This is a genomic window from Psychroflexus sp. MBR-150, assembly GCF_053628795.1.
In genome coordinates, this window is sequence record NZ_JBRJHB010000006.1 from 56,178 (window position 1) to 113,848 (window position 57,671).

Here is a 57,671-nt window from a genome sequence, read left to right on the forward strand (position 1 = left end):
CTGCCGAAGATAATAAAAAAGACGAATTACCATTAGGAACAATAATTACAGATTCTATCTATACGCCTATCAAAAATGTTAAATACAGCATTGAAGATTATAGAGTAGAACAAAAAACTGATTATGAAAAATTAGTTTTTGAAATTGTTACCGATGGCTCTATTCATCCTAAAGATGCTTTAACAGAAGCTGCTAAAACATTAATTCATCACTTTATGCTTTTCTCAGACGAAAGAATTACTCTTGAAACTGAAGAAATGGCACAAACCGAAACTTATGACGAAGAAGCACTTCATATGAGACAGCTTCTGAAATCTAGACTCTCAGATCTTGATTTATCTGTAAGAGCACTTAACTGCTTAAAAGCTGCTGAAGTTGAAACCCTTGGCGACTTGGTTTCTTACAACAAGAATGATTTGATGAAATTTAGAAACTTCGGTAAAAAATCATTAAGCGAACTTGAAGAATTAGTCAGCAATAAAGGTCTTGATTTCGGTATGGACTTATCTCGATACAACCTTGAAAAAGACTAATTAAAAGCCTCTAAAAAATATTTAAAATGAGACACGGAAAGAAATTTAATCACTTGAGTCGCAAGACCGCCCATAGAAAATCTATGTTGGCTAATATGGCTTGCTCTCTTATAGAACATAAAAGAATCAATACAACTCTCGCTAAAGCAAAAGCCTTAAGAACTTTTGTTGAACCTCTAGTTACTAAATCTAAAACCGATACCACTCATAACAGACGTATTGTGTTTTCAAAAATTAGAGATAAATATGCTGTGGCAGAATTGTTTAGAGAAGTTGCACCAAAAGTAGCCTCAAGACCTGGTGGATATACAAGGATTATCAAATTAGGTCACCGACTTGGCGATGCTGCTGAAATGGCAATGATAGAACTTGTAGATTTCAACGAGATATACAACCCTAAAGGCAAAAAGAAAAAGAAATCTACACGCCGTGCTGGTAAAAAAGTAACTTCAGATCAACCTGAAACTAATGTTGAATCATCTCCAAAAGAAGATTCTAAAACTAAAGAAGACAACAACAAAGTTGAAGATAAAACTGAAGCTAAGCCAGAAAAAAGCGAAGCTAAAGCTGAATCTAATAAAAGTGAAGCCAAAGAAAAATCTTCTGATGAAAATAAACAATCAAAAGATGACGAAAAAAAATAATTATAACATCAATTATATTTACTAATTTTAAGGGATAAATTAAATATTTATCCCTTTTTTTATATTTATACATTATGAGATACCACAAAAAAATAGATGCCATTCTTATCCTAGAAGATCACACTCAATTTAAAGGCAAAGCCGTTTCAAACAACCAAGATACTGCGTTTGGAGAGATTTGTTTCAACACTGGTATGACAGGTTATCAAGAAATTTTTACCGATCCTTCATATCACGGACAACTCATGGTTACGACCAACGCACACATTGGAAATTACGGCACTCACACCGACGAAAATCAATCCAACTCTCCAAAAATAGCAGGGCTTATTTGTAAAAATTTTAGCTACAATCCATCTCGAGCATCTTCAAATCTATCACTTGAAGACTTTTTAAATCAATCTAATCTCTTTGCTATATCAGATTTAGATACTCGAGCTTTGGTTCACCATATTAGACAACACGGAGCCATGAACGCTGTTATTTCTACTCAACTCGACAAAATAGATCAATTAAAAGAACAACTAAAGACCTATCCCAAAATGGACGGTCTTGAATTAGCTTCAAAGGTTTCAACACAAAAACCTTATTATTTTGGAAACAAAAATTCAACCTATAAAATTGCAGTATTAGATTTAGGAGTTAAAGCTAATATTTTAAAATATCTGTCACAAAGAGAAGCTTATTTAAAAGTGTTTCCATACAATAGCAGTTTAGAAGACTTGATGTCGTTTGAGCCAAATGCTATTTTTCTATCCAACGGTCCTGGAGATCCACAACCCTTGAAGTCAGCTATTGAGTTAGCAAAATCTGCTATCGACAAAAATATTCCTACATTTGGAATATGTTTAGGACATCAAATCATTGCTTTATCTCAAGGTATTTCAACTTTCAAAATGCACCATGGACATCGTGGAATCAATCACCCTGTAATGAATTTAGTAACAGGCAAATCTGAAATCACATCTCAAAATCACGGTTTCGCCGTAAATAAAGATGAAGCAGAAAATCATTCTGACATAGAAATCACGCATATACATCTCAATGATCAAACTTTGGCTGGTTTCAGACTTAAAGAAAAAAAATGCTTTTCTGTTCAATACCATCCTGAAGCTGGTCCAGGACCAAATGATGCCAACTATTTATTTGATGATTTTTACAAAATGTACGCTTCATAAAAAAGCAACTCAGTTTATCGCTTTATAAGTTTCATAAAATACGTAATTGATATTTCTCAATCGATTTAGTTATCAATGGTAGAAAATATTGATTTTAAATTATCATTTAATCTGTTTGAAATTCGTAAATTGCAGACACACAAAACCAAACAAAAATGAGTATAATATTAGACATTCACGCAAGACAAATTTTTGATTCAAGGGGTAATCCAGCCTTAGAAGTAGATGTTACAACCGAAACAGGCGTTCTCGGTCGATTTGCTGTACCTTCTGGTGCTTCAACGGGCGAACATGAAGCTGTTGAACTAAGAGATGGAGACGAATCTTATATGGGCAAAGGCGTTTCAAAAGCTGTTGACAACGTTAATAATTTAATCGCTGACAAATTATTAGGATATTCAGTTTTTGAACAAACCGAAATTGACGAATATTTGATTGAACTTGACGGCACACCAAACAAAGCAAAACTCGGTGCAAATGCCATTCTCGGAGTTTCACTTGCAGTTGCCAAAGCCGCTGCTAATGAACTACAACAGCCTCTATACAGATATATAGGTGGCGTTTCTGCAAATACTTTACCCGTTCCTATGATGAACATCATCAATGGCGGTTCGCATAGCGACGCCCCGATTGCCTTTCAAGAGTTTATGATCATGCCCGTAAAAGCCTCAAGCTTTACACACGCTATGCAAATGGGAACAGAAATTTTTCACAACTTAAAAAAAGTACTTAAAAAACGTGGCTTATCTACTGCAGTTGGCGATGAAGGTGGCTTTGCTCCTGAATTAAATGGGACCGAAGATGCTTTAGACTCAATTAAACAAGCTGTTGAAAACGCAGGATACAAATTTGGTGATGAAGTTATGATTGCCCTCGATTGTGCTGCCGCTGAATTTTTCGAAGACGGTAAATACAATTACAAAAAATTTGAAGGCGATTCAGGCAAAGTCAGAACTTCTGAAGAACAAGCCCAATATATCGCTGAACTAACCGAAAAATATCCCATTATTTCTGTAGAAGACGGCATGGATGAAAATGATTGGGACGGCTTTAAAATGCTCACTGACAAAATCGGTGATCGTGTTCAATTGGTTGGAGATGACCTATTTGTAACTAATGTAGAAAGATTATCCAAAGGAATTGAAGAAGGAATAGCCAATTCTATTTTAATTAAAGTTAACCAAATCGGAACACTTACAGAAACCATTGCTGCTGTAAATATGGCTAAAAATGCAGGTTATACCGCTGTGATGTCTCACCGTTCAGGAGAAACTGAAGACAATACCATTGCTGATTTAGCTGTTGCACTCAATACAGGACAAATCAAAACTGGTTCAGCCTCAAGAAGCGATAGAATGGCCAAATACAATCAATTATTAAGAATTGAAGAGGAACTTGGCCAAACTGCATATTTCCCTGGAACAGATGCTTTCAAAATAAAAATCCCTTAAAATTGATCAATATCATTTTTCAAATAACCTATTCTTCTTATTTTTAACAATAACTTAAGTTGAATAGGTTTTTTTTGGTTTTAGACTTAACGCCTATTTAACAATTCATTGCTTATCTTTGGTAAGTTTCACAATAGAATTAATCAAAAAAAATAAAATATGACAGCTAAAATTGAATTTGACGGAAAACAATATGAACTCCCTGTAATTGTAGGTACTGAAAATGAACATGGCATAGATATCTCTAAGCTAAGAAGCACTTCAAATGGTTTAATTACATTAGATCCAGGTTTCAAAAATACAGGATCTTGTGAAAGTGCAATTACTTTTTTAAACGGTGAACAAGGTATTTTGCGTTACCGTGGATATTCTATCGAAGATTTAGCTGAAAATGCAAGTTTCTTAGAAGTGGCTTACTTGCTAATTTTTGGCGAATTGCCATCTCAAGAACAACTAGACAAATTTCATCAAGACATCAAAAACGAATCTCACGTTGACGAAGAGATGAAAAAAATCCTTGATGGTTTTCCTCGATCAGCTCACCCTATGGGAGTTGTGTCTTCTTTAACCAGTGCTTTAATTGCATTCAACCCATCATCAGTAGATGTGAATTCTGAAGAAGAAATGTATAAATCTATCGTGAAGCTACTTGCCAAATTTCCCGTTTTGTGTGCTTGGGCTTTGAGAAAACGCACAGGACAACCTTTGGATTATGGAGACAGTTCACTCGGTTATGTTGAAAACATCCTTAAGATGATGTTCAAAAAAGCCAACGAAGACTACAAAATCAATCCCGTTGTAGCTTCAGCCTTAAATAAATTATTGATTCTACACGCTGATCACGAACAAAACTGCTCAGCCTCAACAGTAAGAATTGTAGGCTCATCTCACGCCGGATTATTTGTGTCTATCTCAGCAGGAATCAATGCACTTTGGGGACCACTTCACGGCGGAGCTAATCAAGCCGTTATCGAAATGCTAGAAGGTATCAAAAACGACGGTGGCGATACTAAAAAATACATGAGTAAAGCCAAAGATAAAGATGATCCTTTTAGATTAATGGGCTTCGGGCACCGTGTCTATAAAAACTTTGACCCAAGAGCAAAAATTATTAAAAAATCTGCAGACGATGTTCTCGGCGATTTAGGTATTGAAGATCCCGTTCTCGATATTGCCAAAGGTCTTGAAAAAGAAGCCTTAAAAGACGACTATTTTGTAAAACGCAAACTCTACCCTAATGTTGATTTCTATTCAGGTATAATTTACAGAGCACTTGGCATTCCAACAGAAATGTTTACCGTAATGTTTGCACTCGGTAGATTGCCTGGATGGATTGCTCAATGGAGAGAAATGCGCCTTAAAAAAGAACCTATCGGCAGACCAAGACAAATTTATGTTGGCGAAAATCACAGACCCTATGCCGAAATCAGCAAAAGGAAATAGTATTTTTTCAAAATTATTATAGGCTTCAAGCGGGCTTGCCTGTTAGAAAAGGCAGGCTATCCGCTTATTCCCGCACGTGTGGGAGATGTCTTGTATAATGTTCCAATAAATGTTTTAGTAGATATTTTTTCAGGAATTCCTAAGCCACATTTAGCAAAGTAATCGCTGAATTTTAGAATAAATACAAATCATCAAAATTGTTTAAAATCTTTATACCAAAAATTATGAAACTCTATCAAATTGCATTTTTATTTTCACTTCTCGTTTTAAGTTCTTGTGGAAATTCTAAAGATGATAAAAAAGAAGAAAAACAAAACATCAAAATCAATCAACCCGTAGCAGAAAAACAAAAAACCGAAGACGGTGTAACTGAAATTCTATTGACTGGCAATGACCAAATGCGCTATAATTTAAAAGAAATTAAAGTCAAAGCAGGAGACAAAGTCAAACTCACACTCAAACACATCGGCAAACTTGACGTAAATGTTATGGGTCATAATTTTGTTTTGCTTAAACCAGGAACCAATATCAATGATTTTGCTACAAAAGCAGTTGATGCCAAAGACAATAATTACATTCCCAAAAACACAAAAGCCGTTATCGTACATACCAAAATGATTGGTGGTGGCGAGCAAACTACAATTACATTTGATGCTCCAGAAAAAGGCGTTTACGATTTCATTTGCAGTTTTCCTGGTCACGTTGCTTTAATGCAAGGTAAATTTATTGTGGAATAAATATAGTTGTGAATGCTTTTCGTTATAATTGAAATGCTAACAGTTTCCATTTTAGAATCCAAATATGAGTAATAAGACAATCGACATAAATGAATCAACCATAAAAAATTTTGTTGAATCAATAAGACCTCAAGACCCTAAAATACGTCAAGAAGTTGATATGGGATATTCTTACGATGGTAAAACTGTTATTTTTTACGAAATAAGACCTTCTTGGGAAAATCCCGAAGAAATTCTTCAAATGGAATTCGCAAAAATCAGATTTTATAAGTCAAGACAAGAATGGAATTTATATTGGATGCGAGCAAGTGGTAAGTGGGAACTCTACGAACCTTATCCAGAATCTTCTTATTTGGATAAATTATTAGCTGTTATAAAAGAAGATAAACACGCTTGTTTTTTTGGGTAATAATGAGTTGAGCGTCAATGTAAAATGCCACCGCACGGTCAAGTAAATTTGTTTTTTGCCACACACGAGCCAACTGCTTAAAAAAAACAAAATAGCTTGCCTTTTCTCTCCGTCACCTGAAAAAAATTTTCTGATTTGATATAAAAATCGCAAATTATTTTTACATTTGCTAAAAATAGGTCAAATGACAAGTTTCGGACACTTTATAAAAACTGAGAGAGAAAAACGAGAATGGACACAAACCGAATTCGGAACGAAAATCGGATTAAATACAAGTGCCGTTAGTCGAATAGAAAATGGAAGTCAAAAATTCAGCAAATCAAAATTAAAAAAACTGTCTGAATTATTTGAAATTAACCTACAAGAAGTAACCGACCTCTTTTTTGCAGATAAATTTGTTAAGGAAGCCATAAAATATAAATGCTCTGATTCAATTTTTTCTGTTGCAGAAGACACAGCAAATTATTACCGAAACGTAAACGTAAAGCAAGGAAAATTAGAACTATGAAAAAACCATTAACATACATTAGTCTATTTAGCAGTGCAGGAGTTGGGTGTTATGGCTTTAAACAAAATGGTTTTGAATGCATTGCTACAAATGAACTTCTTACAAAAAGGCTAAAAATACAGGCTTTTAATAACAAATGTAAATACGACAGTGGTTACATTGATGGAGATATTACAAAACAAGATGTAAAACAAAAACTTCTTGATGAATTAGAATTTTGGCAAGAAAAACATAAAATTAAAACACCAGATGTTTTAATTGCAACGCCACCTTGTCAAGGTATGTCTGTTGCTAATCATAAAAAGAATGACGAAATAACAAGAAATTCTTTAGTTGTTGAATCAATAAAACTGACAAACAAAATACTACCGAAATATTTTGTCTTTGAGAATGTTAGAGCTTTTTTAAACACTACTTGTACTGACATTGATGGAATTGTCAAACCAATAAAAGAAGCCATAAAATATAATCTTGGTGGTAATTACAATATTCTATACAAATTTGTAAACTTTAAAGAATATGGCTCTAATTCAAGTAGAACAAGAACATTGGTTATTGGTGTAAAGAAAGATATTCCAAACATTACTCCTTATGATATTTTTCCCAAAAAACAAAAGGTAAAAACTTTACGGCAATTAATTGGTGACTTACCGTCTTTAAAAGAAATGGGGGAAATTTCAAACGACATTTTTCATTCGTACCGAGAATTTAATCAAAGAATGCTTCCTTGGATTGAAAATTTAAACGAAGGGCAATCTGCATTTGAAAACACTGAACCTGAAAGAATTCCGCACAAAATTGTTAAGGGAGAAATTGTTTACAACAAAAGTAAAAATGGAGATAAATATGCTCGTTGGTATTGGGATAAAGAAGGTCCTTGTGTACATACAAGAAATGACATTTTAGCAAGTCAGAACACAGTACATCCATCAGACAACAGAGTTTTTTCAATTAGAGAATTGATGCGAATGATGTCAATTCCAGAATCATTTGAGTGGTCGCATATCAAAACAGAAAAACTCAATCATCTATCTGAATTGGAAAAAAAGGCTTTTCTAAAAAAGGAAGAACTAAATATACGTCATTGTATAGGTGAAGCTGTTCCGACAGGAGTTTTTAAAAGTATTGCTTCAAACATTAAAAAAGCTAATAAAAATGAGAGTTTGTCAATCTCTCAAATAAAATCGCTTGAAAAAGAATATCAACTTAATGAAACTGACAACATAATTAACTTCATTAAATCTAACTTTAAAAAATATTCATTAAATAATATTTTTCTAATAGCTGAACACTCAAATTCGGAAAGACAAAAAACAAGTGCTTATTTTACGAGAAAAGACATTGCTTATTCAGTAATTAAGGATTTACCTCAATTTAAAAAGAAAAAGAAAATTAGAATTCTCGAACCTTCAGTTGGTGTTGGTAATTTTATTCCTTTGCTATTTAAAAAGTATGAAGATAAAGATGAAGTAATTCTTGATTTATGTGATATTGATAGTAATTCACTACAAATTTTAAAGGCAATTTTATCTAAAATTAAAGTTCCAAAAAACTTTAAAATTAATTTTAAGCATACCGATTTTCTTCGTTGGAATTGCAAAACAAAATATGACATTGTTGTTGGCAATCCACCTTATGGTAAAGTAACCAAAAATAAAGAACTGTTAGATTTGTATAAATTCCGAGCATACAATTCTGACACAAATAATATCTTTTCCTTTTTTATAGAAAAGTCATTGCGATTAGGAGATTTTGTCTCCTTAATCGTTCCTAAAAGTTTGCTTAATGCTCCTGAATTTGACAAAACAAGAGAACTTTTAACCAAATGTGATTTACAAAAAATTTGTGATTATGGAGAAAAGGCTTTTAAAGGTGTGAAAATTGAAACCGTTAGTTTTTTATGTTCTTCTACTGCTTCATCAACTGATAAAATTATAATTGAAAGTTATATAAGAAACACATACAAAGCAGAAAGCAAAGAGTACATCTTTTCTGAAGATTTCCCTTATTGGTTAATATACAGAAACAATAGTTTTGATAAGGTTGTTTCTAAAATGAAACTTGATATTTTCAATAGTTTTAGAGATAGACAAATAACCAAATCAATTACTCAAGATAAAGGAAAAATAAGAGTTCTAAAATCACGTAATATTGGTAGCAATGAAGTTAAAGAAATTGCAGGCTATGATTGCTATATTGATGAAATTGATGAATTAGCGGTTTCAAAATATTATAATGAATCTGATGTTGTAATGATACCAAACTTAACTTATTATCCAAGAGCAAGTTTTTTACCAAAAAATACAATCACCGATGGTTCAGTTGCTTTATTGACTTTAAAAAATGGAAGTCGTTTGCCAACGGAACAAGATTTAGAATTTTACAGCACAGAAGAATTTGAAAACTATTACAGAGTTGCAAGAAACTACGGAACAAGGTCTTTAAACATTGACAATAATTCTGTCTTTTTCTTTGGCTTATTAAAAGAACGTTCTAAATGATAGCAAAAATTGAAAAACATCTACAAAAATTTGATTTCGATGTAAGAAAAACAAAAGACGCAAGGTTTATGGATCAAAAAGTTACACCTGATGTACTTTGTATTATGGCCGATTGCGTTTTAAATTATGATGCCGACAAAAATCTTGAGTTTACCAAAGACGATATTTGGAGTGATGGCTATTTCAACACCAATGTAAAGGCAATTTTTAATAAGCCAGACGCACAAAACGAAACAACCAAACAAGAATACGACAAATTCACTTCACAGCCTTTAAGAACTTTAGCGTATGCAGGTATTTTGGAAATAGAGAAAGTTGGTCATAAAAATGTTTATAAAATATCAAACAGAGTAATACTTGAGTATATAGCAATGAAAGAGAGAAACGCCTATATATTTCTCTATCACTATTTACTAAAAGTGCTTTCTGACAGTAACGAGTTAAGGTTTTTTGATGGTTTTAAAAGAAAGTGTCTTAACGGCACTGTTGATAATGCAGACTTTCAAGACTTAAAAACTCGCTTTCAAAGATTTATCATAGGAAATACACCCATAAATGGAAAAACTGAAGTCAACAGGATTTTTTCAAAAATATTGAATATTTATGCAAGTGAGAATAATATACAAGGAACTATTAAAGGACGATTGTCCAAACATCAAATTTACTATACCGATTTAATGTACAATAGACCTAATTGGCGTGATGTTGGAAAAAGCAAAAGTATCTCAAGAAACGAAGCTGTCGAAGAACACGAATCTTTAATGATGGAACAAAACAAAGCATATTCAGATTATCAAGTGCAAAAAGCAATGAAGATGATTCGAAAAATGTACACAGAGAGCGAAGTTAAAGACCAATGGGCAAACGGTGAAGCAACACAAGTTCATCATATTTTTCCGAAATCAGAATTTCCAAAATTGGCACATTACCTTGAAAACCTAATAAAGATTACGCCAACTCAACATTACACAAAAGCACATCCAAACAATAAAACAGATGCGATAAACAAAGATTATCAATTGGTTTGTTTACTCGCAAAATCGGATAGCATTGAAACCTCTTTGAGAAAAGGAGAATTTGTGTACCGTAAAGAATCATTTGTTTATGTTATTAACACAGGTCTATCAAAAAACTTGGAGATTGACCTTAATTTCAAACAAATCAAAAGAGAGTTAACGAGAATTTATAATGTCGCTTAAATATTATGCCAAAGGGATTACCTAAAGCAGTTAAAAATTGTTTAGAAAAGTCCAAGGATTCTGCATTGCTTGCGGTAGAAACCTACAATAAACCCGCAGTCAAGTTTAAATCAGGTGGCTATATTGTTCTAATGGTTATCGCTTGGACTTCCTTATTTCACGCCATTTTCTTCAAGCAAAAAAGGAAACCATTTTACAAGACTAAAAACCGATTTGACAAGAAAGATGGAGATTATTGTTATTGGGAATTAAAGACCTGTATGAAAGAATACTTCAAGACTGATACAGAAAATCCGATAAGAAAAAATTTAGGTTTTTTTGTTCCGCTTCGTAATATGGTTGAACACAAATCAATCCCTGAAATTGATTCAGATATATTTGCAGAATGCCAATCTTTACTGCTTAATTATGACAAAATAATGAAGAAAGAATTTGGTGATAAGCATTGTTTACGTGAATGTTTATCTTTTGCACTACAATTTTACCCTTCTTCAAAAAGCCTCAATAACGCTATTGTTTCAAATCCAAATTCAAAACCTATTGTTGATTTCATCAAATCATATAGAAGTGCAGTTACAACAGATGTTTTAAACAGTGGCGAATATGCATTTAAGGCATTCTTAATTCAAGTTGCAAATCATCAATCGAAAAACGCACTTCCAATACAGTTTGTTGCTTATGATAAATTAAGCGACCAAGAAAAAACCAATGTAAACAGAGTAGCTGCATTAGTAAAAAATAAATTTGTACGAGTTCCTGTTACAAATAAAGACCTTTTAAAACCAAGTGCTATAGTTGAAAAAGTTCAATTAGCTTTGGGTAATCCCAAAATTACCAAAGGCGGAAAAGAAAAAGACAAGTTCAATATGGACACACATACAAGATGTTGGAAAAAATATCAAGTTAGACCAAAAAACAACTCTCAAAACCCTGAAATTACTAATGCTGAACATTGCCTGTACGACCAACCTAACGAAACCTACCTCTATACAGAAGATTGGGCTGATTTTCTTGTAGAAGAGTTAAATAAAGATGGTATATATGAAAGTCTATATTCAACAAATGGAAATGTCAACGCATAAAACCATACACATTGCCAAGTCGCATCACCCATCGCTACACCAAAAATTGCAAAAGAGTATGTCTTTGCCAACGCTGAAAACCAAGCAGAACAGAAGAAAGCCAGCAGGTAACAACGTGTATAAGCAATAGCGAATAAAATGCCAGCCTGAAAGTTTAGAGATTTTAATTATCTTTGTGCTTAACTGAACAGATAATGCTTAAAAACCGCTACTGCTCATACACAAAACCAGTGAGCAATATATAAAAACAAAAAAATGAAACAATTATTTGGGGTTTTTAGCCTATTGATATTAGTAAGTTGCCAAAACAATCCGTCAGTTGAACCTTCAAAGTTTAAAACTATCACGTTAAAGTCATATGGTGAAGTCGAAACACTTCCGAATATGGCAACTTTTAATATTAGCTTGAATTGTCTTGACAAATCAATAAAATCTTCAAAAAAGTGTTTAGTAGATAAATCTAACGAACTACAAAACAAACTACTAACTTTCAAAATCGATAAAGACGACATCCTAACCACTTCTGTAAATATGAGCAAAAGTTACACATGGATTAATAATTCAAGAGTATTTGAAGGATTTAGAGGTTCGACAACAGTTTTTGTAACCATAAGAAATATTGATGAACTTGATGATATTTATACCGAATTACTTGAAAATAGAAATCTTGATTTGGGAGGACTGAGTTATTCTCATACTAAAATTGACAGCTTAAAAAATGAAGCTTACCTAAATGCATTTGAAAAATCAGAAAAACTTTCTGATAGATTGATGCAACAAATACCTGAGTCTAAAAAAGAAATATTAAAGATTGGAAATATTGAAATCAATGCTTCTATGCCACAAGACACAAAACCGCAATATGAAATGAATGATAAGCTGGCTTCAAATAACACATCAATTGCAATCAATAAAGGAACAATTAAAATTACAGCAACCTTGTACGTTGAATATCAAATAAAATAAATATAGGAAATGTAATTTAAACGCTGTCTGTTTTTTGTTAACATTTTAAAGATAATTTGATATCAAAATGTATAAATTTTATGCTTGCTAAATTATATCTAATCTCTTATTTATGGAAAAATCACATGAGTTCATTTCGTGTGATTTTTTTATTCCTAAATTTGCCAGCACAATTTTTATAGATGTTAAGTCCGACTTTTATTTTATTACTTATTGTTGGCTATTTTGTGGTTTTAATTGGTATTTCATTCTTGACCAATAAAACAGGTAGCAACGCCGAGTTTTTTAAAGCCAATAACAAATCGCCTTGGTATTTAGTTGCTTTTGGAATGATAGGAGCGTCATTAAGTGGCATAACATTTATTTCAATCCCTGGCACTGTAGAGTTTTCAGCATTTAGCTATTTTCAGGTGGTTTTAGGCTATACTTTAGGTTATGCCGTGATAAGTTTAGTGTTGATGCCATTGTATTACAGATTAAACTTAACATCAATTTACACCTATCTCGACCAAAGATTTGGTTTTTATACTTATAAAACTGGAGCATCTTTCTTTTTGCTATCCCGAATTGTTGGGTCAAGTTTTAGGTTGTTTTTAGTGGCTGGAGTTTTGCAACTGATTGTGTTTGATAACCTTGGCATTCCTTTTTACGTTACCGTAACGATTACCATTTTATTGATTTGGGTCTATACTTTTAGAAGCGGCATCAAAACCATTGTTTGGACCGATAGTTTGCAAACTTTGTTTATGTTACTGGCTCTATGTATTTCAATTGCTCTTCTTCTACAGAATCTTAATATTTCAATAGCTGAAATTCCAACTTATCTGAGTAAAAACACACAAGCCAAAATTTTCTTTTTTGACGATTGGCGTTCTAGTGATTTCTTTTTTAAACAATTTATATCGGGTGCGTTTATCACTATTGTTATGACTGGACTTGATCAAGATATGATGCAAAAAAATCTAACGTGTAGAAATTTAAAAGACGCTCAAAAAAACATTTTTTCATTTACTATCATTTTAACTATTGCCAATTTTCTGTTTTTATTTTTAGGTTTGTTGTTGACAAATTATGCAGAAATAAATGGCATCACAGCTAAAAAAGACGATTTGTTTCCTGCCATTGCTATGCAAGGCGATTTAGGTTTGGCTGTGGCTATTTTCTTTTTGTTAGGTCTCATTGCAGCCGCATATTCCAGTGCTGACAGTGCCTTAACATCTTTAACAACCTCATTCAGTATAGATATTTTAGATATAGAAAATCGCTATCCTAAATCTCAACAAATCAAAATTAGAAAGTTGACACATATTGTTATTTCTATAGTATTGATACTTGTGATGTTGATTTTTCAATATGCCATAAATGATAAAAGTGTGATTAACAAACTCTTTGTTTTTGCTGGATACACCTATGGTCCGCTATTGGGTTTATATGCTTTTGGAATGTTTACAAAGTTTAAAATCAAAGACCGTTTAGTGCCAGTTGTAGCAATACTTTCCCCTATTCTATCCTACATTATTAGCGTTAACGCTTTAAATTGGTTTGGCTTTGAATTTGGCTTTTTTATCTTAATTCTCAATGGGTTATTGACCTTTTTAGGTCTCATATTGATTCGTCGATAACAAAACTAAAGTGCAAGCTTCTACAACTTCTATATTTTCAGAATTAAGTTTTTTCTGAAAATCGGGGTTTTCGGTGCCAGGATTAAAAATAACTCGTTTAGGTTTTAAACTAATGATATAATCATAATATTCTTCTTGATTTTTAGCATTAAGATAAAGTGTAACGGTGTGTATATCAAAAAAATCAGGTTTACCAGTATGCACTTCAACCCCATCAATATTCATTTGCCGTTTTCCTAAAGCAAGAACTTCGTGGTTATTTTTTTGAAGAAGTTTTAAAGCTTTATAAGCATAGCGTTGTGGTTTATCGGATGCACCGATTATTAGTGTTTTAAGCATTGTGGTATGATTTTATATTATAAAAATAAGAGAAAAAAATTGAAAACATTACTTGATTAAAGAAAGTTTTAGATTATCTTAAGTATATCATTTGAATTCACAAAATTTCTCATCTCAAAAACAAATAAAGCATATTATTGAAGCAAAAAAGAAATGTCTAATAAATTTAATTTAATGGTTTTTTTTGCACGATAGTACGATGTGGGAAAGGAATTTCTACGCCTTCTCTATCAAATCGTTTTTTTATACTTTCCAACAAATCACAGTTCATACCAAATGAAATAGCAGAGTTTTTGGCCCAAACCCAAGCTCTAATGTTGACAGAAGAATCGCCCATAGACAAAACTCTCACTGAAACTTCAGGCAATCCATTATTTACATCTTCTTCTGATCGGACATCAAAATAATCGGGATGATTTCTGACTTCTTCAGATATGATTTTTTTGGCTAAATCTATGTCACTATCATAACTGATACCCATATCAAAAAAGCGACAAATTTTTTCATCATTTAAATCTGAATTAATTAATACTTCGTTACTAATCACTGAATTAGGAATAATAATTCTTCGGTTTTCAAAGTTTTTTATAACTGTATGTCTAAGTGTAATATCTTCTACAATACCAGACAACGTATCTCTTACTATAAGTCTATCATTGACTCGAAAAGGTTTAAATATAACTATAAAAATACCTGAAACTATATTAGATAAAGCTTGTTGAGAGGCAAAAGTAATCCCTAAGGCTAAGATACTTGCACCTGCTAGAAGCGAAGTTGCTAAAGCCTTGAGCTGTGGAACAGAAATAATCGCCAAACTAAAACCTATAATATAAATTAAAGCTGTCAATAAATGTCCTAGGAAATTGTATTTGGTTGGATCGTTTTTTAAATAAATCGATCTTCTTTTAAACAAGCTAAAATAAAATCGATTAAAAATCAATCCTAAGGCAAGTGTAATTATAATAATGACAATAGGTTGTCCAAATTCGAGTATTTTTTCTATTATTTGGCTTAAAAATTCACTCATCAAATTTATTTTTTACGAAGATAAATACTATTTGAATACCATTTTGAAACAACGGATTATTTTATTTACAGATAACGGTTTTATATTTTCAATTTTAAAAAAATAACGATAACGCAAATGAAAAAACGTTACCCTTAGGCAAATTGGGTTGCTTTTGCAATTTATTTATAAACAGTGATAACGTTAAGGCAAGTATTGGTCAAATAACCCAACTGTTTTGCTGGCTATACATTAAAATTTGTTCTGTTTTTAAACACCATAAAAAAGCTTTTTTATATGCTATAGATGAGCAAAAAAACTAATCAATTATTTTACAATCAGTTAAATTTTATATTTGTGGAGTCGGGGAGACTCGAACTCCCGTCCAAACAAGTTACCAAACAGTTTTCTACACGCTTAGTTTCAACTTGATTTTCGGCATAAAACTGGCAAGAAACAACCTACTTTATACCTAGTCTCTAAAATTTCAATATGGCATCGAGACGTTGCCATATCTAGATTTACTTTACCGGTGCCTCTTGATGGAACGCCGCAAATCAAGGCTTTCCAGAGACATCTTAGCTCTCGACCTTGTCGAGATTAAGCGTATCCTACTGTGATTCAGATTACGCAGCTAAGGCGTAGTTATTCTCGCCGTTTAAAAAAGGATGAAACATGAGATTTACGAGCCATGTTACAAAGCTCGACGTGCTTACTCTTCGATAAGTCTTGCTGTCAAAACCAAATCGACCCCATTTTTTTACGTAATATCAATGAACTTAAATTGATTTTTAATTTCAATCAAAATCAGCCTACAAAAGTAAGGATAATATCTATATATCAATTAGGACTTAGATTTATTTTAACGGAGTTCGATTTAAGTAACTCAATTAAATATAGCCGTCAATTGAGTAATCTTTCGGAGTAAAACGAAGAATCCTGAAGTTTCGAGAGTAAACAAATTAGACTTTAAGTTAAAAATCTTATTGGCTGAATTAAATTTTATTGGTCATACCAACTTTATTTTAACGTGAGTTCGATTTGTTGAAATCTGTAAATCATATGATTACATCTTTTTGTAAGCAAATTTTGTCATTTCGAACGAAGAAAGAGGAGAAATCTCATCCTACTGAGATGTCTCGTCGCTCATGCTTCGCTATGTCAACATGACAAATGGTTAAATATCTGTATTTTATATGAATATTTTTTATTGAAATTTATATCGAACTCACGTTATTTTAATAAAATTTGTGATTTGAGTTAGGTTTGTATTACACCCAAATTAAAATTCTTAGTTATAGGAGCGTGATTAGCAATTTCAATTCCATTTGAAATCCACTTTCTGGTATCTAATGGATTAATCACTGCATCTGTCCAAAGTCTTGCGGCGGCATAATAAGGACTGGTTTGTCTGTCATAATTATTTTTGATTTTATCGTAGAGTTCTTTTTCTTTGGCTTCTGTGATTTTTTCGCCTTTGGCTTTGAGTCTAGAAGTCTCAATTTGCAACAACACTTTAGCGGCGGAATTTCCGCCCATAACCGCCAATTCTGCACTTGGCCAAGCCACAATTAGCCTCGGATCGTAAGCTTTTCCACACATGGCATAATTGCCAGCACCATAGGAGTTACCAATAATTACCGTAAATTTTGGTACAACTGAGTTACTTACTGCATTGACCATTTTAGCTCCATCTTTGATGATGCCACCGTGTTCACTTTTACTGCCGACCATAAATCCTGTAACATCTTGTAAAAATACGAGTGGAATTTTCTTTTGATTGCAATTGGCAATGAACCGCGTAGCTTTATCAGCTGAATCGCTGTAAATCACACCACCAAATTGCATTTCACTGGGTTTGGTTTTGGCTTTGGTGGTTTTGACTATTTTGCGTTGATTGGCAACAATACCAACCGCCCAACCGTCTATTCTGGCATAACCCGTAATGATGGTTTGACCGTAGCCAGCTTTGTATTCTTCAAATTCAGAATTATCAACCAATCGTTCAATAATCGGCTTCATATCATATTGATCACTTCGTTTGGCTGGTAATAATCCAAATATATCATCTGGATTTTCTTTAGGTTTTTTGGATGCTTTTCTATTAAAACCAGCTTTATCAAACTCGCCTATTTTATCGACAATATTTTTGATTTTGTCTAAAGCGTCTTTGTCGTTTTCTGCCTTATAATCGGTTACACCACTGACTTCACAATGGGTTGTAGCACCGCCAAGACTTTCATTATCAATACTCTCACCAATAGCAGCTTTTACCAAATAACTTCCCGCTAAGAAGATACTTCCTGTTTCTTTCACAATCAAAGCTTCGTCACTCATGATAGGCAAATAAGCACCACCAGCCACACAACTGCCCATAACTGCAGCAATTTGAGTTATGCCCATACTACTCATAATGGCGTTGTTTCTAAATATTCGCCCAAAATGTTCTTTATCAGGAAAAATTTCGTCTTGCATAGGTAAAAATACACCAGCACTATCCACAAGATAAATAATTGGCAATCGGTTTTCTATAGAAATTTCTTGTGCTCGTAGGTTTTTCTTTCCAGTAATGGGAAACCAAGCACCAGCTTTAACCGTGGCATCATTGGCCACAACAATCACTTTTTTACCAGAGACTTTTGCAATTTTAACCACCACGCCACCGCCAGGGCAACCGCCGTATTCTTGATACATGCCATCTCCTGCAAAAGCTCCAATTTCAATCGTATCTTTAGGATTATCAACTAAATAATCAATGCGTTCTCGTGCAGTTAATTTGCCTTTGCCGTGGTGTTTTTCTATCTTTTTTTCTCCACCACCAAGGTAGATTTTTTTCAATTTAGAGTTTAAATCAGAAACGAGAAGTTTATTGTAGTCTTCGTTTTTATTGAATTTCATATCCATTTAGAAAAGCTTAATTGGTTTGGAAACGAAAATACGAAAAGCTTGTAGTATTTGGGTAAAAAAGTTTTGATAAATGTTGAAACTATGGATGCTATGGATGCTATTGTTTCTATTGTTGCTGTTGTTTCTGTTGTTACTATAGTTTATATTGTTTGAGCTTATTTTTTTAAATCTGAGCGTTTATACAAACTTTGTATCATTCAAATTCTTTCTCGTAATATGTAGATGCATCTTGCAGTAGCATATCCAAGTACTGATTTTCTCTTTGGCATCGGGCTTCGTCCCATTTTAAATATTTGATTAAATCTTCTTCTACAATATGTCTAAACTGATGTACACTTTCAATATCAAAATACAATCGTCCTGTTCTTCGGACAAAGAAATCTGATAAACCATTGACCATTTCGTGATGCACAGTGTACCACAACTCAGCTCTAATCAAGCGTTCAATTGGCGTTGGGTTAATAAAGAAATTGACTTTTTTCAAAATAATATCAGCTTGCTTGCCATAATTGGAAGTCAAATACCACGCTTGATATTCATCATCAATCCCGATATTTTTGAGTCTCTGAGCTAAGTTGTACTGGTATTGCTTGACCGCATCTAAATTTTTTAAGGGTTCTGATGTCAATTGAATTTGCTTTGTAGTAGAAGGTTTGATTCGTTTGAGTTTTTTCTTTTTAAACTGCTTTAAAGCTTCATCAATGGTACGTTGAGCCATTTTGCGATAACCTGTTAGTTTTCCACCAGCAATTGACACCAAACCAGAATCGGACACAAAGATTTCATCCTTTCTAGATAAATCAGAAGGATCTTTACCATCTTCGTGAATCAAGGGTCGTAAACCTGCCCAATTCGACTCAATATCTTCAATTTTTAAATTCAAATCAGGAAACATATTGTTGGTGGCATCAATTAGATATTTGGCATCTTCCTGTGTTGCCACTACTCTATTCAAATCGCCAGTATAGTTGGTATCAGTGGTTCCAACATAGGTCGCACGACCGCGAGGAATAGCAAAAATCATACGGCCATCAGGTACATCAAAATAAACAGATTGTGACAGTGGAAAGCGCTCATGTGAAAATACCAGATGCACACCTTTGGTTAAGTGTAAACGTTTGTTATTTAAAGAAGTGTCTTTAGTTCTGACTTTATCAACCCATGGTCCAGCAGCAGAAATATAAGCTTTGGATTTGATGCTAAACTTTTCGCCAGAATTGTGGTCTTTAACATTGATGTGTTTGATTTTACCGTTATCTTTATAGACAAAATCTGTCATTTCACAATAGTTTAAAATATCAGCACCAAAACCCGCTGCTTTTTTGAGCAATTCAATAGTCAAGCGTGCATCATCTGTACGGTATTCGGCGTAAAAACCACCACCTTTAAGGTTTTCTTTGTTTAATAAAGGTTCTTTGGCGAGGGTTTCTTTAGCAGAAAGCATTTTACGTTTGTCATCTCCTTCAACATCAGCGAGAAAATCGTAAACTTTAAGTCCAATAGACGTCATGATTTTGCCATAGGTACCACCTTCAATTAAGGGCAGAAGCATTTTTTCAGGAACAACTAAATGAGGGACAAGATTGTGAACAATAGCACGTTCACTACCCGATTCTTTCACTAAACCTATTTCCATTTGCTTGAGATAACGCAAACCGCCGTGAATCAGTTTTGTAGATTTATTGCTGGTTCCAGAAGCAAAATCATTTTTTTCTATCAAACAAGTTTTGAGTCCACGTGAAGCCGCATCAAGTGCTATTCCTGCACCAGTTACACCACCACCGATAATTAAGATATCGTATTTGGTGTTTTTGACTTGATGGAGCAAAGGTTTTCTATCCAAAACCGAAAAGCGAATTGGCATGTCTTCTCGAACAGCCAACTGATTGGCATGTGCAGTTTTGGTCCGTTCTACGGCTTGTTTCCAACCATCATAAAGTTTAGATCGTTCAAATTGAGACATTTGGGGTTTAAAAACCTGATCTATATTTCTGATTTGAGTGATATCTTCTTTTGTCCAAATACCAGCTTGAATACCTGCAAGAAATGCAGCACCCATAGCTGTAACTTCAAGCATTTCGGGTCTTTCTACTTCGGTATTTAAAATATCTGATTGAAATTGCATCAAATAATTATTAGCTGACGCACCTCCATCTACACGAAGGGTTTTCATTTGTTGACCACTATCTTCCACCATGGCTTCAATGACATCGCATATTTGATAAGCAATAGCTTGAACCGTGGCTTTGGTCAAGGCGTTTTTATCCGTATCTAAAGTCAAGCCAAAAATTGAGCCTTTGGCTTTCATATCCCAATGTGGTGCACCCAAGCCAGCAAAAGCCGGAACGACATATAAATCTTTACTGATTTGAGTTTCAAGACATATTTTCTCAGTCTCGGCAGCTTGTTTAATAAAATCTAATTTATCTCTTAACCATTGCACTGAAGCTCCAGCGACAAACACACTGCCTTCAAGTGCGTATTTAATTTTTTCATCAGGCAAAGTACAAGTCAATGTGGTTAATAAACCATTAGTAGAGATATTGGCTTTTTTACCTGTATTCAACAACATAAAACAACCTGTGCCATAAGTATTTTTGGCAATTCCAGATTTAAAGCCACCTTGACCAAACAGTGAAGCTTGTTGATCGCCTGCTACACCAAGGATTGGGATTTTGGTTTCATTATATTCTGCAAATCCAAAATCTGAAGATGAATGTTGCACCTTAGGCAAAGCCGATTTTGGAACATCAAGAGCTTCAATCAATTGATCATCCCAGCTTAAATCGTGTATGTTATAGAGTAAGGTTCTCGATGCATTGGTATGGTCAGTAAGATGATTTTTGCCGTGAGTAAATTTCCAAATCAACCAAGTATCAATGGTTCCGAATTTTAGTCTATTTTGTTTAGCTAATTCTCTTGCTTCTGGCACGTGGTCTAAAATCCATTTGAATTTTGTTCCCGAAAAATAAGCATCAACTTTAAGGCCTGTTTTCTGTATAATGTCATCTTCGTGGCCATCCTCAATAAGTCTATCACAAATCTCACTGCTACGTTTATCAAGCCAAACTATTGCATTATAAACAGGTTGTCCCGTTTCAGAATCCCAAACCACTGTCGTCTCACGTTGATTAGTAATACCAATACCTGCAATATCTTTAACAGCGATATTGTTTTGATCTATAACTTCGTGAAAAACATGTTTTTGATCTTCAAAAATTTCTAAAGGATCTTGCTCTACCCAACCCGATTGCGGATGATATTGTTTGAGCTCTTTTTGAGCAATGCCATGAATTTTTCCTTTTTTGTCAAAGATAATTGCTCTTGTGCTTGTTGTACCTTGATCGAAAGCAATAATGTATTTTGAAGCCATACCTTAAAATTTGAATATTAACAAATATGCTAAAAATAAACAGTAATTTATAATAAACAAATAAATTAAAATGATGTAAGCGTTTGTATTTTAAAATGTTCAATTATTTATTAGATTTTATATCATTTCATAAATCGATTTCGTAAATTTTAAAACTAAATCTTTGGTTTAAAATTTAATTTGTAATATTGGAAGTTGAATAAATGTGAATACCTTGAATAAATCATAAATCCAACATATTTTTAAAACTAAGCCTTATGAACAAAAAAGCCTTTTTAATTTTGATTACCAGTGTTTCTGCTCTTGGCGGATTACTTTTTGGTTATGACACAGGTGTGATAAACGGTGCACAATTCTTTTTAAGTAAATATTTTGAATTAGATCCAGGTATGAAAGGCTGGGTGGTTGCCAGTGCACTTTTAGGGTGTTTGGTTGGTGCAGTTTCTTCTGGGTTTTTTAATACTTTATTTGGCAGAAAATACACCTTAATTCTTTCGGCTGTGTTGTTCACAGTTTCAGCTTGGGGTTCAGGAATGCCATCTGTTTTGCCTGAAAGCGTAAGTCTTTTGGTCGTTTTTAGAATTATTGGCGGCATAGGTATTGGCTTAGCCTCGATGTCTGCACCCGTTTATATTGCAGAAATTGCACCTTCAAAACAACGTGGAATATTGGTGAGTTTTTACCAATTGGCGATAGTGGTTGGTTTCTTTGTGGTCTTTCTCGTAACCTATTTTATAGGAAAAGATTTAACCGAAGCACAAAATATTCAATTTGGCTGGCGAAGAATGTTTTGGTCAGAATTGATTCCTTGTGCATTGTTTCTGTTTGCCTTGTTTTTTGTCCCTAAAAGTCCACGTTGGTTGTATTTAAAAGGACGAGATACAGAAGCTTTTAAAACCCTAACCAAAATTCATGGCGAAATGGTCGCCATAGATGAACAACGGGAGATCAAAAAATCTATTGAAAAAAATCAAAACCAAACCACTAAGGTTAACTATTTCTCTAAAACCATACTTGGCATTATTGTGATTGGAACGGTTTTCTCTATGTTGCAACAATTTACGGGAATCAACGCTGTTCTGTATTACGGTGCAGATATTTTTGAAAAAGCTCTCGGCTTTGGTAAAGACGATGTTTTGGCACAGCAAATCTTATTGGCTGGTGTAAATCTCGTGTTTACGTTTGTAGCTATGTTTTCTGTAGATAGATTCGGACGAAAACCACTGGTTATTATTGGTAGCGTAGGAATGATTATTGGGTTTTTACTTTTAGGCTTTAGTTTAAAATACGATGCCGTTGGTCTTGTATCTTTAATAGGCGTGTTGTTGTTTATCGCTTCGTTTGCGATGTCGATGGGACCAGTGGTTTGGGTGGTTTTATCTGAAATGTTCCCCAACCGCATCAGAAGTGTAGCCATGTCTGTGGCGGTTGCTGCTCAATGGGGTTCAAATTATATTGTCTCCCAAAGTTTTCCAGTGGTTATGGAAAGTGAACTCAACAAAAATGAATTTTGGAATGGCTCTCTGCCCTATTTTATCTTTATTGTGTTTATGATTATTTTGATATTTTTTATTATAAAATATATCCCCGAAACCAAAGGCAAATCTCTGGAAGAATTAGAAGAAATTTGGGAGGAGAAGTTATGATGACCTTTTATATCAATTCAAAATGGAGCAAGCAAAAAAGTTGTGGGATTACAAATTTCATAACTTCAACTTTGATTTGTAACATATTTGTAACATAAATATCCTGTTATATCACAAAGGTTAGTAGTGTTTTTTAAATACATGTTATTTGTTTGTTTTGTAGCTAATTTATGATTAAAAATCAGATTCACCCAGTGGCTCTTGGACGGAAAAACTATCTGTTTGCCAAGTCGCACAAAGTCGCTCATGACGACATACAAAATTGAATCTGCAAACCTGGCTGAGCTATGTCTTCGAGAACATCATCACAAAATACAACGAAGTAACCTTTTCTAATAGATAAAACTCCTTGATATGACAAGCTACCAATTATTTGAAATTACAAAATCCCATTCGATTTAGCAGGATCAATCAAATTTAATGCTATCAGATTTCAGTGCTTCAAGGCATTTAATCTCAACTCCAAATACTCTGAAATCACTCCCCTGAAGGTTAATCCCTGATTAGTAAAGCGAGTGGCATTCGTCATAATAGACAAGACAAAATGGCGATCTAATTCAGTCAATAGAGAAATATTGAAAGTCTTAAAAACTCCTGATTCCATTCCTTTTTTGTAAAGTGCCTCTAAGTTGGACAACACTTTCATCGAAAACTCTTCAATAATATCCCATGCATCGGGAAAATAGAGTTGCATTTGTTCAATAAAATTTATTGACAAATCTTGTATTCCTTCACTTAGTCTGATTAGAAGGGTGCGATAATTTTGTTCAACATCGTCACCCTGAATGGCTTCTTTGGAGATGACAAAATCCATTTCATCAACAATAGACTGAACTACGGCTTTATATATCTCTTCTTTAGAGGAAAAATACGTGTAGATATTGCTCTTGCTCTTACCTCCAAGTTCAGCCAGCTCATCTAAAGTAAAATTGTTCAGTTCCTTATCTTGTAATAGCGGTACTAACTCCCTTAACCATAATTTAATTTTTTTCGTCAGTGCTTTTCTTTCTTTGTCTATAGCTTTTCTTCCCATGGTATATTAATAAAAAAGGGTTTGTAATTAAAGTAATCCATTATTTTAGAGATCACTGATTAGATTAGAAACAGCTAACCCAACTCTAATTCAACTCTATCACTTAAGGGTCTGCCAACACAAATTAAAACCGATTATAATTTAGGCTATAATTCTGTAGGATTAAAAGCTTGGTTTACAAATGATATTAATATTAAAGGTGGACCAACCCCATATGGTAATGTACCTGGACTTATCGTTTCACTGGAAAATCAATTTGTTAAGTTTGAACTTACAAATATAAAAGAAACACAAAAGGAATTTCCAAAAATAACTGATTTTATATCAGAGTATAAAGTTTATTCTTTTGAAGATGCTGAAAAATACCATAGAAAAGTTGGTAAAATGATTGAAAGTAATTACAAAAACTAATATTGTTTTATACATTAACAAAATCAATGAAGTTGAATCTAAACAGCTACCTCAAAATAGCTGTTGCATTTATTCAAAACCAATTACTCAACCAAATATAACTTGACCAAACCCCTAAAAAATCTTATATTTGAAACTAAACGATTTAGAATAAGACAGTTTAAATACTTTAACATAAAATTAACTTAATATTTTAGGATTAACGTTTTTTTTTTTTTTTTGACATTTGAATAATTTTAATCTTAAAATTTTTTAATTATGAAAAAATTATCTTTAATTATTTTAATGTTTACTACATTTTCTATGTTTTCGCAAGTTAACCAATTAAAAGAAGCAAGCAGTGGTTGCAGGTGCAGTTCTACGTTCGGTTCTTGTACAACAAAATGTGGTGATGGTCAATTAGCAAGTTGTGAAGAAACATGGTATTTCGGATGTAGTTGTAGGTGTCAAGAAACTTTAGATTTCACTTATCAATTAAACCTTTATAATGTAGAGCAAATGTATAATTTATTAGAAAAAATTGATTATGTAAATTTAGATGAATTGAAGAATTTAATTCATTCACTTAAACAAGACTCAAATAATTTTGTTTACAAAACAAAAGACTTTGAAGATTACAATAAAAATTTTATTAAGTTAAGAAATTTTTATGAAGCAATGCCACCAAATTTACAATTTGAATTAATTAAAAAAATTAAAAATTCATAATATCAAATTCTTATAATAATTCATATAACTTACTACTATAATTATAGTAGTAAGTTTTAATATTTAAATTATGAAACATCTAACTTTTTTTATTTTAGCATTTTATTCCATAACAACTTCTTTTTCCCAACAAAAAGAATTCCTTTATAATATTGATATCAAAAGAAAATTTACAAATAATGCCCTCAAAAAATTTAGCAATAGATCTGATAAAGAAAATGCAAAAATAGAAATATCAGCATACCAAAACCCTAAGGATGAATTTTACTCATTAAAGATTTTTAATAACACTTTAAAATTAGATTACATAGATGCTTTAAAATTCGATGATAATGAAACACACATTCAAGTAAAAAACTATCCATTAGGTAAACACTCATATAGGCTTATGAATGACTCATTGATTTATTATCGTTTTGAGATTGGTGAAGAAAGCTATCACGCAAAAGATACATTGATAAGTGGAAATTGGTTTAAAACTAGTAAAGATTCCGTTATTTTGGGATATAAAGTACATCAAATAAAGCTTGATAACCTTATAGGAACATACAAAGCTTGGTTTACTAAAGAGTTGCCTCAAAGTTTGGGTATTGGAACATTATCATATCCTAAAGGATTTGTTTTAGCGTATGAATTTTCTTATAAACCAACTCCTGTTTTAAAATCACACGTGGTCAAAGTATACCCTTATAAAGAAAAAAAACTTAGAAAAAAGAAAAAGTTTAAATTTACTAAACCACAAAAAGTATATACGATGGAAAAAATTAAGGAATTATTTCGCAAAAGAAATGAAGTTTTAAACAAGCCTGTTGAAATTAATAACTAGTAATTTGAAAATTAATTATTATTTCAAAAATATAATTAAAAACAGCTACCTCAAAATAGCTGTTTTTTTGTTATTTACCTATTTTGCCAATGGACAAACCCACCAACTCACCGGCAAAACTCAAGACTCTCTTCAAAACCCCATCCCAAACACCAACATGATTGCTACACCGCTGGCAGAAGATGAAAGCATCACTTTTGCCATCAGCAGTCTAAAAGGAGAATATAAATTAAAGCTCCAAAATAACATCAGTTACCAAATCGCCATCACCCATCTCGGCTACAAAAAAGTAACCGATACCGTAAAATTAACACAGGATAAAGTTAAAAATTACACCCTTTACGAAAGCACAGAAACCTTAGAAGAAATCCTTATCAAATCAGAAATGGCGGTCATCGTTAAAGAAGATACCATCACTTACCGCACCGACCAATTTAAAACTGGCGAAGAACGCAAACTTCGGGATGTTCTTAAAAAACTACCCGGCATAGAAGTCGATCGGGAAGGTAATGTGACAGTAAACGGTAAACCCGTCACTAAACTTATGGTCGATGGTAAAGAATTTTTTACAGGCGATGAAAAGCTCGGCGTTAACAACATTCCTGCCGACGCCGTAGATGAAGTAGAAGCCTTAGACAATTACAGCGAAGTGGCATTTCTAAAAGGCTTGGAAGACAGTGATAGAATGGCGCTTAACATCAAGCTGAAAGAAGGCAAAAAGAAATTTGCTTTTGGCGATGTAGAAGTTGGCGGTGGTCATGAAGACCGGTATATCATTCATCCCACTTTGTTTTATTACAGTCCCAAAACGGCAGTAAATGTAATCGGCGACTTTAACAATATCGGTAAAAAGTCCTTTTCTGTGCAAGATTATGTCAATTTTGAAGGTGGTTTTGCTCAAGCCATCAATGACCCGTCAGGTTTTTTTAATTTGTATCGAGACGATTTTGCTCAATTTCTGAGTGAAAGTGATTTTGTGTTTTCTAAAAATGATTTTGGTGCGGGCAGCATTTCCCAAGAAGTCTTTAAAAACACCACTTTTGATGCCTACTCTATTGTCAACAAAGGGAAAATGCGAACACGCACAAGTATTTTAAATGAATATCTTGCCACAGATACTGCTGATGAACAACGGGAAATAACAAGCGAAGAAACTACTGTTTTCAGTATCAATAAACTCAAATTGAGTTACGATAATTTTGATGATATCGACATCAAATACAACGCTTTACTCAAAACCTCAGATGCTGACGGCGTCAACCAAACTAACTCTATTACTGAAAACACCAATCAATTTATCAACACCACACAATCGCCAAATTCCACCTCTTTTATTCAGGAAGTTTCTGCTAACAAACAATTTTCGTATAAACATACCACAAGCCTTAATACTAAATTTCAAATCAAACGCCAATCCAATACCGTAGATTGGTTGTTTAATCAGCCTGTTTTTTCAGGCATCATTCCATTTATAGATGAAGGCGAAGAGTTTAATTTATTACAAAACACCCGAGAAAGTAGCAATCTGTTACGTTTAAATTTAAAACATTATTGGGTGTTAGATAATTTCAACCATATTTATCCCATAGTCGGAATGACCTATTTTAACTCAGACTACGACAATGCTGATGCACAAATTTTAAACGATGGCATTTTAAATTCTTTTGAGTCGGCTGGCTTTAACAATGCCATAGATTACAGACTTTTAGATGTTTATGGCGGTTTTCAATACAAATTTAAAATTGGAGACTTTATCGGAAAACCTGGACTTGTGGTTCATAATTACAATTGGAAAGTTGACCAAATGAATGACAATATCGCCGATAATCAAAAAACAGTTTTACTCCCTGAAGTCGATTTAGAATACAAGGTCAACAGCAGTAAAAAATTAAGTTTAAAATACAATTTGATTTCCAATTTTGGCAATGCACAACAATACGCTAATCGTCTGCGTTTATTGTCGTTTAACAGTTTAAGTCGCGGTAGCGAAGATTTAGAAAATCAATTGTATCATCGGCTACGCTTGCGGTATTTCAATTTCAATATGTTTAAGGGTGTAACTTTAAACACAGGATTTTCATACACCAAACGCGAGCGTAGCATTAGAAGCCGCACCGAGATTGAAGGCATAGACCAAGTCAATACCTTGTTTTACACAGATTTACCAGAAAATTCTTATAACTTGAATTTTATGTATTCCAAACGCTTGGGCAAGTGGCACTTAAGCTTAAGCACCAATGCTTCGCTTAGAGATTATATCAGAATTATCAATGGAACCGAAACCGATTTTGACTCCCAAAACCTCAACTACGATCTCAAAGCTGAAACCCGATTTAAAGACTGGCCTAATTTTGAATTTGGCTTTTCGCAAACCTTTAATAGTTTAAATTCAGACACTTTTGAAAACGATTTTATGCAAATTCAACCCTATGTGTTTGTAGAATACGATTTTTTAAAAGATTTTTTGTTCAAGTTTGATTACCGTTACAATTATTTTGAAAACCGCTCACAAAACACTTTTAACCGTTTTGAAATTGGCGGTGCTTCGCTGGAATATTGGAAAGAAAGTAGTGCTTGGCGTTTTCAGTTGGATGTAGAAAATCTATTTGATATCAACTATAAACAAGAAAACTCAGTGAGCAATTTTCTCGCCACAGACCGCAGTATTTTTATCCAACCTCGCACCGTAGTTTTTAGTGTAATTTATAAATTGTAAAGTAACAAGTTTAAAAGTTTTAAGTTGAAGAATTTCAAGTTTAATAAAAGTAGAAATCCTGCACATAAGATAGTAAACGAGATGAGAATAGACTTAGTGCAAAAGGTGTTTTACAATCCTAATAAACCAAAAGTTTCAGTGTAAGAAACATCAATACTAATGATATCGAATTTTGGGTTGGTTTCTTTTTTCAATAAAGTTAAAGTCTGCTTTGAGCGAATGTCAGAAGTCACAAAATGACTAATGCTTTTATCTAAATCAGATTGAGCAAAAAGTTTTGAATCATTAGGTATAATTGCTCGTGGCGATAATTTCTCTAATTCGACTTTGTTTGCTATAAAAATAATTTTGGCAAACTCACCTGTTCTTTCAGCATCTTTAAGATTAAATGGTAAAATTTGAACATTTTTTAAAGGTAAATCTTCAAGTTTTCCAAAAACACAATATTCAGCAATACTTATGGTAGAAAATTTAAGACAACATCATTTTCTAAGAAATATTTAAAATAGTTTACGGCATTTGAATGAAGTGGATCTTCATCATTAAGTAATCTGATAAAAAAACTTGTATCTAATAGAACGCTATGCTTCATATTCCCCTCTTAGGTTTAACAGTAATTCATCAGCATTAATATTTCTCCAACTTTTCTTTGCGTTTTTAATCAATGAATTTAGATAGTCCTTATCAAATTTTGGTTGATAATCAATTAATTCTAATAAAGACAATGACTTTGTATCAATCTCACCTGTATCAATGTTTTGTTTACCACTAACTCTAACCCCAAAGTCTCTATAAAGTAAATTATCTTCTCTCTTCTTTAAAAATTTCTTCCCAGTTTCAATTGATAAATAGCCATAATCTTCAGTATCCAGATGAATATTAGCCTTACTTTTTCCACCAGCATCTTTTAAAGTGCCATAAAAATAAAATTCTGCTTCGACCCAAATGTTTTCGGTTCTAAAATATTTAGTTGAGGGATTTATGATCAATTCATAATCAGTGTTGAATGAAGTTTTAATTTGAAATTCATAGTTTTTTTGCAGAGATAAATTTTGAATATTTTCTATGGCTCTCGCCGTTTTTAATTCTAAAAAATCAATAGAGTTATTCGCTTGTATTTGACTAAGTATAGCACTAAACCCGATTATTGTTTGTATGCTTGTTTTAAATAAATGCCTTACAGAACCCTCTTGAATATCATAGGTGATTATTGGTCTATCTTTCTTATTTTTAGGGTATAACAAATCTTCAACATTATTCAAAATTGCTGAAATATGTTTTATATCATAATTTTCAGGACTTAAACGTTTGTTTCCCGATTTTCCTACGACTCGAATTTCTATGTTACCAATTTTTTGCATAATTCAAAGATACAATTATTTCAAATATGTTCAATTTGTATTAATTTCTCTAGCAAAGAATTTAATAAATGTGAATATTTTAAGTCCAAAACCCAACCTCACCAAAACCTTGCAACTCCGCAGTAACTTTAAGCTCGGGTTTTAACCATTCTGCGGCGGTGGCGGCACCAGCCAGAATAATTTGACCAGGTTGTAGCACAAGGTTGTTTTCTGAAGCGAGACGAGAGAGCTCGATGACAGATTGATACGGGTTATCAAGAATAGCTTGAGTCATTCCGCTTTGGACAGTCTCATCATTAAATTTTAATTGAATAGGTAAATTGGTAATATCGTCCTTTAAATCTTGCCACTGCCCAATGCAATAGCCAATTGAAGAACAATTATCTGCAATGACATCTTCCAAAGAAAACTTAAAATTTTTATATCTCGAATCGATGACTTCAATAGCGACTGTCATTTTATCGATATATTGTGGTAATTCTTTTATGGTTAACTGACGGTTGATGGGTTTTGAAACCTTAAAAGCCACTTCCGGTTCTGCTCTCGGGTGAATGTATTGGTTTAAATCGATGTGTTCATCGGGTTTAATTTCCATAGCATTGGTCAACACGCCCCAAATTAAATCGTCAACGCCCATTTGTTGCATTTTAGCTTTACTGGTAAAACCGAGTTTATAACCTGTAATAGTTTCACCTCTATCTAAACGGTGTTCAACCAACTGTTTTTGAATCTTGTAGGCTTCTTCTAATGAAAATTTGACGGTTTCAGAAGGTTGAGCGATTGGTGATGCTGTGGTGGCAGCGGTGTCGAGTTGTTGGGATATGGTATTTGTTTTGTTCATAAAATAATTTTCTCGCAGAGGCGCAAAGACGCTGAGTTTTTATATATTTTTATTTGATTTCCTTGTGTTGTGTTTTGTTATTGAATTCTCTTTGAGCCATTTTGCTTGCTTCCTAGCCATTTCTAAGGTAATTGGCGGCTACTTGGATAATTGTATCATGGCGAGAGCTGCTCTTTCCTGAAAGGATTTTTGTAATTCATATTTTACCTTTTTAATATTCACTATATAAATTTAATATTCACTATATAAATATAACTCGAGTATAAAAATACGAAATAAAAATTTTAAAATTATTTTTTTTTGCTAACCTGCATAAAAACAAACAGGGCAGACAGGAGCGTAAATTCACTAAGATTCTTAAACGTTTATCACTTCATCCTTTAAATAACTGCTGGTTTGTTTCTTAACAATCTCTAATTTTTCTTTTAAACTCAAATGTTCTGGCAAATGGCCTTCTTTTAACAAATACAAAATCACTTTATCCTGAGCACGACCGCGCACTTTGGCTTCGTGATAACCGATGTTTTCATTAAAAGTCACCAGAGAATATTTAGACGCATAATCGTTTGGGAATTCTTTTTCAAAAGCTAATTCTAATTCACGTTTCTGTAAAAACAACTCCTGAGCAGTATGGGCTTTCATCTCGTGAAAATTATCTAAAGCCAAATCGGCTATACCATCGGCATCTTGTTTTCGGTTTTGACTAAATTTTTGAAAAGCTTGGTCTAAATCGAAATTGGTTTCCTGCAAGATATCATCAAACACCGCTACATCTTCAAAAGACGCATTCATCCCTTGACCGTAAAACGGCACGATAGCATGAGCAGCATCACCCATAATCAGTGTTTTTTTATAAGTCCAAGGCGAGCATCTTACTGTGCCAAGTGCCGCTGTTGGGTTTTCAAAAAATTCAGTAGCCAAATTTGGCATCAATTCTAAAGCATCAGGGTAATCTTTTTGAAAATATTCTTCAACGATTTCTGGTGTGGTCAAATTATTGAAATTGTATTGTCCACCTTCATAGGCAAGAAACAAAGTTACCGTAAAGCTACCGTCCAAATTCGGTAAGGCAATCAGCATATTTTCTCCTCGTGGCCAAATATGCAAAGCATTTTTATAAATTTGATGTTGACCATCTTTAGGTGAAATACTCAATTCTTTATAACCGTGGGTTAAGAAATTCTGAGAAAAACTAAATCGCAAATCTCTGTTTTTCATTAAAGCTTGTCTAACCACAGAACCTGCGCCATCGGTACCAATGATATAATCCGCTTGAATTTCAAAATCTTCGTCGGTTTTTTCATTTTTAAAATTAGCTTTAGCGTTTTCTACGTCAACACTATGACACGCGGCTTGAAATATCAATTTGACATTGTCGTGTTTTTCGACTTCATTCAGCAATAAGGCGTTGAGACCCGATCTGGAAATGGAATTGATGTAATTATCGTCTTGACCGCTATAGGCTGAGAATTTTGTATTAGATTCTTTATCGTGAAGCATTCTACCACGCATAGGAATGCAAAGCGATTTGACTTTATCTTCAAGACCAACGCGTTTTATGCCTTTGATGCCCCGATCTGAAAAGGCTAAATTAATTGAGCGTCCAGCGGAAATGTCTGCACTGCGTAAATCTAATCGTTTTTCAATTAGAGTGATTTTGTAACCATGTTGGGCGAGTTTTAAGGCTAATAACGAGCCACATAATCCTGCACCAACGATGAGCAAATGTTTATCTTGCATATCTGAGGTCTTTTAAGATTTGAACAAATTGGTAAACGTCTTCAAAACTGTTATAAAGCGGTGCTGGTGCTACGCGTATCACTTGCGGTTCACGCCAGTCGGCTACAACGCCAGCTTTGGTAAGTTTATCAAACAAGCTTTTGTCAGCATCGAGAAATTGGATTGATAATTGGCAGCCTCTTTCATCAGGATTTTGTGGCGTGATAATTTTTAAGTTCTTATCATTTAATTCTAATAATAAAAACTCTAAAAAACCAGTTAAATCTTTTGACTTTTTGACCACATTATCGAAACCCGCTTTTTGAAACATATCGAGTGAAGCTCTAATTGCAGCCATAGATAAAATCGGTGGATTGCTCAATTGCCATGCTTCAGCTGTTGGGATTGGTTTAAAATCCTGCCGCATATTAAATCGTGTGGACTTGTCGTGTCCCCACCAACCTGCAAAGCGTTTTAAATCTCTTTTATGATGTTTTTCATGCACAAAACAGCCACCAAGACTTCCTGGACCAGAATTGAGATATTTATAGGTGCACCAAACGGCAAAATCAACGCCTAAGTCGTGCAAATTGGGATGAATATTACCAACACCATGTGCTAAATCAAAACCTACTGTGATGTTGTTTTGGTGGCATAAATCAGTGATGTGTTGCATATCAAAATTTTGCCCAGTATAGTAATTGGTATTGCCGATCAAAACCAAGGCGATTTCATCGGTTTGATCTTGAATAATTTTATCAAAGTCTTCTAAATAATAATGCTGATCTTCTCTTGGTTTCCAAAGAATTAAAGCATCATTGGGATTGTAGCCGTGAAATTTTAACTGAGATTCAACGGCGTATAAATCAGACGGAAAAGCATCGGCTTCTATAACAATTTTATAGCGTTTTGAAGCGGGTTGATAAAACGACACCATCATCAAATGCAAATTGACGGATAAGGTATTCATAATAATCACTTCGCTTTCTTTTGCTCCGACAATGTCTGCCATAGGTTTAGACAAAAATTCATGATATGGCTTCCAAGGATGCTTGGCATCGGTGTGACCATCTACAGCTAACTCAGACCAATCTTTTAATTCTTGTTGAATATAATCAGAAGTAGATTTGGGTTGAAGCCCGAGAGAGTTTCCGCAGAGATAAATTTTGTTCTTACCTTCTTGAGTTTTAGGAAAATGAAATTGATTTCTAAATTGTTTTAAACTATCGTTTTTATCGTTAGTCTGTGCAAATTCTAGGTTATTTTGATACATCATATTAATTGATACTTACATCTCTAAAGTTAAGTTGAAAACCTGTTTCAGGATTACGGTGTAAAATATTGATTTTTATACCATCAAAATTTGATAGGTCTTCAAAGGTATTGATTAATGCGGGTTTATCTTGACCACTTGGATAATACGCCCATTCTATAATGTGGTGATTTTCATCGAGATAAACATCGTATCGATCGCCTGGTGTGTATCCACCTTTATCAGGATATTTTACAATGAGTTTTGTGCTTTCTTTTTGCTGAATAGGCGATTTTTGATTTTCAATTACTTCATGATTAAAAACATCCCATTCTAAATGAAAAGGAAACAACAACCAAAAACTATCGTTGACAAAAGCTTTATCAGTTTTTACAAATTCTTCCATAATATTGTTTCGCTTATAAGAAATTCTTTCATTTTCATTGACCAAAGTTACTTGTTCTTTTTTAGGATACCATATCCAGTGTCTTATCGTTTCTTCTTTACCTAATTTGGCTACAAAACTAAATTCAACTTTTTCAACTTTAGGCCAATGTTCAAAACCGTAAGCATCAGCAATCTTATTAATAATAGTCTTGGTTCCTTCAATATTTTTTTCTGTTTTTTCAGTTGTTGTGGTTGATTGTTCTTCTTTTTGATTTTTATTATTTTGACAAGAAGTTAAAACAAATAACGCAAAAAGGGATAAAAATAAAGTTTTCATAAGTGAATTTTTAGTATATAAACTGTTTGTGAAATTATATAAAAATTTTAGAATAGGATAAGTTTTTCTTGGTTTGGATACAAAAATAAGTCATCGAGATTTAAATCAGTGTAACCTGAAATTTCTTTTGTTTTTCATCGTATATTTTTTTGTTAAAATAATAAATTTTAATCTAAACTTTAAAGATTATTTAAAGTTTTAATTACAACTTTGGGGTTTCTAAAAAACACAATGTTAATTTGGGTTTATCTAAAATTTTTTATACCGTTTTTGTTTTCATCAATCTATCTCTGTATAATCTATATGCTCAAGGCATCAACCATAAAATCAGTTTTACGCACGACAACGATTTGTATTTCATTACCGATCGATATTATTCGGCAGGTAACCATTTGAGTTTTGGTTTCGGTCTAAAAAGAAAAGACGATAAGCATCAATTTTTAAACTTCACCATAGGTCAAAATATTTATACACCAAATAAAAAATCATTGCCAGACACCGCGAGATTTGATCGTCCGTTTGCAGGTTGGTTGTTTTTAAAAACAGAGTTTACGCATTCTACAGCAAATGATATTTGGTCTTTGCAATTAGAAATGGGTCTGACTGGATCTCAATCTTTAGCTGATAAAGTCCAACGTAATTACCATGAACTGATCGGTGAGCAACTTCCAAGTTGGCATCTTCAAATTCCCAATGATTTTCATAGTAATTTGGGGGTTCAGTACCAAAAAGGGTTTTGGAATAACAGGTTGATCAGTTATTCTGCAGTTAAGTTAGGCACAAAAGATATTTATATTCAAAATGGTTTAGAATTGTTTTGGGGAAGTCATCATAAATTAAATCAAAACTCATATATAGGATTAGCGAAACACCACGACAAAGAATGGTTTGTTAATTTTGGGACATACTATCGTTATGTGTTTTACAATGCACTTATTGAAGGACATTTGTTTAATGACAATGCGGTTTTTACCAAAAACACCACAAACCACCTATTTTTATTAAAACTTAAGGCTTTTTACCGTTGGAAAAGGAATAGTATTGAAGTTTCATATCATTTTAATACGAAAGAAAATAAAGACGCTAAGTCTCAATCTTATCTTGGTTTAACTCTATCAAGATATTTTTAAGCATTAAGATATCACACAATTAAAATGTGAAAGTTTTTACGTATTTTTAACCGTTTATAAAGTTTTAAATTCATCTTAATTTATTTATGTTAATTTTGTAATATCTTTTTTATTAATAATAATGAAGCAAAAAACCACCCTTAAGCAACTTTCTAAGGAACTCAATGTTTCGGTTTCTACGGTTTCTAAAGCCTTGAATAACAGCTCAGAAATCAGCACCAAAACCATTAAGCGGGTTAAGGAATTGGCAAAGCTTTATGGCTATAAGCCTAATCCTGTTGCAGTAAGTTTAAAGCGAAATAAGACCTTGACCATTGGTATTTTAATTCCAAATATTCTCAACCATTTTTTCGCCAAAGTTTTGCATGGTATTGAGCAAGAAGCCAGTAAAAAAGGTTACAAAATCATCATTTGCTTGACGAATGAATCTTTAGACAAAGAAAGAGAATATCTCGAAATGTTAGAATACAATAAAGTTGACGGAGTAATTGCAGCTTTAAGCCAAGAAACTCAGATTAAAGAAGACTTTAAGCACTTTAAAAGCATAGAAAATCCTTTAGTATTATTTGACCGAGTAACTGATGAAATTGATTGCCATAAAGTTTTAGTTGACGACAACAAGGCTGCACAAGGGGTTTTTGAATATCTAAAAAATCAAAAACGAAAAAAAATAGCTGTAGTTTCTACAATACCGCATCTAAGCGTAAGCGTTGCAAGGCTTCAAGGGGTTATGAAATCTGCAACACAAAATTCTATGAGCGTTAAAACACTTATGATAAATGAAGCCAAAGATGCCGAAACTAAAATTGATGATTTTTTTAAAAATGAATCCTTTGATGCTCTAATAGGTTTAGACGAAACTGCGGCTGCCATAGCTATAAACACAGCAAAACACCATAACATAAATATTCCAAAGGATTTAGCTATAGTTGGTTTTACAGATGGATTATTAGCCAAATACGCTTATCCTAAAATGAGTGTAGTGTCTCAACATGCTATTGAATTAGGAGAAAATACCGTCAAAATTTTATTAGAAAGCATAGAAGACAAGTCTCTTAAACCAAAACGATTTATACAACCTACTTCGCTTATCAAAAGAGCTTCATCAGAATAAATTATCGCGTAGTATCGCGATACACAATTTTGGTTGGTAAAACAATTTCGTTGTGCGGGTTTGAGTCTGAAATATAATAGCCTTTGTCAATTTTATTTAATAGCATTTCAGCTATATTTTCCCCCATTTTAAAACTAGGTTGTGATACGCAAGTCAATTCAGGTATAAACATGCTACTGTAATGTAAATTACCAAAACCTATGACTTCAATATCTTTAGGAACTCGATATCCAAGTTTAGTCAATGATTTTATACATAAAATAGCATAATTGTCCGTTGAGCAAAAAAAAGCATCAGGCATATCGTCAAGTTTAGACAAAAAATTATAAACTTCGTGAAATTCATGTTCTTGATGATATGATTTGCAATTGAGCAAGTGCTTTTCTTTAAAAGGTTTTTGATATTTGTCATGGGCTTTTACAAATCCATCAAATCGTTGATTAAACACACTTTTTTTGGAAGCACCTCCTATATAACCAATATATCTATTTTCGCGTTTGATAAGTTCTTCAACAGCATTAAAAGCTGAACTAAAGTCATCGATTTTGACGTGTCCTGCACCATCTATTTTTTTATTGATATTATCAAATAAAACCAACGGCATTTTTCTTTCAATCAGCTCTTCTACATGTTCATAAGAATGAGTGTCATGTGTAAAACTCATAGCAACACCATCAACAGTTCCCTTTTCAAAGGCTAAAACGTTTTCTTTTTCATAATTAAAAGAATTTCTAGATGAACTTATCAAAATGCGATAGTTATGTTTTCTAGCAAAGTGATCTATACCACGGCAAACTTCAATAAAGAAAGGCTCATCATATCGTGGAATAATGACACCCAAAATATTAGTTTTACCAGAACTCAAACTTTTAGCAATTTGATTTGGTCTATAGCCCATTTGCTTCGCCACATCCAAAATTCTTTTTTTGGTTTCTGGTTTGACCCGATTACTATCAGACATTGCTCTTGACACTGTTGCTATAGAAACTTTCAAAGCTCGAGCCACATCTTCTAATCTTACTCTATTGTTAATTTCTGATGCCATTCTATTGAGATATTAATAATTTTTAATGCCTTTTAATGAATATCTAATAATACAAACGTTTACATTATAATTTTACATTAATCAACTGTAAAACTAATACAAATATTTAGTTAATTAGCATTGACAAAGATAAAAACGAAATCGTTTTAGATAAAATTTATGAACTTAAACTGGTTTAAAAAAGGTGTAATTTACCAAATATATCCGAGAAGTTTTTATGATAGTGATGATGACGGCATAGGAGATATTAAAGGAATTACAGCAAAATTAGATTATATAAAATCCTTAAACGTCGATATTATTTGGATTAGCCCAATTTTTCAATCTCCAAATAAAGATAATGGTTATGATGTGAGTGATTATTGTGCAATAATGCCGGAGTTTGGTACAATGTCAGATTTTGATGAGCTATTGAGTGAGGCACATCAAAAGGATTTAAAAATCGTTCTTGACCTTGTACCAAATCACACTTCGGTTGAGCACAATTGGTTTAAGCAAGCTAAACAGAGTAAAAATAATCCTTATAGAGATTTTTATATTTGGAAAAAACCTCAACCCGATGGAAGTCCACCAAATAATTGGCCTTCTTTTTTTGGTGGATCAGCTTGGACCTTAGATGAAAACACAGGTGAATATTATTTACACCTTTTCACAAAATATCAACCAGATTTAAATTGGGAAAACCCAAAAGTGAGAGAGTCGATTTATGAAGTGATGAAATTTTGGTTAAACAAAGGTATTGATGGGTTTAGAATGGATGTAGTAACCTTACTGTCTAAAGATTTAAGTTTTCAAGATATAGATCCGAAAATTGGTTTTAGAAAAATCATAGAAAACCACTATGCCAACGGACCAAATATACACCAATATTTACATGAGATGCATGAAGAAGTTATGAAACATTATGATGCTTTTTCTATGGGTGAAGGCGTTGGTGTAACTCAAGACAATGCACATCTTTATGTCGGTGAAGACCGTGAAGAGCTTGACATGATATACCATTTTGATATTCTAGAAAACAATATCGTAAACGGTAAATATGAAGAAATATCTGAATTTGACTTAATCAACATCAAAAAAATATTCAGAAATTGGCATAACGTAATGACTAAAGGTGGTTGGATTGTAAATGCTTTAGGAAATCACGATTTTGCTCGACTTGTATCTCGCTTTGGCGATGATAAAAAATACCATAAAGAATCCGCAAAAATGCTTATTACGCTTATGGCAACACAAAACGGAACTTTAAATATTTATCAAGGTGATGAAATTGGTATGACCAATATCAATTTAAAAAACATCGATGAAGTTAACGACATACAATCACGCAATTTCTATTTTGAAAACTTAGAAACGCAAAAGTTTAGCAAAGATGTAGCTATACAAATGATAAACAACGAAGGTCGAGACAATGCCAGAACACCAATGCAATGGAATAGTGAATACAATGCAGGTTTTTCAAAACATACGCCATGGTTTCAAGTTAACCCAAATTATAAAACAATAAATGTTCAACAGCAAGCTAATAATTCTGAATCAATTTTAAACTATTACAAAACCATTCTATCACTCAAAAGAGAGCACGATGTGTTTACTTATGGAAGATTTGAAGAATTTGAAGAAAATAATAAAAATGTTTACGCTTACACCAAAACGCTTGGTTATCAAAGTATTGTAGTATTTTTGAACTTTTCTAAAAACGAAAACGTTATTGATTACGAATTTGATATGCAAAAAAATTATGATATATTGATAAATAATTATAAATTTGTTACGAAAACGTTAACGTATATTAAATTACAACCCTATCAATCCATAGTTTTTAAAATCAATTAAAATAGCTTTTAATATCAATTTAATATGTATAATTCTAAACCTAAATAAAATGAAAAAAATGTTACTTAAACACGCTTTTTACATTATAGCGATGCTGTTTAGCACCGCTATGCTAGCACAGGTCACAGTGACAGGTGTGGTCTCCGACAAAATGGGACCATTACCTGGCGTGAATGTGTTAGAAAAAGGAACCCAAAATGGGACAGTTACTGGATTTGACGGTGACTATAACTTAACAGTTGCCGAAGATGCAACTTTAGTTTTTAGCTACATTGGCTTCAAAACCCAAGAAGTAGCTGTTGATGGACAAACAACCATTGACATCAAACTCGAAGAAGATGCCGCCAAACTCGACGAGGTCATTGTAGTAGGTTACGGCTCTACCACCAAAAAAGACCGGACTGGTTCAGTAGAAACTGTTAGTGCCGAAGACTTTAATAAGGGGGTGCAAACCAATGCCACAGATCTTTTACAAGGTCGAACTGCTGGGGTTCAAGTAACTACATCTGGTGGTGAGCCTGGTGGTGCTGCTAATATTAGAATCCGTGGTGGTGCATCTTTAAGAGCTGGCAACAACCCTCTATATGTCGTCGATGGCATGTTGATTAATAGTGAAGATTCATCAGCTGGTACTGGTGACTTTGGTTTAGGTACAACATCAAACAAAAACCCGTTAAACTTTATAAACCCAAGTGATATAGAAAGTATTTCTGTATTAAAAGATGCTTCTGCAACAGCTATTTATGGGTCTCGTGGAGCTAATGGTGTAATTATTATAACCACTAAAAAAGGTAAATTTGGTGAACCAAAAATTACTTATTCTGGTACTTTTGGGGTCTCTGAAGTTGCTAATGAAGTTGATGTCTTAAGTGCAGGTGGTTTTAGAAACGCAATACAAACTGAAGGCATTACTGGTTTTGTTGATAGAGGAGCTGATGTTGATGCCTTTAATGCGATTACTAGAACAGCTCAAACTGCTAACCACAACCTGACTATTCTTGGTGGTGGTGAGAAAAGCAAATACCGTTATTCGCTTTCTGCATTAGATCAAGAAGGGGTTGTTAACAAATCTCAAATTCAAAATTATACGGCATCTTTAAGTAACTCATACCGTTTCTTAGAAGACGATAGACTTAAAGTGGATGTGAATTTAATCGCAAGTTATGTTAAAGACAAAAGAGCACCAATAACTAATAATGCTGGCTTTCAAGGAAACCTTATAGGTGCAGCCCTCTTTTGGAATCCTACAGTACCTTTGTTCAACGATGATGGAACCTATAGACAGAACGGAAGTGCTCCAAGTGATGATTTAGGACCAGCTTTGAGTTTTAACCCACTTGCACTATCAGAATACACAAATATTGAAGAAGAAACTTCAAGAATTGTTGGTAATATTTCTGCAACTTTTGAGATTATTGATGGTCTAGATTATAAGCTGAATTTTGGTGTTGACCGTTCTGAGTCTAACAACAGAACAAGCATATCTAGAAATTATGATTTACAAGGAATTTGGGAGCGAGGTAGAGCAGTAAATGCTAATAAAATTCTCTATACCCAACTTATTGAGCATACATTAAACTATAATAAAGAAATCAATGAGGATTTTAAAATTCAAGTTTTAGCAGGTTATGGTTTCCAGCAAACGTCCTCGAGAGGATATTCTGCTATTGGTGAAAATATATCATTAGACCCAGGTAATGAAAATGATTTCTTAAATGGATTTAATGAAAGAGTCATAGAATCATTTAAAGCACCCACAGCAGACCTAGAGTCATACTTTGGTCGTGCAATTTTTGACGCCTACGGAAAATATACCTTAACGGCTACCTTTAGAGCTGATGGATCAAACAAATTTGGCGACAATAATGAATGGGGATATTTCCCAGCATTTGCTGCAGCTTGGAAAATTAATGAAGAAAATTTTGCCCCTGACTTTTTTGACCAACTCAAACTGAGAGCAAGTTGGGGACAATCTGGAAATCAAAATTTCCCCGCAGGTGCTGCTGATGACAGGTTTGTCATAAGAAATGATGGACAAGGCAACACTATTGCCCAACAGGAAACAGCCGCTAATCCAGATTTACAATGGGAAGTTAATGAAACCATAAATATTGGTGTTGACTTTGCTGTTTTAGACAATAAATTATCTGGATCTATTGATGTATTTCAACGAGATACCGATAAACTTTTATTTCTATTTGATCCAATACAACCAGCACCTCCTGGCACTAGAAGATGGGAAAACATAGATGGCACAGTTCAAAATCAAGGGCTTGAATTAACCTTATTTGGAGATGTTGTCAATACCGAAGATTGGAGTTTTACTCTTGGTGGAAACATTTCTTTTCTTAAAAATGAATTACAAGATTTCACAGGAGCTCCAATGGATATTGGGCCGATATTTGGACAAGGTCTAACTAGTGCTGTTTCTCAACGAATTGATGATGGTGAACCTATAAATTCTTTCTATATGCCAGTTTATGCTGGATTGAATGCAGATGGTAATCCAACTTACTTGACTGCTGACGGTGGTACGACGACAAATGCATCTACTGAAGCTGATAAAAGATTTGTGGGAGATCCCAACCCAAACATTTTAGTAGGTTTAAATGCCAACGTTCGCTACAAAAATTGGGATATGGCAGTTAATATGAACGGTGCCTATGGTCATGAGATTTATAACAACACTGCCAATGTCTTAGCTAAAAACAACTTGACTGCCAGAAATATATTGTCAGATTTGGTTGGAAATGGTGAAAACCCAGATGCTGCAAATGCAGTTTCTACAAGATTTTTGGAATCTGGTGATTTTATTCGCCTGAGTAATTTAACTGTTGGTTATAATTTTGATGCTGATTTATTACCTCAATATATTAAGAATTTAAGAATTTATGCCACAGGTCAAAATTTATTTGTCATCACACCATATAGCGGTTTTGATCCAGAGGTCAATACTAGCAATACATTTAATGGAGTTCCTTCTTTTGGTATAGATTACTTATCTTATCCAAGAGCTAGAACCTATACATTAGGTATTAATGTTTCATTTTAATTAAAAATTGTATATTTAAAGAAAAATTATGAAAAGAATATTTTTATTAACATGTTTGTGCAGCATCTTAGTTTTAACGAGCTGTACAGATTTAGAAAGAGATCTTGGAAGTAGTATAAATAAAGAAACTTCTCAAGGATTAGTTGATGCGAGACAACTTGTAGATGCAAATTATACCGTTTTAAGAGGTTTTGTTGCTCCAGATTTAATATTTGCCCTTCAAGAACATTCGAGTGATGAAGTTATCGGACCAACACGAGGTGGTGACTGGGATGATAACGGTGCTTGGCGTGTGTTTCATCAACATACTTGGGCAAATGATAATAATTTTATTTTAAACACATTCAATGATTTGTCTGGTGGTGTATTTAGATCTATTGAAGCTTTAGAAATTGCTGAAGGTCAAGAAAGAGGTGAGGCTTTATTTTTGCAAGCTTGGTTTGTATATTACCTTTACGATTTATTTGGTCAAGTACCTTTTAGAGAAAATCTAGACAGTTTAGGCGACGTACCTGTTACTTTAAAAGGGGAAGAAGCCGTAAACTTTATAGTTTCAAGGTTAGAAGAAGCTATAACTTTGTTACCTGAAGATACTATAGATTCAAACAAATCTAGAGCAAATAAAAATACAGCTCGTGCATTTCTCGCTAAAGTATTATTAAACAAAGCTGTTTATGTTGATGACGATCGTATTCCTCCGTTTTCTTTTGAAGCTGCAGACCTCAATCAAGCTGTTAGCCTAACAGATGTTGTTATTAATTCTGGATTTTATTCGTTAGAGACAGGTATAAATTATTATGATAACTTTGCCCCCGAAAATGGTCAAATCAGTTCAGAGCTTATATTCACACAAGCAAACAACAGAGGTGAACCAGGAGGAGGTATATCTATTCGTTACCTTATGACACTTCACTACAATCAAAATCCTTCTGGCTATAATGGTTTTACAACCATACCCGACTTCTATAATAAATTTGAAGATAGCGATGTCAGAAAAGGCGGTGTTGATTATCCTGGACTTACAGATGTTAGCGGTCTTAAAGCTGGTTTTTTAATTGGACAACAATATGATGTCGATGGTAACCCGCTTCAAGACAGAAATGGTAATCCATTAGTGTTTACACTTGAAAGCCCTATAATTTCTACTGGACCTACTCTTGAAACTAGCGGAGTACGAGGCTTAAAATACCTTCCAGACTACCAAAATATAAATACAGCAGAAAATGATTATGCTTTAATCAGATATGCAGAAGTGCTTTTAACAAAAGCCGAAGCTCTATTTAGACTCGGTCAAGAAGGTGAAGCACTTCAAATTATCAATGATATCAGAACTTCTAGAGGTGCGTCAACGCTTAGTGCCTTAACTGAAGATGACATCATCGACGAAAGAGGTCGAGAATTATGGTGGGAAGGTCACCGTAGAACTGATTTGATAAGATTTGGTAAATTCTTAGACTCTTGGAATGAGAAGTCTGCTTCAGAACCTTTCAGAGTTTTGTTCCCAATTCCTGAAAGAACAGTTGCAAATAACCCAAATCTAACACAAAATCCTGGTTATTAATTTGAGTTATTTTATAATTTTTATAATTAATTTAAAAAGCCCTTTTGTAATTCAAGAGGGCTTTTTTTAATTAAAAATTAAGATGTATAAATTCCCTTTTATTGTTATCGGTTTACTACTGTTGCTTTGGTCGTGTCAAAACAATCATCAAAGGCAAGAAAAAATAGATGTAGGTTTTAATGTATTAACTTCTCAATCTACTAATATTAAGTTTAATAACAAGCTAACTTCAAAACCTGAACTTAATATTTTAAATTACCTCTATTTCTACAATGGTGCTGGTGTTTCTGTTGCTGATTTCAATAATGACAACTTGCCCGATATATTTTTTTCTGGCAATCAAACACAAAATCAACTTTATCTCAATAAAGGCAATTTAAAATTTGAAAATATTACTAATTCTTCTCAAGTCCCCAAAAACAATTGGTCAACGGGTGTGACTTCTGTAGATATTAATCAAGATGGTTTGATGGATATTTATATTTGTCAAGTTACAGGATTAAATGATACTAAAACTTACAATCAATTGCTCGTTAATCAAGGTCTTAATAAAAAAGGGATTCCAACCTTTAAAGATGAAGCTGAAAAATATGGTTTAAATATTTCAAGCTATGCCCAACAAGCAGGTTTTTTTGATTATGACAAAGACGGTGATTTAGATTTGTTCCTCCTTAATCATTCACTTCACCCCAACCGCACTTATGGCAATGGCAATAAAAGACTAGAATTTCATCCCTTAGCTGGAGATAAGTTATTCGAAAATCAAAACAGCAAATTTGTTGAAATCACTTCTAAAAGCAATATCTTTTCTAGTGAAATTGGATACGGCTTAGATTTCAGCTTGAGTGACATCAACTTTGATGGCTTTACCGATATTTATATAGGCAACGATTTTTTTGAAAATGATTATCTCTACATCAACCAAAGAAACAAAACATTTTTAGACATTATTTCTCAAAATCAAAATGCACTTGGACATACCACACATTTTTCAATGGGAAATGCTATCGCTGATATAAATAATGACCTAAAACCCGATATCCTTTCCGTAGATATGCTTCCTGAACATATAGAAGAATACAAAGTGTCAGGCACAGAATATCCTTATTTAACCTATCAACAATACCTTAAAAACAATTATGCACCGCAATATATGAGCAACACCTTGCATCTCAATCAAGGAAATCTCAATTTCAGTGAAGTGGCTAACTCAAAGAATGTTGCTGCAACAGATTGGTCTTGGTCTGCGTTGATAGCCGATTTTAATAACGATAGCAGCAACGATATTTTTATCAGTAACGGTATTTTTGGAGCGACAAATGATATGGATTTTATCAATTTTATTTCTGATAAAACCTATCAAAACAAAATTAATCAAGGCCTAGAAAAAAAAGATTTGAATCTTTTAGAAAAGCTTCCAAAATACAAAAAACAAAACAAATTATTTTTAAATAAAGATAACAAAAGTTTTAAAGACACCTTTAAACATTGGAAGAAACAACCAACCTCCTACTCTAACGGCTCGACTTATGTAGACTTAGACAATGACGGTGATTTAGATATCATCGTCAACAACATCAACGACGAAGCTATGATTTATGAAAACCTATCGAACGCCAACTATCTGAAAATAAAATTTGACGGAAACAAACCCAACCAAAACGGCATTGGGACTAAAGTCGTTTTATTTGTAGATGGCAAAAAAATGCTTCGTGAAAATTACGTGAACCAAGGTTATATGTCTTCAACAATACCTGAAATACATTTTGGCCTCGGTCAAACCAAAACTGTAGATTCCGCTTGGGTGATTTGGCCAAATGATCAATTTCAAAGTTTAAATAACATCAAAATCAACCAAACACTTACCGTGAAACAATCAAATGCCATCTCAAAGTTTGATTACACTATTTTAAACTCAACAGATTTGTTTGAGAATATTTCCTCTAAAAAAATTCCATTTGAACATTATGAATATCAATCTTACGAATTTAGTCGCCAACCGCTCATTCCTTATATGAATGCAAATCTCGGTCCAAAAGTCAGTATAGCTGATATCAATCAAGATGGTTTAAATGATATTTTTATCGGAAACGCCAAGTTCAAACCAAGTCGATTATTTGTTCAACAAGCCGATGGAAGTTTTCAATCTCAACAAGAAGATGTTTTTAGAACCCACGAGAAAAATGAAGATCTCGATCAAAAATTTATAGACATTGATAACGATAATGATTTAGATTTAATCGTGATTTCTGGCGGCAACGAATTTCAATCTGGTGTAGCTTTACAACCAAGATTATATCTTAATGATAATGGAAAGTTTATCTTCAAAGACAAGGCTTTTCCAGTGTTAAATCAGCAATTCAATAGCATAGCCACAACCGATGTCAATCAAGATGGTTATATTGATGTTTTTCTTGGGGCAGGTATAGATTTTAATACTTTTGGTCAATCGCCTAAAAGTTATCTACTACTCAACCAACAAAGCAACAGCTTTAAAGATGCTACGCGTGCATATTTATCTTCGCATCAATTAGGAATGATAAGAGATGCACAATTTAAAGACCTCAATAATGACGGTCAGGTTGAATTGATAATTGCTGGACATTTTATGCCAATTCAAGTTTTTGAATTAAAGAACAATTCATTTGAAAAAATAAATATCAAAGCTCTTGAAAATTCAAATGGTTTGTGGAATACCATTCATTTTGTAGATATTGACCACGATGGACTTCAAGATATCATTGCTGGAAACTTTGGCACCAACACCAAGTTAAAAGCAAGTTTTGAACAACCTCTAAAATTGCATCTCAACGACTTCAATCAAAATGGACAAACCGAAAGCCTGTTGAGCTATTTTCATCAAGACAAAGAAGTTTTATTCAACACCAAAGACGAATTAGCTGCTCAAATTCCTACAATCAACAAAAAATTTAGAAGCTACAAAGCTTTCGCCAAAGCTGAAATTGAAGATGTTTTTGATCCCAAACTCTGGAATGGTGCTGATAAAAAATATGTCTATACTTTAGAAACAAGCTTCTATAAAAATTTAGGTAACTTCAATTTTAAAAGTGTAAACTTGCCACAAGATGTACAGTTTTCATCCGTTAACGCTGTTTTAGATACAGATGTAAATGGTGATGATTTACCAGAATTAATTTTAACTGGAAATCGATTTAACCTCAACACACAACTCGGTCAATTAGATGCCAATCACGGATTGATTTTAAAATACAAAAACAACAGATTTTCGGTATGGAAAAATCATAACTTGAATCTTAAAGGTCGAATAAATTCAGCTGAAACTATTAAGATTAAAAATGAAAAATGGCTTATTTTTGGGTCAAATAACGACAGCTTACAAATTAGAAAATTATTAAAATGAAACGAATATTTGGTTTTTTATCAATATTTATTATACTGAGTTGTCAGAATAAAAATACTCAAACTGAAAAGCTAACTTCAGAGAAAAACATTCCCGAAAATCCTGTTTTTAAACTGATGAAAAGTGAACAAACTGGAATCGATTTTGCCAATAATATTCAAAACAAAGAAGATTTTAACATATTTAGCTATAGATATTTTTATAATGGTGGCGGTGTTGGCGTTGGTGATATCAATAATGACGGTTTTGAAGATATTTATTTCACAGCCAATCAAGGTCAAAATAAACTTTACCTCAATAAAGGTAATTTTCAATTTGAAGACATTACCAAAAAAGCTAAGGTTAGTGGCAGTAAGGCTTGGTCAACTGGCGTGGCTTTTGTAGATATCAATCAAGATGGCTTATTGGATATCTATGTCTGCAATGCTGGCAACCAAAAAGGCGATGACCAAAAAAACGAACTCTTCATCAATCAAGGTGATTTAACCTTTACAGAAGAAGCTGAAAAATACGGCTTAGATGAGTCGGGATTTACAACTCACGCTGCGTTTTTTGATTATGACAATGATGGCGATTTGGATGTGTATATATTAAATAACAGTTTTATTCCAGTAGCCAGTTTAGGCTTTAACAACAAACGAGAATTGCGAGCCAAAGAATGGAATGTGCCTGAAGACGTCAAAGGTGGTGGTGATAAACTGTTGGAAAACCAAAACGGCAAATTTGTTGATGTTACTGAAAAAGCAAGTATCTACGGTAGTCTAATTGGGTTTGGACTTGGCGTAACGGTTGGAGACATCAATCTTGACGGCTATAAAGATTTATACATCTCCAATGATTTTTACGAAAGAGATTACCTCTATATCAATCAAGGCGACGGCACTTTTGTAGAAGATATCACCAACCGCACTGAACATATCAGTTTATCATCTATGGGTGCCGATATGGCCGACATCAACAATGACGGATATTATGAAATATTTTCTACCGATATGTTGCCTGAAGGCGATGCCCGATTAAAAACCACAACCAATTTTGAAAATTACGATTTGCAACAACTCAAAATAAATCGCGGATTTTATAACCAATTTATGCAAAATGCACTTCAATTCAACGACGGCAATGGCCATTTTAAAGAAATTTCACTATTCAGTGGCATCGCTAAAACCGATTGGTCTTGGGGAGCATTATTATTTGATATGAATAATGATTCGTATAAAGATTTATACGTGTCTAATGGCATCAAACAAGATTTGACCAATCAAGATTTTATTGATTTTTTTGCTGATGAAGTCTATCAAAAAATGACCACATCAGGTCAAAAAACTGGTCAAGACTCTATCATCAATATTATGCCAAGTCATCCTGTTCCCAACTACGCTTTTGTCAATCAAGGCGATTTGACTTTTAAAAACAAAACCCACGAATTTGGTTTTGACATCAAAAGTTTTTCTAATGGAGCTACTTATAGTGATTTAGACCAAGATGGCGATTTAGATTTAGTGGTCAATAATATTGATAGTGAAGCTTTTGTTTTTAAAAACAATTCTGAAAATAAAAATTACCTCAACCTCAATTTAAAATTTAAAAAACCAAATGTGTTTGGTATTGGAACTTTAGTCAAAGCTTATGTTAATAAACAAATCATCAGCAATGAAGTTATGCCTACGCGTGGATTTCAATCTTCTGTAACTTATCAATTGCATTTTGGCTTGGGTGATGCACAAAACATAGATTCACTTCAAGTCATTTGGCCAAATGCGGAATACCAAACCTTAAAAAACATCAAAGCCAATCAAAGTCTAAACATCTCATACAATAGTTCAAATACATCTACTTACTCTTATTCTAAAACGCAGTCAGATTCTAATCTTTTTAAAATCATTGAACCTCAAGTAGAAAGCCATAACGAAGATTTTTATGTCGATTTTGACCACGAAGGTTTAATTTTTAAAATGCAATCTCGAGAAGGACCAACAATGAGTCATGGTGATATCAATGGCGATGGACAAGATGAAGTTTTTATAGGTGGTGCTAAAGGTCAAGCCGCTCAACTGTTTAATTTGAAAGGTCAAAACATCTCATCCCAAAATCAAACGTTATTTGATAAAATGGCAAAATTTGAAGACACCGCTTCAACTTTTGTGGACATCGATGGCGATGGTGATTTAGATTTGATACTTGGCTCGGGCGGCAATTTTAAAGATGAAACCAACAAACTATACCAGATTCGGGTTTTAAAAAATAATGGCAAAGGTATTTTTGAACTTTTTCAAACCATATCTAACCGCTACAACACAGCAGTTATTAAAGCTTCTGATTTTGACCAAGATGGTGACAAAGATTTGTTCGTAGGTAATTTTTCGGTGCCTGGCATCTACGGCATTAACCCCAAAAGTAAACTCTTTGAAAATAATGGAGAAGGTAAGTTTACAGACATCACAGTGCAAAAAGCTTTCGATTTTAAAAATCTCGGAATGGTTAAAGATGCCATTTGGCACGACTTTAATGATGACAACATTGCAGACCTTATCGTTGTTGGCGAATGGATGCATCCCGTGTTTTTTAAAAACAACGGGCGACGATTAGAGCAATTCAACACTAACCTCAATCAGTATAAAGGTTTGTTTAATGCTGTAATGGCTTTAGATATTAATAATGATGACCAAAAAGAGCTGATATTTGGTAACTATGGACAGAATTTCAAATTACAACCAACTTCAGCACAACCAGCAAAACTTTTTGTGAATGATTTTGATGACAACGGCACCATTGAACAAATCATTACAAGACATATTGATGATAAAGATAAACCTTATCAACTCAAGCGCGAATTGGCGAATCAAATTCCAAGCATCAAAAAAGATAATATGTCCTATAAAAAATTCGCTGAGCAATCTATATCAGAATTGTTTGGCAAAGACAAAGTCAATCAAGCCATAACAAAACAACTGACGGAGTTGGCGTCTTTTGTAGCATTTAAAACGTCTAACACTGAATACGGTATCAAATATTTACCTTCAGAAACCCAATGGTCGTCAATTCAAGCACTTAACTCCATAGAAATGAATGGTGAAATTTTTATTGTAGCCGCAGGAAACTTTTATCACTTCAAACCGCAATTTGCTCGTCTTGATGCTTCAAAAGGACATCTTGTTGGATATAAAAACGATGAATTTTATCTTAAAAAGAATACCAATTTTAAAATCAAAGGCGAAGTGAGAACTTTAAAAACAACGACAGATCAAAATAATAAGCATTACATTTTAGCGGGCAGAAATAATGATAAACCTTTAATTTTTAGATATGAACCATAAAATAATCATATCACTTGTCTGTATTGTGTTCTTCTTTTCTTGTCAAAAAAAACAAGAGATAAAGTTTGAACGTTTGTCAGCTGACAAAACAGGATTAGATTTTAATAACAAACTTGTTGAAACAGAAAATGCTAACATATTAGACTATTTATATTTCTACAACGGCGGTGGCGTTGCCGTTGGCGATATCAATAGAGATGATAAGGTAGATATTTTTTTAACTTCAAATCAAGGTGATAACAAACTCTACATCAATCAAGGGAATTTTAAATTTAAAGACATCACCGAACAAGCTGGAATTCAACAAAACTCTGATTGGAATACTGGTGTAAGTATGGCCGATGTCAACGGCGATGGACTTCTCGATATATATGTTTGTGCCGTCGCTGGCATTAATGGTTTTAAAGGTCATAATGAACTTTATATCAACAATGGTGATGAAACTTTTACAGAACAAGCCAAAAAATATGGATTAGATTTTGACAACTATTCCTCTTCTGCTGCTTTTTTTGATTATGATAATGATGACGATTTAGATTTATATTTGCTCAATCACGCCGTGCATACACAAAATTCGTATGGTAAAGCTTCACTCAGAAACGAACGAAATTACGAAACTGGCGATAAACTATTGCGAAACGACAACGGTAGTTTTGTTGATGTCAGCGAAAAATCAGGCATCTATGGTGGCGTAAATGCTTATGGCTTAGGTGTTGCCACAGCCGATTTTAATAACGATGGTTGGACAGACATATATGTCAGCAACGACTTTCACGAAGACGACTATCTCTACATCAACAACGGAGATGGCACGTTTACAGAATCTTCAAAATCAATGACAACAATGATGAGTCGGTTTTCTATGGGAAGCGATGTTGCCGATATCAATGCCGATGGTTTTATGGATATTCTTAGCTTAGATATGGCACCTGATGATGAAGTTGTAATCAAGCGTTCAATGGGCGATGAGAATTATGAAATGTCACAATTTAGAGTTGAAAGACTTGGCTATCATTATCAATATTCTAGAAATATGCTTCAAGTCAATCAACATGGAGAATATTTCAAAGAAACCGCCATACTCAGCGGTATCGAAGCCACCGATTGGTCTTGGGCAGCCTTGTTTGCCGATTACGATTTAGACGGCCATCAAGATATATTCATCTCAAACGGAATTCCTAAACGACCTAATGATTTAGATTATATCAATTATATTTCAAACGAAAGCGTCAAACAAAAGATAGAAAACACGAGTTTAATTGACCAAAAGGCTTTAGATAAAATGCCTGATGGCAAACTCCAAAATAGAATTTTTAAAGGTTCTGAAGGTTTAAAATTTAAAAACAAAACTGAAAATTGGTTACCAGAAGAACTCACCTACTCTACTGGCACAGCTTATGCCGATTTAGATAATGATGGCGATTTAGATTTGGTTGTCAACAACATTAATGAAAGTGCAGGCGTTTATCAAAACCATTCACCTAAGAAACATACATTTTTAAAACTCAATTTTGATTATAAACCTAAAAACAAAACTGGAATCGGCACTAAAGTCATAGCCTATTACAACGGAAAATCACAATGGCGTCAGCTTTATGCCACCAAAGGTTTTCAATCTTCATCTGAGCAAAAAATATTTTTCGGGTTTGATACCATTTCAAAAATTGACTCTTTAAAAATCATTTGGCCAGACCAAACTTACCAAGTGGCAGAAGATGTCAAAACCAACCGAACGCTTAATATCAAAAGAATTTATAATAGAGATTCCTTTGATTATAAAACTTTAAAACCGAAGATGAAACCGCTTTTAACTTCAGTTGATAGTTTGCCTGGATTAAATTTCTCTCATCAAGAAAATCGCTATATCGATTTTAAACGTCAGGGTTTAATCCCTTATCAAATCTCAGATCGTGGTCCAGCCTCAGCCGTTGGCGATCTCAACAACGACGGGCTTGATGATGTGTTTTTTGGAAGTTCAAAGTTTATAAATCCACAAATTTTCATTCAAAATGACAGTGGTTTTGAGTTATATAAAAATAAAAATTTTGAAGCATTAATCAAAGCCGAGAATATTTTTGCAGATATATCAGATTACAACAATGACGGCAAAAATGATTTATTAGTAGGTAATGCTGGTGGTGAGTTTTATGGCCGTTCCTCTGCACTAACAGACCGCCTTTTTGTTCAGCAAGACACTACTTTTTCGGCTATAGAATTGCCTCAAAATTTTCTTCACACTTCCGTGATTTTAAAAGATGGTAAAACCTGTCCAAACCTTTACGGATTTGGTCACGCCGTGAGTAGTGATTTTGGCAAAAAACCTAATGCCTATATTTTTAAAAACAATTGCCATGGTTTTGAAAATATAAAATCTGACTTGCTCAAAAACTTTGGTATGGTTACCGATGCTATTTGGTTTGATATCAACAACGACGGCGAAAAAGAAATCATCACCGCAGGCGAATGGATGCCACCAAAAATTTTAAAGATAAAAAACGAGCAAATCAAAGATATTTCAAAAGAGTTTCTACCTCAAAACCTCAATGGACTTTGGCAAAGTATCGCTTTATTTGATATTGAAAACGACGGACAACAGGAAATTGTGTTAGGCAATTTCGGCACGAATACAAAATTCAAAGCATCTGATGAAAAACCTTTACGGCTTTACTATGCCGACTTTGACAATAATGGTCAAACTGAAAGTATAGTATGTATCAACACAAACGGTAAGTATTATCCTATCAACAGTTTTGATGAATTATCTCAACAAATGCCATCGCTTAAAAAGAAATTTAATTCCTACAAAGCTTTTGCAGGTAAATCTATTGATGAAATATTTAATAAAACCCAACTCGATAAAGCTGAAATTCTCAAAGTTCATACAACCGCTTCAGGTTATCTCAAACTCGAAAATAAAAAATGGGTTTTTCATCCACTTGACGACTATTTTCAAGTCGCACCAATAACCGCTTTAAAACCAATAGACCTCAACAATAACGGACAAAATGAATTGTTAATCGGCGGAAACTATTTCGGTGTAAAACCCTATCACGGTCGGTTTGGTAGTTTTGCTGGCGGTGCTTTGAGTCAAAATGGGCAATGGCTAACTGCCGAAGATATTGGCGTTAATTTTTACAACAAAGCGGTTGTTAATTTTAATATTTTAAATTACAAAATGGAAAAATATTTGATGGTAACTTATAATAATGATGCCATTGAATTGTATAAATTATAAAAAATGAAAACATTCAAATTTCTAATACTTCTACTGGCAGTTGGAGTTTTGAGTTGCAAGTCAAAACAAGACATAGAAGTTACACCAGATGATTATCACAACGCACTTGACAAACTCACAGAAGTGATGGTTTACGATATCTTTTCGCCTCCAGTAGCCAGCCGTGTGTATGCATATCCAAGCATTGCAGCTTATGAAATCGTTGTTCAAGATACTACAAACAACTATAATTCTTTAAGCGGACAAATTGAGCATTTCTCTCCCATTCCAAAAGCTAAAAATTTGTCTGAAGTCAACCTTAATATGGCAGCTGTAATGGCTTATCTCAATGTTGGTGAAGAACTGATTTTTTCTACTCAAAAAATCAAAACCTATAAAGATAGTATTTATCAAAACTGGTCTAAATCATCAAAGTTTGAAAAGAGTTTAGACTATGCCAATCAAGTGAGTCAACACATTATGGAATGGGCAAAACAAGACAATTATGCCCAAACCCGAACAATGCCTAAATTTTCTATCAACACAGAAGACCCATCGCGTTGGGTGCCAACACCACCAGATTATATGGATGGCATAGAACCCAATTGGGATAAAATGCGAACTTTTGTTTTAGATAGTGCTTCACAATTTAAACCTGAAAAACCAACACCGTTTTCAATAGAAAAAGATAGTCAATACTACAAAGAAGTCATGCATGTTTACAATACGGTGAATAAAGCCCGTGAACTCGGCGATAAATCTGAAATGATTGAGATTGCACAGTTTTGGGATTGCAATCCTTATGTCTCAACCCACAAAGGTCATATGATGTTTGCTACTAAAAAAATTACGCCAGGTGCTCATTGGATTCTTATTAATAAAATAGCCGCTAAAAAAGCAAATTTTAATTTTGCTGAAACGGTTAGAAGTTACGCTTTTTTGTGTATAGGAATTTATGACGCTTTTATAAGTGTTTGGGAAGAAAAATATGATACTAATGCCATTAGACCAGAAACCGTTATCAATCGCTATATCGACGAACAATGGACGCCCATCTTACAAACGCCACCTTTTCCTGAATACACTAGCGGACACTCAGTGGTTTCTGGTGCAGCATCAGAGGTGCTGACCGATATTTATGGCGATGATTTTTCTTTTGAAGATCCTTCGGAAACGACTTACGGTTTGCCTGTGAGAAGTTTTAATTCCTTTAGAGAAGCTGCAAAAGAAGCGATGATGAGCCGTTTGTATGGCGGGATTCACTATATGCCTGCCAACACAAATGGCTTAAAACAAGGACAACAGGTTGGGCGATATGTAGTTCAAAACATCAATTTGTAAATTATTTTATGAAAAAAATCTTTGGATTTATTGGTGTTCTATTTCTTATCATTTTAATTTGGTTCAGTTTTTTTAAAACCTATGACCATCAAATCGAATTCACAGTTGATTTACCTCAAGGTACTATTTATCATATGATTTTAGATCCCAATACTTGGGATAATAAAAGCATAAAAACTGAACACAAAGCTTTATTTCAAAGTATAAAACAAACCATGAAAATCAACCAAACGCCTTTTGAACTTTTGTGGGAATTTAAAAATATTAATGATACAAATTCAAGGGTTAAACTTTATTTTAAAAATAAAAATCACAGTCTATCTGAACGTTACAAAAGTCTATTCAATCAATCTCAGAATTTAGATAGTCTGATCCAAATTTCAAAACATTTAAAAGATAGTGCTGATAAATTTTCTGAGATTTTTAATATAACCATTCAAGGCATTGATACCATTAATTCTACAGCATATTTATATATTGAACACCAAGCTAAACGTGCTGATAAAGCGAGATATATGATTAACAGCAATCCGTTATTGTTCAGCAAAAATCAGGACAGTTTAGTAACTAAAAACGGTAAGACTTTTGTCAAAGTAAACTATTGGCAACCCAAGACAGATAGCATTTCCTTTCGATATGCCTTTCCTGTTGAAAGTCAAAGCACCTACCCTACTGACCAATTTGTTAAAGCTGATACTTTAAAATCTCAAAAAGCATTAAAAGCTATATTTCACGGCAATTACAGCATTTCAGACCAAGCATGGTTGGCGATGTATCATTATGCCAAACGTAAAGGAATCGAGTTGGACTTATCGCCAGTAGAAATTTACTTTAACAACCCGATGCTTGGTGGAGATGATACCAAATGGAAGACCGAAATTTATATGCCGATTAAAGAATAAATTATAGATAAAAATCAATTTTCAGAATCTTTCGTCCTTAAACCATTCAAATGTTTATAGTTTATGAATTTTTAAATCGAACTGATGTTTAATTATGGTTTTAAAACCACACGAAATCTAGATTGATTATTTATCATTCTATCATAGGCTTCATTAACATCATCAAGACTGTATTCTTCAATCATAGGTTTAGCACCAAATAATGCACTAAAATTCAAAGTGTCTTCAGAGTCAGTTGGTGTTCCGCTGGGCCAACCCGCTGCAGATTTTCTTCCCATTAGCATTTCCATTGGTCTAACTTCAACAGGTTCTGGAGTTGCTCCAACCATCAATAGTTTTCCATCAACACCAAGACCTCCAACAACTGAAGTCATAGCCTTTCCACTTGGTGCAGTTCCTAAAATTAATTTAGCTCCACCCAATTCTTGTAGTTTTTCTGCGGCGTTTTCAGATTTGGCATTGATAAAATGATGAGCACCAAGTTTAGTGGCTAAATCTTTTTTATCATCGCTTGTAGAAATCGCAACTGTTCGCATTCCCATTTTATTAGCGTATTGAATAGCCAAATGTCCAAGTCCTCCTATTCCTTGTATAGCGACTAAATCACCTGCTATAATACCCGAATTTCTTAATCCATTAAAA

Annotated in this window: 40 protein-coding genes, 1 other RNA gene and 1 pseudogene (2 of these 42 cut by a window edge); 29 read left to right on the plus strand and 13 right to left on the minus strand. The window is 33.5% G+C overall.

Annotation, left to right across the window (positions count from 1 at the left end; genetic code table 11):
* The 14 genes and pseudogenes from ACSSV5_RS05035 to ACSSV5_RS05100 all read left to right on the plus strand — a co-directional run.
* Positions 1-533: the 3' portion of a DNA-directed RNA polymerase subunit alpha gene (locus ACSSV5_RS05035; protein ID WP_454245012.1), read on the plus strand. It extends 460 nt beyond the left edge of the window; 533 of the gene's 993 nt are visible here — the last part of the coding sequence; its start codon lies off the left edge, out of view; it ends in the stop codon at positions 531-533.
* Between the two features lie 26 nt (positions 534-559).
* A pseudogene (gene rplQ, locus ACSSV5_RS05040) lies at positions 560-989 on the plus strand (50S ribosomal protein L17); the annotation flags it as partial.
* A 262-nt stretch (positions 990-1,251) separates the two neighbouring features.
* Positions 1,252-2,355, plus strand: a complete 1,104-nt coding sequence (carA, locus tag ACSSV5_RS05045; RefSeq protein ID WP_454245013.1) for a glutamine-hydrolyzing carbamoyl-phosphate synthase small subunit — start codon at positions 1,252-1,254, stop codon at positions 2,353-2,355.
* A gap of 155 nt (positions 2,356-2,510) precedes the next feature.
* On the plus strand, positions 2,511-3,806 hold the full coding sequence (eno, locus tag ACSSV5_RS05050) for a phosphopyruvate hydratase (protein ID WP_454245014.1): 1,296 nt from the start codon (positions 2,511-2,513) through the stop codon (positions 3,804-3,806).
* Positions 3,807-3,965: 159 nt separating this feature from the next.
* Positions 3,966-5,249 carry a citrate synthase gene (locus tag ACSSV5_RS05055; protein WP_454245015.1) on the plus strand — a complete coding sequence of 428 codons (1,284 nt, stop codon included), beginning with the start codon at positions 3,966-3,968 and terminating at the stop codon, positions 5,247-5,249.
* 224 nt (positions 5,250-5,473) lie between these two features.
* The gene (azu, locus tag ACSSV5_RS05060) at positions 5,474-5,986 is read left to right on the plus strand and encodes an azurin (RefSeq protein ID WP_211065909.1); all 513 of its coding nucleotides are present in this window, start codon (positions 5,474-5,476) and stop codon (positions 5,984-5,986) included.
* A gap of 64 nt (positions 5,987-6,050) precedes the next feature.
* Positions 6,051-6,395, plus strand: coding sequence for a DUF3024 domain-containing protein (locus ACSSV5_RS05065; protein ID WP_211065908.1), 345 nt, complete (start codon positions 6,051-6,053; stop codon positions 6,393-6,395).
* 184 nt (positions 6,396-6,579) lie between these two features.
* A complete protein-coding gene (locus ACSSV5_RS05070) occupies positions 6,580-6,903 on the plus strand; it encodes a helix-turn-helix domain-containing protein (protein ID WP_454245016.1) in 324 nt (107 codons plus the stop codon).
* Entirely contained in the window at positions 6,900-9,404 is a 2,505-nt protein-coding gene (locus ACSSV5_RS05075) for a DNA cytosine methyltransferase (protein ID WP_454245017.1), read from the plus strand. The genes ACSSV5_RS05070 and ACSSV5_RS05075 overlap by 4 nt, the downstream gene beginning before the upstream one ends.
* Positions 9,401-10,603: a hypothetical protein gene (locus tag ACSSV5_RS05080; protein WP_454245018.1), complete on the plus strand. Its 1,203-nt coding sequence runs from the start codon at positions 9,401-9,403 to the stop codon at positions 10,601-10,603. Before ACSSV5_RS05075 ends, ACSSV5_RS05080 begins: the two co-directional genes overlap by 4 nt.
* Positions 10,604-10,608: 5 nt before the next feature.
* The gene (locus tag ACSSV5_RS05085) at positions 10,609-11,685 is read left to right on the plus strand and encodes a DUF3644 domain-containing protein (protein ID WP_454245019.1); all 1,077 of its coding nucleotides are present in this window, start codon (positions 10,609-10,611) and stop codon (positions 11,683-11,685) included.
* On the plus strand, positions 11,672-11,815 hold the full coding sequence (locus ACSSV5_RS05090; RefSeq protein ID WP_454245020.1) for a hypothetical protein: 144 nt from the start codon (positions 11,672-11,674) through the stop codon (positions 11,813-11,815). The genes ACSSV5_RS05085 and ACSSV5_RS05090 overlap by 14 nt, the downstream gene beginning before the upstream one ends.
* 125 nt (positions 11,816-11,940) lie before the next feature.
* Complete coding sequence (locus ACSSV5_RS05095) at positions 11,941-12,651, plus strand: SIMPL domain-containing protein (RefSeq protein ID WP_454245021.1); 711 nt, start codon at positions 11,941-11,943, stop codon at positions 12,649-12,651.
* Between the two features lie 182 nt (positions 12,652-12,833).
* On the plus strand, positions 12,834-14,273 hold the full coding sequence (locus tag ACSSV5_RS05100) for a sodium:solute symporter (RefSeq protein ID WP_454245022.1): 1,440 nt from the start codon (positions 12,834-12,836) through the stop codon (positions 14,271-14,273).
* Here ACSSV5_RS05100 and ACSSV5_RS05105 read toward each other — a convergent pair.
* From ACSSV5_RS05105 to glpK, 5 genes are all read right to left on the minus strand, one after another.
* On the minus strand, positions 14,247-14,612 hold the full coding sequence (locus tag ACSSV5_RS05105; RefSeq protein WP_454245023.1) for a CoA-binding protein: 366 nt from the start codon (positions 14,610-14,612) through the stop codon (positions 14,247-14,249). The two genes, ACSSV5_RS05100 and ACSSV5_RS05105, sit on opposite strands and share 27 nt — an antisense overlap.
* Before the next feature lie 166 nt (positions 14,613-14,778).
* The gene (locus tag ACSSV5_RS05110) at positions 14,779-15,639 is read right to left on the minus strand and encodes a mechanosensitive ion channel family protein (RefSeq protein WP_454245024.1); all 861 of its coding nucleotides are present in this window, start codon (positions 15,637-15,639) and stop codon (positions 14,779-14,781) included.
* Positions 15,640-15,973: 334 nt separating this feature from the next.
* Positions 15,974-16,372: a transfer-messenger RNA gene (ssrA, locus tag ACSSV5_RS05115) on the minus strand.
* Between the two features lie 506 nt (positions 16,373-16,878).
* Positions 16,879-18,522 carry an acyl-CoA carboxylase subunit beta gene (locus tag ACSSV5_RS05120; protein WP_454245025.1) on the minus strand — a complete coding sequence of 548 codons (1,644 nt, stop codon included), beginning with the start codon at positions 18,520-18,522 and terminating at the stop codon, positions 16,879-16,881.
* 196 nt (positions 18,523-18,718) lie between these two features.
* Positions 18,719-21,898 (minus strand): glycerol kinase GlpK, encoded by a 3,180-nt coding sequence (glpK, locus tag ACSSV5_RS05125; protein WP_454245026.1) that lies wholly within the window; start codon positions 21,896-21,898, stop codon positions 18,719-18,721.
* Between the two features lie 236 nt (positions 21,899-22,134).
* On the opposite strand from glpK, the gene ACSSV5_RS05130 reads away from it, so the two are divergent.
* Positions 22,135-23,544 carry a sugar porter family MFS transporter gene (locus tag ACSSV5_RS05130; RefSeq protein WP_454245064.1) on the plus strand — a complete coding sequence of 470 codons (1,410 nt, stop codon included), beginning with the start codon at positions 22,135-22,137 and terminating at the stop codon, positions 23,542-23,544.
* A gap of 433 nt (positions 23,545-23,977) precedes the next feature.
* Here the strand turns inward: ACSSV5_RS05130 and ACSSV5_RS05135 are convergent, their stop codons facing one another.
* Entirely contained in the window at positions 23,978-24,577 is a 600-nt protein-coding gene (locus tag ACSSV5_RS05135) for a TetR/AcrR family transcriptional regulator (RefSeq protein ID WP_454245027.1), read from the minus strand.
* A gap of 123 nt (positions 24,578-24,700) precedes the next feature.
* Here ACSSV5_RS05135 and ACSSV5_RS05140 point away from each other — a divergent pair, with 123 nt between their 5' ends.
* The 4 genes from ACSSV5_RS05140 (at position 24,701) to ACSSV5_RS05155 (ending at position 29,238) form a co-directional block, all read left to right on the plus strand.
* Entirely contained in the window at positions 24,701-24,988 is a 288-nt protein-coding gene (locus tag ACSSV5_RS05140) for a hypothetical protein (protein ID WP_454245065.1), read from the plus strand.
* A 258-nt stretch (positions 24,989-25,246) separates the two neighbouring features.
* Positions 25,247-25,696 (plus strand): hypothetical protein, encoded by a 450-nt coding sequence (locus ACSSV5_RS05145; RefSeq protein ID WP_454245028.1) that lies wholly within the window; start codon positions 25,247-25,249, stop codon positions 25,694-25,696.
* A 70-nt stretch (positions 25,697-25,766) separates the two neighbouring features.
* Positions 25,767-26,522 carry a hypothetical protein gene (locus tag ACSSV5_RS05150; RefSeq protein WP_454245029.1) on the plus strand — a complete coding sequence of 252 codons (756 nt, stop codon included), beginning with the start codon at positions 25,767-25,769 and terminating at the stop codon, positions 26,520-26,522.
* A gap of 67 nt (positions 26,523-26,589) precedes the next feature.
* Positions 26,590-29,238, plus strand: a complete 2,649-nt coding sequence (locus ACSSV5_RS05155) for a TonB-dependent receptor (protein WP_454245030.1) — start codon at positions 26,590-26,592, stop codon at positions 29,236-29,238.
* A 581-nt stretch (positions 29,239-29,819) separates the two neighbouring features.
* Here ACSSV5_RS05155 and ACSSV5_RS05160 read toward each other — a convergent pair.
* The 5 genes from ACSSV5_RS05160 to ACSSV5_RS05180 form a co-directional block, all read right to left on the minus strand.
* Positions 29,820-30,599, minus strand: coding sequence for a hypothetical protein (locus ACSSV5_RS05160; RefSeq protein WP_454245031.1), 780 nt, complete (start codon positions 30,597-30,599; stop codon positions 29,820-29,822).
* Between the two features lie 79 nt (positions 30,600-30,678).
* Positions 30,679-31,440: a 2-keto-4-pentenoate hydratase gene (locus tag ACSSV5_RS05165; RefSeq protein ID WP_454245032.1), complete on the minus strand. Its 762-nt coding sequence runs from the start codon at positions 31,438-31,440 to the stop codon at positions 30,679-30,681.
* A gap of 357 nt (positions 31,441-31,797) precedes the next feature.
* Positions 31,798-33,180 carry an FAD-dependent oxidoreductase gene (locus ACSSV5_RS05170; protein WP_454245033.1) on the minus strand — a complete coding sequence of 461 codons (1,383 nt, stop codon included), beginning with the start codon at positions 33,178-33,180 and terminating at the stop codon, positions 31,798-31,800.
* Positions 33,170-34,435: a kynureninase gene (gene kynU / locus ACSSV5_RS05175; RefSeq protein WP_454245034.1), complete on the minus strand. Its 1,266-nt coding sequence runs from the start codon at positions 34,433-34,435 to the stop codon at positions 33,170-33,172. Before kynU ends, ACSSV5_RS05170 begins: the two co-directional genes overlap by 11 nt.
* 1 nt (position 34,436) lies before the next feature.
* A complete protein-coding gene (locus ACSSV5_RS05180) occupies positions 34,437-35,135 on the minus strand; it encodes a hypothetical protein (protein ID WP_454245035.1) in 699 nt (232 codons plus the stop codon).
* Positions 35,136-35,374: 239 nt separating this feature from the next.
* Here ACSSV5_RS05180 and ACSSV5_RS05185 point away from each other — a divergent pair, with 239 nt between their 5' ends.
* Together ACSSV5_RS05185 and ACSSV5_RS05190 are read left to right on the plus strand one after the other, a co-directional pair.
* Positions 35,375-36,265, plus strand: coding sequence for a lipid A-modifier LpxR family protein (locus ACSSV5_RS05185; RefSeq protein WP_454245036.1), 891 nt, complete (start codon positions 35,375-35,377; stop codon positions 36,263-36,265).
* Positions 36,266-36,386: 121 nt separating this feature from the next.
* Positions 36,387-37,379 (plus strand): LacI family DNA-binding transcriptional regulator, encoded by a 993-nt coding sequence (locus ACSSV5_RS05190; protein ID WP_454245037.1) that lies wholly within the window; start codon positions 36,387-36,389, stop codon positions 37,377-37,379.
* 1 nt (position 37,380) lies between these two features.
* Here ACSSV5_RS05190 and ACSSV5_RS05195 read toward each other — a convergent pair whose 3' ends face one another.
* On the minus strand, positions 37,381-38,424 hold the full coding sequence (locus ACSSV5_RS05195) for a LacI family DNA-binding transcriptional regulator (RefSeq protein WP_454245038.1): 1,044 nt from the start codon (positions 38,422-38,424) through the stop codon (positions 37,381-37,383).
* Positions 38,425-38,583: 159 nt separating this feature from the next.
* On the opposite strand from ACSSV5_RS05195, the gene ACSSV5_RS05200 reads away from it, so the two are divergent.
* The 8 genes from ACSSV5_RS05200 (at position 38,584) to ACSSV5_RS05235 (ending at position 57,029) form a co-directional block, all read left to right on the plus strand.
* Positions 38,584-40,260: a glycoside hydrolase family 13 protein gene (locus tag ACSSV5_RS05200; protein ID WP_454245039.1), complete on the plus strand. Its 1,677-nt coding sequence runs from the start codon at positions 38,584-38,586 to the stop codon at positions 40,258-40,260.
* A 49-nt stretch (positions 40,261-40,309) separates the two neighbouring features.
* A complete protein-coding gene (locus ACSSV5_RS05205) occupies positions 40,310-43,312 on the plus strand; it encodes a SusC/RagA family TonB-linked outer membrane protein (RefSeq protein ID WP_454245040.1) in 3,003 nt (1,000 codons plus the stop codon).
* A 28-nt stretch (positions 43,313-43,340) separates the two neighbouring features.
* Positions 43,341-44,873: a RagB/SusD family nutrient uptake outer membrane protein gene (locus tag ACSSV5_RS05210; RefSeq protein WP_454245041.1), complete on the plus strand. Its 1,533-nt coding sequence runs from the start codon at positions 43,341-43,343 to the stop codon at positions 44,871-44,873.
* Between the two features lie 82 nt (positions 44,874-44,955).
* A complete protein-coding gene (locus ACSSV5_RS05215) occupies positions 44,956-48,255 on the plus strand; it encodes a VCBS repeat-containing protein (RefSeq protein WP_454245042.1) in 3,300 nt (1,099 codons plus the stop codon).
* On the plus strand, positions 48,252-51,572 hold the full coding sequence (locus ACSSV5_RS05220) for a VCBS repeat-containing protein (RefSeq protein ID WP_454245043.1): 3,321 nt from the start codon (positions 48,252-48,254) through the stop codon (positions 51,570-51,572). The genes ACSSV5_RS05215 and ACSSV5_RS05220 overlap by 4 nt, the downstream gene beginning before the upstream one ends.
* Complete coding sequence (locus tag ACSSV5_RS05225) at positions 51,562-54,807, plus strand: VCBS repeat-containing protein (RefSeq protein ID WP_454245044.1); 3,246 nt, start codon at positions 51,562-51,564, stop codon at positions 54,805-54,807. Before ACSSV5_RS05220 ends, ACSSV5_RS05225 begins: the two co-directional genes overlap by 11 nt.
* A gap of 3 nt (positions 54,808-54,810) precedes the next feature.
* Positions 54,811-56,127, plus strand: a complete 1,317-nt coding sequence (locus ACSSV5_RS05230; RefSeq protein WP_454245045.1) for a vanadium-dependent haloperoxidase — start codon at positions 54,811-54,813, stop codon at positions 56,125-56,127.
* 8 nt (positions 56,128-56,135) lie between these two features.
* On the plus strand, positions 56,136-57,029 hold the full coding sequence (locus tag ACSSV5_RS05235) for a GyrI-like domain-containing protein (RefSeq protein WP_454245046.1): 894 nt from the start codon (positions 56,136-56,138) through the stop codon (positions 57,027-57,029).
* 92 nt (positions 57,030-57,121) lie between these two features.
* Here the strand turns inward: ACSSV5_RS05235 and ACSSV5_RS05240 are convergent, their stop codons facing one another.
* Positions 57,122-57,671, minus strand: the 3' portion of a protein-coding gene (locus tag ACSSV5_RS05240; protein WP_454245047.1) for an alcohol dehydrogenase. Its footprint extends 455 nt past the window's final position; 550 of the gene's 1,005 nt are visible here — the last part of the coding sequence; its start codon lies off the right edge, out of view; its stop codon occupies positions 57,122-57,124.

Coding starts and splice junctions, on each gene's coding strand:
- ACSSV5_RS05160 (WP_454245031.1), bottom strand. CDS start 30,599: ATGCAAAAAATTGGTAACATAGAAATTCGAGTCGTAGGAAAATCGGGA.
- ACSSV5_RS05235 (WP_454245046.1), top strand. CDS start 56,136: ATGAAAAAAATCTTTGGATTTATTGGTGTTCTATTTCTTATCATTTTA.
- ACSSV5_RS05055 (WP_454245015.1), top strand. CDS start 3,966: ATGACAGCTAAAATTGAATTTGACGGAAAACAATATGAACTCCCTGTA.
- ACSSV5_RS05150 (WP_454245029.1), top strand. CDS start 25,767: ATGAAACATCTAACTTTTTTTATTTTAGCATTTTATTCCATAACAACT.
- ACSSV5_RS05220 (WP_454245043.1), top strand. CDS start 48,252: ATGAAACGAATATTTGGTTTTTTATCAATATTTATTATACTGAGTTGT.
- ACSSV5_RS05200 (WP_454245039.1), top strand. CDS start 38,584: ATGAACTTAAACTGGTTTAAAAAAGGTGTAATTTACCAAATATATCCG.
- ACSSV5_RS05215 (WP_454245042.1), top strand. CDS start 44,956: ATGTATAAATTCCCTTTTATTGTTATCGGTTTACTACTGTTGCTTTGG.
- kynU (WP_454245034.1), bottom strand. CDS start 34,435: ATGATGTATCAAAATAACCTAGAATTTGCACAGACTAACGATAAAAAC.
- ACSSV5_RS05205 (WP_454245040.1), top strand. CDS start 40,310: ATGAAAAAAATGTTACTTAAACACGCTTTTTACATTATAGCGATGCTG.
- eno (WP_454245014.1), top strand. CDS start 2,511: ATGAGTATAATATTAGACATTCACGCAAGACAAATTTTTGATTCAAGG.
- ACSSV5_RS05230 (WP_454245045.1), top strand. CDS start 54,811: ATGAAAACATTCAAATTTCTAATACTTCTACTGGCAGTTGGAGTTTTG.
- ACSSV5_RS05100 (WP_454245022.1), top strand. CDS start 12,834: ATGTTAAGTCCGACTTTTATTTTATTACTTATTGTTGGCTATTTTGTG.
- carA (WP_454245013.1), top strand. CDS start 1,252: ATGAGATACCACAAAAAAATAGATGCCATTCTTATCCTAGAAGATCAC.
- ACSSV5_RS05170 (WP_454245033.1), bottom strand. CDS start 33,180: ATGCAAGATAAACATTTGCTCATCGTTGGTGCAGGATTATGTGGCTCG.
- azu (WP_211065909.1), top strand. CDS start 5,474: ATGAAACTCTATCAAATTGCATTTTTATTTTCACTTCTCGTTTTAAGT.
- ACSSV5_RS05225 (WP_454245044.1), top strand. CDS start 51,562: ATGAACCATAAAATAATCATATCACTTGTCTGTATTGTGTTCTTCTTT.
- ACSSV5_RS05085 (WP_454245019.1), top strand. CDS start 10,609: ATGCCAAAGGGATTACCTAAAGCAGTTAAAAATTGTTTAGAAAAGTCC.
- ACSSV5_RS05195 (WP_454245038.1), bottom strand. CDS start 38,424: ATGGCATCAGAAATTAACAATAGAGTAAGATTAGAAGATGTGGCTCGA.
- ACSSV5_RS05135 (WP_454245027.1), bottom strand. CDS start 24,577: ATGGGAAGAAAAGCTATAGACAAAGAAAGAAAAGCACTGACGAAAAAA.
- ACSSV5_RS05070 (WP_454245016.1), top strand. CDS start 6,580: ATGACAAGTTTCGGACACTTTATAAAAACTGAGAGAGAAAAACGAGAA.
- ACSSV5_RS05180 (WP_454245035.1), bottom strand. CDS start 35,135: ATGAAAACTTTATTTTTATCCCTTTTTGCGTTATTTGTTTTAACTTCT.
- ACSSV5_RS05065 (WP_211065908.1), top strand. CDS start 6,051: ATGAGTAATAAGACAATCGACATAAATGAATCAACCATAAAAAATTTT.
- ACSSV5_RS05190 (WP_454245037.1), top strand. CDS start 36,387: ATGAAGCAAAAAACCACCCTTAAGCAACTTTCTAAGGAACTCAATGTT.
- ACSSV5_RS05210 (WP_454245041.1), top strand. CDS start 43,341: ATGAAAAGAATATTTTTATTAACATGTTTGTGCAGCATCTTAGTTTTA.
- ACSSV5_RS05075 (WP_454245017.1), top strand. CDS start 6,900: ATGAAAAAACCATTAACATACATTAGTCTATTTAGCAGTGCAGGAGTT.
- ACSSV5_RS05090 (WP_454245020.1), top strand. CDS start 11,672: ATGTCAACGCATAAAACCATACACATTGCCAAGTCGCATCACCCATCG.
- ACSSV5_RS05105 (WP_454245023.1), bottom strand. CDS start 14,612: ATGCTTAAAACACTAATAATCGGTGCATCCGATAAACCACAACGCTAT.
- ACSSV5_RS05120 (WP_454245025.1), bottom strand. CDS start 18,522: ATGGATATGAAATTCAATAAAAACGAAGACTACAATAAACTTCTCGTT.
- ACSSV5_RS05145 (WP_454245028.1), top strand. CDS start 25,247: ATGAAAAAATTATCTTTAATTATTTTAATGTTTACTACATTTTCTATG.
- ACSSV5_RS05110 (WP_454245024.1), bottom strand. CDS start 15,639: ATGAGTGAATTTTTAAGCCAAATAATAGAAAAAATACTCGAATTTGGA.
- glpK (WP_454245026.1), bottom strand. CDS start 21,898: ATGGCTTCAAAATACATTATTGCTTTCGATCAAGGTACAACAAGCACA.
- ACSSV5_RS05095 (WP_454245021.1), top strand. CDS start 11,941: ATGAAACAATTATTTGGGGTTTTTAGCCTATTGATATTAGTAAGTTGC.
- ACSSV5_RS05080 (WP_454245018.1), top strand. CDS start 9,401: ATGATAGCAAAAATTGAAAAACATCTACAAAAATTTGATTTCGATGTA.
- ACSSV5_RS05165 (WP_454245032.1), bottom strand. CDS start 31,440: ATGAACAAAACAAATACCATATCCCAACAACTCGACACCGCTGCCACC.